Source organism: Nocardioides deserti, from assembly GCF_014266025.1.
GTDB classification, from domain to species: Bacteria; Actinomycetota; Actinomycetes; order Propionibacteriales; family Nocardioidaceae; genus Nocardioides; species Nocardioides deserti.
In genome coordinates, this window is sequence record NZ_JACMYC010000017.1 from 1 (window position 1) to 56,585 (window position 56,585).

Sequence of the window (56,585 nt, forward strand, 5' to 3'; positions counted from 1 at the left end):
CAACCACCCATGGTGTTGCAAGCAGAGTGCTCGCGTCCACGAATCCAGCATCACGCCAGACTTGATCTGTGCCGTGAACCCCACCCGCGGGTGGAATGTTCCGCGCACAGGTCGCTAGAGTTACGGCGGCCATAGCGAAAGGGAAACACCCGGTCCCATCCCGAACCCGGAAGTTAAGCCTTTCAGCGCCGATGGTACTGCAACCGCGAGGTTGTGGGAGAGTAGGACGCCGCCGGACATACCATTAGCAAGCGGGGCCATACCTTCGGGTATGGCCCCGCTTCGCATTTCCCCGGGGGTCTTTCAGCCGGCGCGGCTCGAGACCCAGCCGGCCCAGCTCTCCTCCACACGTCGCGCTCTTGCAGCACCCTCCACACGACCACCGATCGCCGCGCAGCGCCGTCGGTGTCGGCGTCGAGCGTGGTGCTCGGAGGTGATGCGGATGTCCGCACGGACGAAGGAGAAGGAGCCGGCCACCGAAGGCCGGGTCGAGCACGTGAACGAGGTCCGTCTGGTCGGCCGGGTGACACAGGCCCCCGAGGAGCGGCTCCTGCCGAGCGGGGACACCGTCTGGACGTTCCGGCTGGCGGTGACCAGGACGGGGGACCGCGGGAGGTCGAAGCAGACCGTGGACGCTCTCGACTGCGCGGTGTGGGCCGCCCGCCCGCGGCGCAGCGTGTCGTCCTGGCGGCTCGGCGACGAGGTGGAGGTGTGCGGCGCCGTACGTCGCCGGTTCTTCCGTGCAGGCGGGGGCGCGGCGTCCCGGACCGAGATCGAGGTCCGGACGGGCAAGGTCATACGTCGCGCAGCGAGCGGATGAGCACCCCGGTGCTCGGCTTGGGCTGGAACGACGTGGCCTTCTGCGGCAGGAGCCGGTCCGCGGCGACGATCCGCAGGACGTGGTCGACCGCGGGGGCCGGCACCAGGACAGCGGTCCCGGTCTCGGGGCCGGCGTGCGCGAGCACGTCCTCGGCGGAGTGGTGGTGACCGATCCGGTGGGGTCCGCGAGCGAGGGCGGGGACCAGGTCCTCGTGGAGGACCTCGATCGCCAGCCGTCCCGGTCGGACCGGGACGTGCAGGGCCGCCCAACGAGCGCTGTCGGTGACCACGAGCGTGTCCGGCGCGAGTGCGTCGACCGCCGCGACGGGGGAGAGCTCCTGGAAGCGGAGGCCGACGTGCTCCGCGGCGGCGCGGACGTCGTCGTACCGGCTGCCCACCAGCAGGCGGTGGATCGCGCCGAGGAACAGCGGGGTGTCGTCCTGGTCGACGAGCATGGCGAGCCCGCCGCCGGTGGCGGTGCTCGGCGCCCGCCGCTGGAGACGGAGGTAGGCGCTGTAGCGGTGGTGCCCGTCGGCGATGAGCGCGCGGGTCCCGGCCAGCTGCTCGGCGAGGAGTGCCTGGCGCTCGTCGTCGCGCACCGCCCAGAGCCGGTGCTGCTGCCCGGCGCGGTCGGTGAACTCGCGCAGGGGTGCCTCCGCCCGGACGTCGCGGAGGATCTCGCGGGTCTCGGACCGGCCGCGGTGGACGAGCAGGATCGGCGCGGGGTTGAGCGCCATCTGGGTCATCCGGTCCGCGAGCTCGTCGGCCTGCGCGGGGTGGATGCCCTCGTGCGGGAAGATCGCCCGCTCCGCCGGCGCCGCCGCCCGGCGCGAGACGTCCAGGACACCGACCAGCCCGCGCACGGTGATGCCGCCCGCGGTGTACTCGTGGAGGTAGAGCGCGGGGGTGTCGTCCCGGCTGAGCTGGCCGCGCACCCGCCACCGGTCGAGGCGCTCGGGGACGGCGCCGTAGGGCCGAGCGAAGGCGCGTGCGGAGGAGGGGTCCCCGACCAGACGCGGGGCCATCATCAGCGCACGGAACGGCGCCAGCGCGAAGGGGCCCGCGACGTAGGGCGGGGTCACCACGGCGCTGGGGTCCATCGGGGCATCGTAGGCTGCCCGCTCGACGACGCCGGAAGGAGGCGAACGTGCTGCAGGGATCCCCGACGCCGCTGTCCCGGACGCACGACCTGGCCATGCTCGACCTCGACGGCGTGGTCTACGTCGGCGGGGACGCCGTGCCTGGTGCACCCGAGCACCTCGGGGCCGCCCGGGTCGCCGGTCAGCGGCTCGCGTTCATCACCAACAACGCCTCCCGGCCGCCGAGCACGGTCGCCGACCACCTCACCCGGATCGGCGTCCCGGCCGGGCCCGAGGACGTGGTGACGTCCGCCCAGGCCTCCGCCCGGGTGCTGGCGGAGCGGCTGACGCCCGGCGCGCCGGTGGTCCTCCTGGGGGCCGCGGGTCTCGAGGAGGCGGTGCGGTCGGCCGGCCTCACCCCGGTCGGAGTCGAGGACGAGGCGGAGGCGTTGGTGACCGGCTACGGGCCCGACGTGCTGTGGCGCGACATCATGCGGGCAGCGGTCCGGGTGCGCGACGGGCTGTGGTGGGTGGCGTCGAACACCGACTTGAGCATCCCGACCGCGTACGGCACTGCTCCCGGCCACGGCGTGCTCGTCGAGACCATCCAGCGCTTCTCCGGGGTGGCGCCGGTCGTGGCCGGCAAGCCGCAACGGCCGCTGCTCGACGAGACGGTGCGCCGGGTGGGCGGCGAGCGGCCGCTGATGGTCGGTGACCGGCTGGACACCGACATCGCGGGCGGCCGGAACGCCGACATCGACACGTTGCTGGTGCTCACCGGTGTCACCGGGCTCCGGGAGCTGGTCGCGGCGCGGCCTGAAGAGCGTCCGACCTACCTGGCTCCGGACCTCGCTGGGCTGCTCGAGCCGCATCCCGAGCTGGTCCCGGGGACGGATGGCGACGGGACCGGCGCGTCCTTCGAGGTCGACGGCTGGCGGGCCGACGTCGTCCGAGGACGCGTGCAGGTCGACGGCTCCGGCAGCGTCGCTGACTGGTGGCGGGTCGTGGCCGTCGCGGGGTGGGCCCACCTGGACGCCACGGGGGAGCCGGCCGACGTCACCGGCCTGGAGCCCCCGCGGCCCGGCGCCCGGTAGCCTCGCCCGCATGGACCAGCAGCCCCCCGAGCCTCGCGACGACGCGGCGACCGGCGGACCGGTGCGGACCGGTGTCCCGCGGGTCGACGAGGTGCTGGCCGCCGTCGAGGAGCTCGGGGAGCGGCCGATCGAGGAGCACGTCGGTGTCTTCGAGACGGCCCACACCGAGCTGCGCCGCGCCCTGGACGCCGACCCGGCGACCGACGTACCGCCCGGCTCGTCTCCCACCGACCCCGCCTGAACGCCGTGCCCCCTCGTCGACTTCGGCTGGACGCCGAGCTGGTGCGCCGCGGCCTGGCGCGCTCCCGCGAGCACGCGAGCGAGCTGATCGCCGCCGGACGGGTGACCGTGCAGGGCGCGCGGGCCACCAAGCCCGCGACGGGCGTCACCACCGACGTCGCGCTGGTCGTCGCCGACGACCCGGACCGTCCGGACTACGTCTCCCGTGGCGGGCACAAGCTGGCGGGGGCGCTGGCCGCGTTCGAGCCGCTCGGGCTGCAGGTCGCCGGACGCCGGTGCTTGGACGCGGGTGCGTCGACGGGCGGCTTCACCGACGTCCTGCTGCGCGAGGGTGCGGCAGAGGTGGTCGCCGTCGACGTCGGCTACGGCCAGCTCGCGTGGCGCCTCCAGCAGGACGAGCGCGTCGCCGTGCACGACCGCACCAACGTCCGCGAGCTCACCCCCGAGCTGGTGGGCGGGTCGGTCGACCTCGTCGTGGGCGACCTGTCGTTCATCTCCCTGGAGCTGGTGCTCGACGCCCTCGTCGCGGTGGTCGCGGAGGACGGCGACCTGGTGCCGATGGTCAAGCCGCAGTTCGAGGTCGGCAAGGACCGGGTCGGCAAGGGCGGGGTCGTGCGGGACGTCGGCCTGCGCGCCGAGGCCGTGCTGTCCGTGGCGGCCGCGGCCGAGAAGCGGGGCTGGGGCGCGCGGGCGGTGACCGTGAGCCCGCTGCCGGGTCCGTCGGGCAACGTCGAGTTCTTCCTGTGGCTGCGCAAGGGGCCGGCCAGCATCGACGCCGACGACGTCCACGCCGTCGTGCGCGGCGGCCCGCCACCGTCGGTGCCCGGTGAGAGGGTGGGTCCATGACCACCCCCGCCCCGCCGACGCGGCGCGTCCTCATGGTCGCCCACACCGGCCGGGAGGAGGCGCGCGAGGTCGCGCTCGCCTTCTGCAAGGCGCTGAGCGCCAGCGGGATCGTCGTGCGGGTGCTGGCCGCCGAGGCGGCGGACCTGGCGCTCGACCCGGCGGCGTACTCACCGGCGGTCGAGATCACCGACAGCGAGGAGGGCGCCGCCGCGGACTGCGAGCTCGCGGTGGTCATCGGCGGGGACGGCACGATCCTGCGCGCGGCGGAGATCACCTACAGCAGCCGCACCCCGGTCCTGGGCGTCAACCTCGGCCACGTGGGGTTCCTCGCTGAGGCCGAGGTCGACGACGTGCAGTCGACGATCGACGCGGTGGTCGAGCGGCGGTACGTCGCCGAGGACCGGATGACCCTCGACGTGCAGGTGTTCCGCGACGGCGAGCTGGTGAACCGGACCTTCGCGGTCAACGACGCCAGCGTGGAGAAGGCCGCCCGCGAGCGCATGCTCGAGGTGGTCGTCGAGGTCGACGGCCGCCCGCTGTCGCGGTGGGGCTGCGACGGCGTGGTGTGCGCGACGCCGACCGGCTCGACGGCGTACAACTTCAGCGCGGGCGGACCGGTCGTGTGGCCGGGCGTCGAGGCGCTGCTGATGGTGCCGATCAGCGCCCACGCGCTGTTCGCCCGGCCGATGGTGGTGGCGCCGACCTCGGTGCTGGCCGTCGAGGTGCTGGCGCGGACCGAGGGGGCGGGCGTGCTGTGGTGCGACGGTCGACGCACGGTCGACCTGCCGCCGGGCGCCCGGATCGAGGTGCGCCGCGGCGAGCACCCGGTGCGGCTGGTGCGGCTGCACGACTCCCCGTTCACCGACCGGCTGGTGGCCAAGTTCGGCCTCCCGGTCGAGGGTTGGCGGGGCCAGGCGGAACGACGACGACGGGAGGCGTGAGGGTGCTCGAGGAGATCCGGATCGGTTCGCTCGGGGTCATCGACTCCTCGACCCTCGAGCTGGGCCCGGGGCTGACCGTCATCACCGGTGAGACCGGTGCCGGCAAGACCATGATCGTCACCGCGCTCGGCCTGCTGCTCGGCGGCCGTGCCGACAGCGGCGCGGTGCGGTCCGGCGCGCGCTCGGCGCGGGTCGAGGGCGTCGTGGACGCGAGGACGCTCGCCGGTTTCGGCGCCGCGGTCGAGGAGGCCGGCGGCGCGGTCGAGGACGACCGGGTCGTGGTGGCGCGCAACGTCTCGGCGGAGGGCCGCTCGCGCGCGTACGTCGGCGGCGCGGGCGTGCCGGTGTCGACCCTTGCCGAGCTGACCGAGCCGCTCGTCGCCGTGCACGGCCAGTCCGACCAGCACCGGCTGCTCCAGCCGCGGCGGCAGCGGGAGGCGCTCGACCGGTTCGGGGGCGAGGCGGTGACCGGCCTGCGCGAGCGGTACCGCGAGGTCTACGCCCGGCTCGAGTCGACCGAGCGCGAGCTCGCCGAGGTCGTCGCGTCCGCGCGCGACCGGGTGCGGGAGGCCGACCTCCTGCGGTTCGGGCTCGACGAGGTGGAGCAGGTGTCACCCGAGCCGGGGGAGGACGGCACGCTGGCCGCGGAGGAGACCCGCCTCGGGTTCTCCGACACGCTGCGGACCGCTGCAGAGGTCGCGCGCGAGGCGTTGTCGAGCGAGCACGGTGCGCCGGACGCGCTCGGCACGGTCTCGGCTGCGCGGTCGGCGCTGGACGGCGTGCGCGAGCACGACACCGAGGCGGCCGAGCTCGCCGACCGGTTGGCCGAGGTCACCTACCTGCTCTCCGACGTCGCGGCCGACGTGGCGTCGTACGCCACCCGCATCGAGACCGACCCCGCCCGGCTGGCGGCGGTCTCCGAGCGGCGGGCGGCGCTGACCGCGCTGACACGGAAGTACGGCGAGACCATCGACGAGGTGCTGGCGTGGGCGGAGACGTCCTCGCGACGGCTGCTCGAGCTGGACGGCACTGACGAGCGGATCGAGGAGCTGCGCGCCGAGCGGGAGACGCTGCGCGCCGAGCTGGGCCAGGTCGCCGGCGCGCTGACCGGCGCCCGGACCGAGGCCGCCGGCCGGCTCGCGGCGGAGGTCACGGCGGAGCTCGGGCTGCTGGCGATGCCGCACGCCCGGGTGAGCGTCGAGGTCCGCCAGACCGAGCTCGACCCGGAGGCGCACCCGGGCGGCCCGACCGGGTCCCGCGCGCCGCTGCCGGTGGGGGACCGCCACCTGCGCTACGGCTCCTCCGGCGTCGACGAGGTCGAGCTGCTGCTCGCCGCCAACACCGGTTCCGAGCCACGCCCGCTGCACAAGGGCGCGTCCGGGGGCGAGCTGTCCCGGGTGATGCTCGCGCTCGAGGTGGCGCTGGCCGGCACCAGTCCGGTGCCGACGTTCGTCTTCGACGAGGTCGACGCCGGGGTCGGCGGCACCGCCGCGGTGGAGATCGGGCGACGGCTCGCCCAGCTGGCCCGGTCCGCCCAGGTGCTGGTCGTGACCCACCTCCCGCAGGTCGCGGCCTTCGCCGACCGCCACGTCGTGGTCGAGAAGTCCAGCGACGGCACCGTCACCAGTTCCGGCCTCACCGTGCTCGACGAGGCCGCGCGCGAGCGCGAGCTGTCCCGGATGCTCGCGGGGATGACCGAGAGCGACACTGCGCTGGCCCACGCCCGCGAGCTGCTCGAGGTCGCCTCCAGCGCGAGGGCCCTCGCCGCCGGGTGACGCGGGCCACGCCGACGCGCCCGGCCGGAAGAGGTACGCCGAGGGGCCGGCCGCGTTTGTGACCATGGGTCGGCCATGAGACTCCCCACCCGACCGCAGACCTCCGTCCTGCCCGGGGTGGCCGGGACCGCGCGGGTGGAGCGACGTGCCCGCGTGCTGCTGCCCCGGCTCCGCCCCGGCGACATCGCGGTCCTCGAGCACCCCGCGCTCGACCGCGCCACCGCCCAGCGGCTGGTCGACGCCCAGGTCGCGGCGGTCGTCAACGTCGCGCCGATGGTCTCGGGCCGCTACCCGAACCTCGGCCCGGAGGTGCTGCTCCGCGCCGGCGTCCCGATGGTCGACGGCGTCGGCTCCGAGGGGCTGGCCGCGCTGACGGACGGTCGGCGGGTGCGGCTGCACGCCGGCACGGTGCTCGAGGACGCCGGTCACGACGGTGCCGACGGTGGCCGGGTGCTGGCCAGCGGTCGGGCGCTCGACGCCGACACCGTCGAGGCGGAGCTGGCGCGGGCCCGGCAGGGCCTGGCGACCCAGCTCGAGACGTTCACCCACAACAGCGCCGCGTTCCTGCAGCGCGAGCAGGACCTGCTCCTGCACGGCGTCGGGGTGCCGGTGCCCGCGACGAGGATCGCCGGACGCACGGTCGTGGTCGTCGCCGACGGCCCCGAGGTCGAGGCCGAGCTGACCCTGCTGCGTCCCTACCTGCGCGAGCAGGAGCCGGTGGTGGTGGCGGTGGGTCGCAGCGTGGACACGGTCCGCGGGATCGGTCGTCGCCCCGACGTCGTGGTCGTCGACGCCGCTGTGCCCGACGGCGTACCCACCGCAGCAGCGCTCAAGGCCGCGCGCGACGTCGTGGTCCGCACCGGCCGCGGCACCAGCGGCAAGGAGCTGGTCGAGTCCCTCGACCGGCTCGGCATCCGTCCGCTGCGCATCGAGACCGACGCGACCGCCGAGGACGCCGCGCTGCTGCTCGCCGACGCCGGCGACGCGGCGGTGGTCATCGGGGTCGGGATGCACGCCACCCTCGAGGAGTTCCTCGACCGTGAACGGTCCGGCCTCGCCAGCACCTACCTGACCCGGCTCAAGCTCGGCGCGCGGCTCGTCGACGCGGCCGCGGTGCCCTTCCTGTACTCCGGGCGCGTGCGCCCGCACCACCTGCTCCTGGTCATGGTCGCCGGACTGGTCGCGCTCGCCGCGGCCGTCGGCGTGACCCCGGTCGGCCAGGGGTGGGCCGACCAGCTCTCCGAGACCCTGCAAGGACTCCTCCCGTGATCACCTACCGCCACCACGTCGTCTCGCTCGTCGCGGTGTTCCTGGCCCTGGCCGTCGGCGTCGTCCTCGGCGGCGGCCCGCTCAGCGAGCTCGGCCGCGACGACGCGCAGCCCGCACCGGCCCGGGCGGTGACCCAGCAGGCACGGCTGGCAGCCGGGTACGGCGACACGTTCGCCACCGCCGCGGCCGAGCAGCTGTACGACGGGCGGCTGGCCGACCGGCCGGTCGCCCTGCTGGCGATGCCCGGCGCCGACGACAGCACGGTCGCCGGCCTGACCGAGCAGGTCGAGCTGGCCGGCGGTGCCGTCACCGGCCGGTACGACGTGCAGCCGGCGCTGCTCGCGGCCTCGGAGAAGGCGCTGGTCGACACGCTGGGCAGCCAGCTCGCGGCCGACCTCGGAGCCGGTGTGGTCGACGCCGACGCGTCGACGTACGCCCGGATGGGCCAGCTGCTCGGCGTCGCGCTCGCGACGACCGGCGAGCAGGCGAGTGCGCCTACCGACGAGACCCGCACCGTCCGGCAGAGCCTGGCCGCTGCCGAGCTGGTCGTCTCGCCCGAGGGCGAGACGCCGCGCGCTCCGGCGGTCGTGGTCGTGCTCGGCGACAGCGGGCCGACCCCGGCGACGCTCGCCGTGCTCGACGGGCTGCTCAGCGGCGCGGCCGAGACCTCGCGGGGCGTCGTGGTGGCCGGCACGACCGCGGCCGCACGCGCCGGCGGGCTGCTGGCGGCGCTGCGGCGCGAGCCGGTCGCCGACGTCGTCACGACCGTCGACGGCGCCGAGAACGCGCTCGGCCAGGTGACGACGGTGCTCGGCGTCCTGCGCCGGTTGGCGGGCGAGGGCGGGGAGTTCGGCGCGTCCGGTGCGGACGGCGCCGTGCCGTTGGGCTGATCCGCCGGTTCCTGGGATAGCATGGAGTCCCGTGAAGAACCCGACGCCCACCAAGCACGTGTTCGTGACCGGAGGCGTCGCCTCCTCGCTGGGCAAGGGTCTGACGGCCTCGAGCCTCGGCCGGCTGCTCCGCTCGCGCGGTCTGCGCGTGACGATGCAGAAGCTGGACCCCTACCTCAACGTCGACCCCGGGACGATGAACCCGTTCCAGCACGGTGAGGTCTTCGTGACCAACGACGGGGCCGAGACCGACCTCGACATCGGTCACTACGAGCGCTTCCTCGACACCGACCTCAACCAGATCGCGAACGTCACGACCGGCCAGGTCTACTCCAGCGTGATCGCCAAGGAGCGCCGCGGCGACTACCTCGGCGACACCGTCCAGGTGATCCCGCACATCACCAACGAGATCAAGGACCGTGTCCGCGCCATGGCCGGCGAGGGCGACGACGCCGTCGACGTGGTCATCACCGAGGTCGGTGGCACGGTCGGCGACATCGAGTCGCTGCCGTTCCTCGAGGCCGCCCGCCAGGTGCGCCACGACGTCGGCCGCGACAACTGCTTCTTCATCCACGTCTCGCTCGTGCCCTACATCGGCCCGTCCGGCGAGCTGAAGACCAAGCCGACGCAGCACTCCGTCGCCGCGCTGCGCCAGGTCGGCATCCAGCCCGACGCCGTGGTCTGCCGCGCCGACCGCGAGCTGCCCGAGGGCATCAAGAAGAAGATCGCGCTCATGTGCGACGTCGACGAGGAGGCGGTCATCACCTGCGCCGACGCCCCGTCGATCTACGACATCCCCAAGGTGCTGCACCGCGAGGGCCTCGACGCCTACCTCGTGCGCCGCCTCGACCTGCCGTTCCGCGACGTCGACTGGACCGCCTGGGACGACCTGCTGCGCCGCGTCCACCACCCACGCGAGGAGGTCACCGTCGCGCTCGTCGGCAAGTACGTCGACCTCCCCGACGCCTACCTGTCCGTCGCCGAGGCGCTGCGGGCCGGCGGCTTCGCGCACGAGGCCAAGGTGCACCTGCGGTGGGTCCCCTCCGACGAGTGCCAGACGCCCGCCGGGCAGCAGCGGCTGCTCAGCGACGTCGACGCGATCTGCGTCCCGGGCGGCTTCGGCATCCGCGGGCTCGAGGGCAAGGTCGGCGCGCTCACCTACGCCCGCACCCACGGGATCCCGACGCTCGGCCTGTGCCTGGGCCTGCAGTGCATGGTCATCGAGTACTCCCGCAACGTCGCCGGCCTGGAGAAGGCCGACTCCACCGAGTTCGACCCCGACACCGCCGAGCCGGTCATCGCGACGATGGCCGAGCAGAAGGAGTACGTCGAGGGCTCGGGCGACCTGGGCGGCACGATGCGGCTCGGGCTCTACCCGGCCGCGCTGGCCGAGGACTCGATCGTGCGGGAGCTCTACGGCGCCGCGCAGATCGAGGAGCGGCACCGCCACCGCTACGAGGTCAACAACGCCTACCGCCAGCAGCTGTCCGACGCGGGTCTGGTCTTCTCGGGCCTGAACCCCGAGCACGACCTGGTCGAGTTCGTGGAGCTGCCGCGGGACGTGCACCCGTACTACGTCTCGACCCAGGCCCACCCCGAGCTCCGCTCCCGTCCCACCCGGCCGCACCCGCTCTTCGCGGGCCTGGTCGGCGCGGCGATCGAGCGGCAGCGCGAGCTGCGGTTCCCCATCGACGTCGACGCCCCGGTCGAGGTGCCTGCCGAGGCCTGAGCCCGCGCCCGGTGGGTACGGTCGCGGCATGTCGACGCACCCCCTGGAGGACCGCCCCGAGAGCTGGCCGGTGACGGTCTCGGCCGACCTGACCCGGACCGGCTGGGTGGTCAACCTCCGCCAGGACATGGTGATGCGGCCCGCGGACCCGGGCGGCGACGGCGAGGAGCCGTTCCGGCGGCTCGTGCTGGAGCACCCGGGAGCGGTGATCGTGCTGGCGGTGGACGACGGGGAGCGGGTGCTGTGCCTGTCGCAGTACCGCCACGCCGCCGGTCGCCGGTTCGTCGAGCTGCCGGCCGGGCTGCTGGACGGGCCGGCGGAGGAGGAGCCGCTCGACGTCGCGAAGCGGGAGCTGCGGGAGGAGGCGCTGCTGGAGGCCGAGGACTGGACGCACCTGGGCACGACCTGGTCGTCGCCGGGGATCTCCGCGGAGGTCATGCACCTCTTCCTCGCGCGCGGGCTCAGCACCGCGGACCGCGGGGAGTTCGTGCTCGAGCACGAGGAAGCCGACATGGAGACGTTCTGGGCGCCGTTCGCCGAGCTGCGGGCGGCCGTGCTCGACGGCCGGGTCGCGGACGGGCCGCTGGTGCAGGCGGTGCTGCTGGCGGAGGCGAAGCGGCTGGTGGGGAACGGCGCGACGTGACCCACGTGACACCTCGCGGCGGTAGTGTCGCGACGTCGTCACGACGAGGTGGCGGCGTACCCGCGGCAGACAGGAAACCACTCCCGTGAAGGTCGGTGTCCCCCGAGAGGTCAAGGACCACGAGTACCGCGTGGCCATCACCCCCGTCGGCGTCCACGAGCTGGTCGCGCACGGGCACGAGGTGCTCGTCGAGACCGGCGCGGGCGTCGGGTCGTCCATCCCCGACGAGGAGTACGTCGCCGCGGGCGCCAGCATCGTCGGGAACGCCGACGACACCTGGGGCGCCGCGGAGATGGTGCTCAAGGTCAAGGAGCCGGTCGCGGAGGAGTACCACCGCCTCCGCGAGGGCCTGACCCTGTTCACGTTCCTCCACCTGGCCGCGGACAAGCCGCTCACCGAGGAGCTCGTCGCGCGCGGGGTGACCGCGATCGCCTACGAGACCGTGCAGCTGCCCTCGGGCGGGCTGCCGCTGCTCTACCCGATGTCCGAGGTCGCCGGCTGCCTCGCTCCGCAGGTGGGTGCCCACTCGCTGCTCAAGGCCGAGGGTGGCCGCGGCGTGCTGCTCGGCGGGGTCGGCGGGGTCGCGAACGCCAAGGTGGTCGTCATCGGCGCCGGCGTGGCCGGCCAGAACGCCGCCAACATCGCCCTCGGCATGGGTGCCGACGTCACGCTGCTCGACACCGACCTGGACAAGCTGCGGATGTCGTTCTGGCGCTACAACAACCGGGTGCACGGGTTGGCGTCGTCCAAGCTGGCGATCGAGCAGCAGGTGACCGAGGCCGACCTGGTCGTCGGGGCGGTGCTCATCCCGGGCGCCGCCGCGCCGAAGCTGGTGAGCAACGACCTGGTGGCGGCGATGAAGCCGGGCTCGGTCCTCGTCGACATCGCGGTCGACCAGGGCGGCTGCTTCGAGGACACCCGGCCCACGACGCACTCGGACCCGACGTACCCGGTGCACGGCTCGACGTTCTACTGCGTCGCGAACATGCCGGGCGCGGTGCCGAACACCTCGACCTACGCGCTGACCAACGCGACCCTGCCGTACGTCGTCGCGCTGGCCGGGAAAGGCTGGGAGCAGGCGTGCCGGGACGACCGGTCGCTGGCGCTCGGCCTCAACACGCACGCCGGTCGGCTCACGAACAAGCCGGTCGGCGAGGCCGTCGGCATGGACGCGACCTCGCCGGACGAGGTGCTGGCCTGAGCACCCAGCAGCGAGAGCAGCACCAGCAGGCGAGCCCGGTCGCGCGGGCGGTCCGCACCTACCTCGACCACCTCGCGGTCGAGCGCGGCCTGGCGGCGAACACGCTGTCGTCGTACCGACGCGACCTGCGCCGCTACCTCGAGCACCTCGACGGGCTCGGAGTCACCGACCTCGCGGAGGTGACCGAGGCGACGGTGTCGGGGTTCCTCGCGCGGCTGCGGGAGGGCGACGCCGACCACCCGCCGCTGAGCTCGACGTCGGCCGCGCGCACGGTGGTCGCGGTGCGCGGGTTCCACAAGTTCGCGGTCGCCGACGGGCTGGCCGCGGTCGACCCGGCCAGCGCGGTCAAGCCGCCGACGCCCGCCAAGCGGCTGCCCAAGGCGCTCCCGCTGGCCGATGTCGAGGCGATCCTGGAGGCCGCCGGCGCCCCAGGCACGGCGCTGGCGCTGCGCGACCGGGCGCTGCTCGAGGTGCTCTACGGCACGGGCGCGCGCATCTCCGAGGCGGTCGGCCTCGACGTCGACGACCTCGACGCGGTCGACGGGACGGTCCTGCTGCGGGGCAAGGGCAGCAAGGAGCGGCTCGTGCCGGTCGGCTCCTACGCCCGGGAAGCGGTCGACGCCTACCTCGTCCGCGGCCGGCCGGAGCTCGCCTCCGCGGCGACCGGGACCGGCAACGGCGGCGCGCTCTTCCTCAACGCCCGCGGCGGCCGGCTCTCGCGTCAGTCGGCGTGGGCGGTGCTGGTCAAGGCGGCCGAGCGGGCCGGGGTGAGCGCCGACGTCTCGCCCCACACCCTGCGCCACTCCTTCGCCACGCACCTGCTCGACGGCGGCGCGGACGTGCGCGTCGTGCAGGAGCTGCTGGGGCACGCGTCGGTCACCACCACCCAGGTCTACACACTGGTCACCGTGGACAACCTCCGTGAGGTCTTCGCGACCGCCCACCCCCGGGCCCGCGACTGATGGCCAGCTTCGCCGCACCGACGACCGACGACCCCGACGAGGTGTACGACGCCCTCACCGGCTGGGTCGAGTCGCAGGGGCTCTCGATGTACCCCCACCAGGAGGAGGCGGTCATCGAGCTGCTCGGCGGCAGCAACGTCGTGCTGGCCACGCCGACCGGGTCCGGCAAGTCGCTGGTGGCCGTCGGGGCGCACGCCGCCGCGCTGGCGACCGACCGGGTCAGCTTCTACACCGCGCCGATCAAGGCGCTGGTGAGCGAGAAGTTCTTCGCCCTGTGCGAGGTGTTCGGCGCCGACGACGTCGGCATGCTCACCGGCGACGCGTCGGTCAACCCCGACGCCCCGATCATCTGCTGCACCGCCGAGGTGCTGGCCAACCTCGCGCTGCGCGAGGGCACGCGTGCCGACGTCGGGCTCGTGGTCATGGACGAGTTCCACTACTACGCCGACCCGCAGCGCGGCTGGGCCTGGCAGGTGCCGCTGCTGGAGCTGCCGCAGGCGCAGTTCCTGCTCATGTCGGCGACGCTGGGCGACGTCAGCGGGCTGGCGGAGGACCTCAGCCGCCGCAACGGCCGGGAGACGGCGCTGGTCGACCAGGCCGAGCGGCCCGTGCCGCTGCACTTCAGCTGGTCGCTGACCCCGATGGGGGAGATGCTCGAGGAGCTGGTCGCGACCGGGCAGGCGCCGGCGTACGTCGTGCACTTCACGCAGGCGGCCGCGGTCGAGCACGCCACCTCGCTGCTTGCCGCCAAGAAGATCGAGAGCGCCGACAAGGACGCGCTGGCCGAGCGGCTCGCCGGTTTCCGGTTCGGCGCGGGCTTCGGCAAGACGCTGGCGAAGCTGCTCAAGCGGGGGATCGGCGTGCACCACGCCGGGATGCTGCCGCGGTACCGCCGCCTCGTCGAGCAGCTCGCGCAGGCCGGCCTGCTGACGGTCATCTGCGGCACCGACACGCTCGGGGTCGGCATCAACGTGCCGATCCGGACCGTGCTGTTCACCGGTCTCGCCAAGTACGACGGCACGCGGCAGCGGGTGCTGCGGTCGCGGGAGTTCCTGCAGATCGCCGGGCGGGCCGGTCGCGCGGGCTACGACACCGTCGGCTACGTCGTCGTCCAGGCCCCCGAGCACGTCATCGAGAACGAGAAGGCCAAGGCGAAGGCCGAGGCCAAGAACGCCGCGATGAGCGAGGAGAAGCGGGCCAAGCGCAAGTCGAAGGCGCAGCTGAAGAAGGCGCCCGAGGGCGCGGTCGTGTGGACCGAGCAGACCTTCGAGAAGCTTGTCGCCGGCGTGCCCGAGCCGTTGACCAGCCGGATGAAGGTCGACAACGCGATGCTGCTCAACGTCCTCGCCCGCGAGGAGGACGCGTTCCCGGTCATGCGCCGGCTGATGCAGGACAACCACGAGGAGCGGCGCAGCCAGCTGCGGCTCAGCCGGCGGGCGCTGCGGCTGGCACGCAGCCTGGTCCGCTCGGACGTGCTCACCCGGCTCGACGAGCCCGACGAGCACGGCCGGCGCTACGTGCTGACCGTCGACCTGCCTCCGGACTTCGCGCTCAACCAGCCCCTGGCCCACTTCGCGCTCGCCGCGCTGGACGTGCTCGACCCCGAGGCCGAGGAGCACACGCTCGACATCGTCTCGGTGGTCGAGGCCGTGCTCGAGGCGCCGCGGCAGATCCTCTTCGCCCAGCAGCACGCCGCCCGCGGCGAGGCGGTGGCGGAGATGAAGGCCGACGGCCTGGAGTACGACGAGCGGATGGCGCTGCTGGACGAGGTCACCTGGCCGCAGCCGCTGCGCGAGCTGCTCGAGGCGACGTACGAGCTCTACCGCCAGGGCCATCCCTGGCTGCCGCCCGTCGAGCAGAGCGAGTCGCTCGCGCCGAAGTCGATCGTGCGCGAGATGTACGAGCAGGGCATGACGTTCACCGACTTCGTCTCCCGCTACCAGCTGGCCCGGTCCGAGGGGCTGGTGCTCCGCTACCTCACCGACGCCTACCGGACGCTGCGGCAGACCGTGCCCGAGAGCCACCGCACGCCCGACCTGGAGGACCTCGTCGAGTGGCTGGGCGAGACCGTGCGCCAGACCGACTCCTCCCTGCTCGACGAGTGGGAGGCGCTGAGCGATCCCGACCACGTGCGTCGCGACGTCGCTGAGCACGCGCCCCCGCCGCCCCCGCGACCGATCTCCAGGCAGGACCGGGCGTTCCGGGTCATGATCCGCAACGCCCTGTGGCGCCGGGTGGAGCTGGTCGCCCGCGACGACCTGGACGGGCTGATGGCGATGGAGCGCGCCGACGCCGAGCGGGCCGACCCGCCGCTGGAGGTCGTCGTGACCCGGTCGGTGTGGGACGCCGGCATCGAGGAGTACTTCGCCGAGCACGACACCCTGCTCACCGACGCCGACGCCCGCGGACCCGACCTCCTCGAGGTCCGGCCGGCCACGCCCGACGAGTCCGGCTCGGAAGGGCGGGCGTGGTTCGTGCGGCAGACGCTGCACGACCCCGAGGGCAACCACGACTGGGTCGTCGACGCCGTCGTGGACCTCGACGCCTCCGACGAGGCCGGGGAGCTGGTGCTCCAGACGCGGGCCTTCCACCGGCTCGGCGGCTGATCGAGCGGGGCCGGCGGGTGGGTGTTTGGTGGGGTGGGTGGTCGGCCACCGAGAGGGCGTGACCGACGCAGACCTGCCGCCCCACGTCCTCGTGCTCTTCGGTGCCCGCGGCGACCTCGCCAAGCGCAAGCTCTACCCCGGGCTGTACAAGCTGGCGGCTGCCGGCCGGTTGCCGGCGGCGTACGCGGTCATCGGCAGCGGACGGAGCGCGCCGGAGTCGCAGGAGGAGTTCCAGGACCTGGTCCGCGACGCGGTGCGCGACGGCGTGGACGACGTCGACGACGGGGTGCTGGAGGAGCTCGTCGGGCGGGTGTCGTTCCAGACGTCGTCCGCCGACGACGGGTCCGACCTGGCCGAGGCCGTCCGGGATGCGGAGAGCGGGCTCGGCGACGACGTACGCCGCCTGGTCTACCTCTCGGTGCCGCCGTCGGCGATGCAGGGGATGATCGCGATGCTCGGCCGGGAGGGGATCGTCGAGCGGGCGCGGCTGGTGGTCGAGAAGCCGTTCGGCCTGGACCTGGAGTCCTCGCGCGAGCTGGACCGGACGCTGCAGGACGTCGTCGAGGAGGACGCGGTCTTCCGCATCGACCACTTCCTCGGCAAGGAGGCGGTGCAGGACATCATGGCCCTGCGGTTCGCCAACCGGCTGCTCGAGGCGGCCTGGTGCGCCCGCGACGTGGCCTCGGTGCAGATCGACGTGCCGGAGGATCTCGGGCTGGAGGGCCGCGGCGGGTTCTACGAGGGCACCGGCTGCCTGCGCGACATGATCTCCACCCACCTGTGCCAGCTGCTGGGCTTCGTGGCGATGGACCGGCCGCACGACTTCAGCGCCGACGCGCTGCGGGACGCGAAGGCGGCGGTCTTCGCGGCGCTCGAGCCGTTCGACAAGGAGCGCACGGTCTTCGGGCAGTACGCCGGCTACCGCGACGAGGACGACGTCGACGACGACTCGCAGGTGGAGACCTTCGTGGCGCTCGAGGCGCGCATCGACAACGACCGGTGGCGCGGGGTGCCGTTCTACCTGCGCACCGGCAAGGCGCTCGCCGAGGGGCGCCGCACGATCACGCTGCGGTTCCGCGAGCCCGACGAGCCGCTCTTCGATCAGGTCGCCTGCCCGCACGAGATCGCGTTGGAGCTGACCGACGAGCCGCAGGTCAAGGTCGACGTCCGCGCGAAGCGACCGGGCGCGAAGATGGTCGTGCAGGCCGCGACGATGCGGTTGGACCTGGAGAAGGAGTTCCCCGACGCGGAGCCGCTGGAGGCCTACGAGCGGCTGCTGCTGGACGTGATGCGGGGCGACCAGATGCTCTTCACCCGCTCCGACGAGGTCGACCGGCTCTGGCAGGTCTGCCAGCCGCTGCTCGACGACCCGCCGGCCCTGCAGACCTACGACCAGGGCTCCTGGGGGCCGGACGCGGCCTCGGACCTCCCCGACGGCGGCTGGCGGCTCGGTGGCTGAGGCGCCGGGGCGGGCGACGGGGCTGGCGCCGGGGGAGGCCCACCCGCCGTACCCGCCGATCGCCGACCACGGCCTCGTCGGCGACCTGCGCACCTGCGCCCTCGTCGACACCCGCGCCACGATCAACTGGCTGTGCGTGCCGCGGTTCGACTCCCCGAGCGTCTTCGGGAGCCTGCTCGACCCGGACGCCGGGTCGTGGCGGCTGGAGCCGGTGGGGGACACCACGACGACCCACCAGTTCTACCTGCCGGACACCAACATCCTGATCACCCGCTTCCACACCGAGGACGGCGTGGCCGAGGTGCACGACTTCATGCCCGTGCTGCGCCCCGACGACCCCGACCACCGCCAGCGCGTCGTACGCCGCGTGGCCGGCGTGCGGGGCACCACCCGGCTGCGGATGGTGCTCACGGCGCGGCCCGACTACGGCCGGGCGGGCGTGGAGGTCACCGAGGTCGAGGGTGGCCTGGTGCTGACCGGCGACGACGTGCGCCTGGGCCTGGCCGCGACGACCGACCTCGCCGTCGAGGACGGCACGGTGAGCGCGGAGGTCGACGTCAGCACCGGCGACCACGTGCTGTTCGTGCTGGAGGTGCTCGACGAGGACCGCGACGTCCACCCGGGGGACGAGCTCGACACCGACGAGCTGTTCGAGCGCACGTCGGCGTTCTGGCGCGGATGGCTCTCGCAGTCGACGTACGTGGGGCGCTGGCGGGAGATGGTCAACCGCTCCGCGCTCACCCTCAAGCTGCTGAGCCACGAGCCGTCCGGGGCGATCATCGCGGCGCCGACGACCAGCCTCCCGGAGGAGATCGGCGGCGCCCGCAACTGGGACTACCGCTACGTGTGGATCCGCGACGCGGCGTTCAGCCTGTACGCCCTGCTGAAGCTGGGGTTCACCGAGGAGGCGGCGCGGTTCATGGCCTGGCTCTCGGAGCGGATGGGGGAGGACGCCGACGTCGACGACGAGCTGGGGCCGCTGCGGGTGGCCTACGACATCGACGGCAACATCCCCGACGAGCACGAGCTCGACCACCTGCGCGGCTACCGCGACTCCGCGCCGGTCCGGGTGGGCAACGCCGCGACCGGGCAGCTGCAGCTTGACATCTACGGCGAGCTGTTCGACTCGGTCTACCTGTTCAACAAGTACGGCCCCGGTATCAGCCACGACGCCTGGGCGGACCTGACCCGGCTGCTGTCGTGGGTGATGGACAACTGGGACCGCGAGGACGCCGGGATGTGGGAGGTCCGCGGCGACACGCAGAAGCACACCGTCTCCCGGCTGATGTGCTGGGTCGCGGTCGAGCGGATGATGCGCACCGCCCGCCAGCGAGGTCTGCCCGGCGAGCTGGCGCGGTGGGCGGAGGTCCGCGACGAGATCTACCGCCGGATCATGGACGACAGCTGGGACGAGGAGCTGGGCTCGTTCGTCGCCCACGAGGGCGGCACGACGGTCGACGCCAGCGTGCTGCTGATGCCGATGGTCAAGCTGGTGGCGCCCAACGACCCGCGGTTCCTGTCCTCGCTCGCGGTGGTCGAGGAGCGGCTGGTCTCCGACACGCTCGTCTTCCGCTACGAGCCGGAGCGGACCGACGACGGGGTCGACGGGCGCGAGGGGACGTTCTCGATGTGCTCGTTCTGGTACGTCGAGGCGCTCACCCGCGCCGGTCGGCTCGACGACGCCCGGCTGGCGCTGGAGAAGATGTTCACCTACGCCAACCACCTCGGCCTCTACGGCGAGCAGGTCGGCCTCACCGGCGAGCAGCTCGGCAACTTCCCCCAGGGCTTCACCCACCTGTCGCTGATCAGCGCCGCCACCAACCTCGACGAGGCGCTCGGCTGACACCACCGCGCTCAGGTGAGGGTCGGTCGGGGGAGCCCCGTACGGTGGCAGGCATGACTGACGAGACGCCGCAGGTGAGGAACGACGAGGGCGAGGGGCGCTGGGTCGCTGAGCTCGACGGGCAGGTCGCGGGGTACGCCGAGTACACCCGGGACGGCGGGACGGTCACCTTCACGCACACGGTCGTCGACGAGGCCTTCGAGGGGCGCGGGGTCGGCTCCGCGCTCGCGCGCACGGCCCTCGACGACGTACGCGGCGAGGACGGGGCGAAGGTCGTCGCGCAGTGCTCGTTCATCGCCGGGTGGATCGACAAGCACCCCGACTACCAGGACCTGCTGGCCTGATCGTTCTCCACAGGCGGGTGCACAGGTCTGGTCGGACCTGTGCACCGGAGCGGGGCCGAGTGCACACGTTGTGCACAGATCGGCCCGCGACCCTGGGGGTTTCCGCCGTCGTGTTGTTGGGGGTCGGAACCCGGTCCTAGGGTGCGCGGGACGGTCACAAGTCGTGATGTCGACAAACGTCCCCGCCCGCGCGGCGTGGGTCGGGAACGAGGAGCAGCTGATGAGCGATGGTGGGTTCCACGCCGGGTCGGGAGCACCCGAGATGCCGCCCCTGGTCCGCACGCCCACCCCGCCGACGCGACCGGTGACCCCACTGGAGGACGATGCCCGCGTGACCGAGCCGCTCCCGTTCGAACGCCCCGTCCAGGCCGCCACGAAGGCGGGCCGGCCGACGGACGGCCCCGCGCTGGGCCCCACGGGCCGACCGATGCCGGTCATCCCCGACCCCAAACCAGTCGCGGAGCACGGCCACGCCCGCGTGGTGTCGATGTGCAACCAGAAGGGCGGCGTCGGCAAGACCACGACGACGATCAACCTCGGCGCGTCGCTGGTCGAGCAGGGCCGGCGTGTGCTGCTCGTCGACTTCGACCCCCAGGGCTCGCTCTCGGTCGGCCTCGGGCTCAACCCGCACGAGATGGACCTGACGGTCTACAACCTGCTGATGGAGCGCGACGTCACCCTGCACGACGTCGTCGTCCCCTCCGGCGTGCCGGGCATGGACCTGCTGCCCTCCAACATCGACCTGTCGGCCGCCGAGGTGCAGCTGGTTCACGAGGTGGCGCGCGAGCAGACGCTGCAGCGCGTCCTGGCGCCGGCGCTGGCGGAGTACGACGTCGTGCTCATCGACTGCCAGCCCTCGCTGGGCCTGCTGACCGTCAACGCGCTGACCGCGAGCCACGGCGTGATCATCCCGCTGGAGTGCGAGTACTTCGCGCTGCGCGGCGTCGCGCTGCTGAAGACGACGATCGACAAGGTCCGCGAGCGGCTCAACCCCGGCCTGGAGATCGACGGCGTGCTCGGCACGATGTTCGACGGCCGCACCCTGCACTCCCGCGAGGTGATGGAGCGCCTGGTGCAGGCGTGGGGCGACACCGTCTTCCACACCGTCATCCGCCGGACCGTGAAGTTCTCCGACTCGACCGTCGCCGGCGAGCCGATCACGTCGTACGCCTCTGGCTCGGCCGGCGCCGACTCCTACCGCCAGCTCGCCAAGGAGGTGCTCGCCCGGTGGCCCGACGCGTGAGCCTGCCCTCGGCCGACGACCTGTTCCGCCCCACCGTCGTCCCCGACGACGAGCAGGCCCCGAAGCCGCAGAAGGCCGTGCGGGCCGTGCCCGACCAGGCGGATCCGGCCGAGGACCGGGCGCCGGAGCCGCCGGAGGCCGGGCGCAAGAAGCCGAGCGGCCGGGTGCGCCACGACGAGAAGATGACGGTCTACGTCACCTCCGAGGAGCTCCTCGAGATCGAGCACGCCCGCCTCGCGCTGCGCCGCGGGCAGGGCCTCGCCGTGGACCGCGGCCGGCTGGTCCGCGAGGCGGTCGCGCTGGTGCTCGCCGACTACGAGGCCCACGGCGACGACAGCGCGCTGGTCCGGCGGCTGACCGAGGGATGACCCCGGCATGACGGCCGTCGAGCAGGAGGAGACCGGCCCGGGGCCCGCGGCCGGCTTCGAGCTGCACCTGGACAACTTCGACGGCCCGTTCGACCTGCTGCTGAGCCTCATCGCCAAGCACAAGCTCGACGTCACCGAGGTGGCGCTGTCGCGGGTCACCGACGAGTTCATCGCCCACGTCAAGGCCGGCGGGAGTGTCTGGGACCTCGAGCAGACGACGTCGTTCCTGCTCGTCGCCTCGACCCTGCTCGACCTCAAGGCAGCCCGGCTGCTGCCGCAGGGCGACGTCGAGGACGAGGAGGATCTCGCGCTGCTGGAGGCGCGCGACCTGCTCTTCGCCCGGCTGCTGCAGTACAAGGCGTTCAAGCAGGTCGCCGCGGTCCTCGAGACCCGGCTGGCAGGGGAGGCGCTGCGGCACCCGCGCGCCGTCGGGCTGGAGGAGCGGTACGCCACGCTGCTGCCGGAAGTGCTCATCGGCATCGGCCTGGAGCAGTTCGCAGCGCTGGCGGCGCGGGCGCTGGCTCCCAAGCCGGGCCCGCCGGAGGTCAGCCTGCAGCACATCCACGCGCCGCGGGTCAGCGTCCGCGAGCAGGCGGCCCTGGTGGTCGACCGGCTGCGGCGTAGCGGCACGATGACGTTCCGCACGCTCTGCGGCGACAGCCCCGACACGCTCACCACGGTGGCGCGGTTCCTGTCGCTGCTCGAGCTCTTCCGCGAGGGCGCCGTCGCCTTCGACCAGGTGACACCGCTGGGGGAGCTGACGGTGCGGTGGACCGGCGAGGACGACGCGGACGTCGACGAGCTGGTCCGCGACGAGTTCGAGGGCGCGCCGCCCGACGCGGCCGCTCCCCAGGGAGGCAGCGATGGCTGAGACCAGCACCGAGCAGGCCCAGCAGCAGGGCGAGCAGGCGACCCAGCAGGCAGACCAGCTCGAGGTGCCGCTGACCGCGCTGCGTCCCTCGCTGGAGGCGGTGCTCATGGTCGCCGACCAGCCGCTGGACGCACCGACGTTGGCCACCGCGGTCGGCCGGCCGGTCGACGAGGTGACGGCGGCGCTGGCGGCGCTGGCGGGGGAGTACGACGACCAGGACCGCGGCTTCGAGCTGCGCAACGTCGCCGGCGGCTGGCGGTTCTACACCCGCGAGGCCTACGCCCCGGTGGTCGAGCGGTTCGTGCTCGAGGGCCAGCAGGCCCGGCTGACCCAGGCCGCGCTCGAGACGCTGGCGGTCGTTGCCTACAAGCAGCCGGTCTCCCGCGCGCGGGTCTCCGCGATCCGCGGGGTCAACGTCGACGGCGTCATGCGCACGCTGCTCAGCCGCGGCCTGGTCGAGGAGGCCGGCCAGGACGCAGAGACCGGCGCGAACCTCTACCGCACCACCGGGTACTTCCTCGAGCGGATCGGCGTCACCTCGCTCGACGACCTGCCCGAGCTGGCGCCCTACCTGCCCGACATGGACGACCTGGAGGACGAGCTGTCCGCGATGAGCACCCCCACCCCTGAGCCGGTCCCGGCTCCCGACCCGCTCGGCGAGCCCGAGCCGGAGCTGCCCCAGCCGGCGCTCGGCACCGGACCGGGCACCGAGCCCGACGGCGGGACGGAGCCCGCATGAGCGCCGGCACGAGCGGCGGCCGCGATATCCAGACCGACGAGGACGGGCTGATCCGGCTGCAGAAGCTGCTGGCCCAGTCCGGCGTGGCCTCGCGCCGCCGCTGCGAGGAGCTGATGCTCGAGGGGTCCGTCGAGGTCGACGGCGAGGTCGTCACCCGGCTCGGCACGAAGGTCGACCCGCGCACCGCGGTGATCCGGGTCGAGGGCCGGCGGCTGCCGCCGGTCTCCGCCCACGTCTACCTGGCGCTGAACAAGCCGCGCGGCGTCGTCTCCACGATGTCGGACCCCGAGGGCCGCAAGACGCTGCAGGACCTCGTCGAGGACCGCCCCGAGCGGCTCTTCCACGTGGGCCGGCTCGACACCGACACCTCCGGCCTGATCCTGCTCACCAACGACGGCGACTTCGCGCAGCGCATGGCGCACCCGTCGTACGAGGTGGACAAGACCTACGTCGCCGAGGTCGAGGGCGAGGTCTTCCGCCGCACGATCAAGGCGCTGCTGGAGGGGGTCACCCTCGAGGACGGTCCGGTGACGGTGAAGAAGGCCAAGGTCGTGGAGTCGTTCCGCGAGAAGTCGATCGTCGAGCTGGTCATCCACGAGGGCCGCAACCGCATCGTCCGCCGCCTGCTCGACTCCGTCGGCCACCCCGTGCGGAGGCTCACCCGCACCGCGATCGGGCCGGTGCAGCTGGCCGGCATCCCGTCGGGCGGCATGCGCGAGCTCACCATCGACGAGCTCGGCGCGCTTCTGGACTCCGCCTCGCTCTGACCCGGGACACACGGGACACACACGGGCACCTCGGCCTACGGTGGTCGGCGTGCCGGTCCCGCCCGCGCTGGAGCCGTACGTCGCCTCCCTGGTGTCGTACGACGTGACCCTGCCCGGTCCGGGGACCCACCGCGGCCTGCCGTCGACCGCGCTGACCTTCGTCCTCCCGGTCGACGAGCCGCTGGACGTGGCGTGGGCGGGTGACCCGGGCAGCCGCACCGTCGCGTGGTCGAGCGTGTCGGGGCTGCACACCGCCCCCGCGGTCATCCGGCACACCGGCACGCAGCGCGGTGTCCAGGTGGCGCTCACCCCGCTCGGCGCCCGCGCCCTCCTGGGGCTCCCGGCCGCCGACCTCGCGGGCCGGCTGCTGACGCTCGACGACCTCGGGCGGCTCGCGCCGACGCTCCGGCACCTGCCCGAACGGCTCGCGGGGACGCCCGCCGGGGACCGGGAGGCCCTCGTCGCCACCGTCCTCACCGCCCTCACGGATCGCCTCCGGCGCGGTGACCCCGTCGAGTTGCGGCCGGAGCTCGGCCGGGCGCTGGCGCTGCTGACCCGGGGCGTCCCGGTCGCGGCGACCGCGGACGACGTCGGGTACTCACGCCGCCACCTCGGCACCCTGGTCCGTGCGGAGACCGGGCTGAGCCCCAAGAAGCTGCACCGGCTGGGCCGCTTCGAGCGGTCACGCTCGCTGCTGGGGCGGCGCCCGCTGGCGGAGGTGGCGGTCCGGTGCGGCTACGCCGACCAGGCCCACCTCGCCCGCGAGTGGCGGGACCTGGCCGGCTGCCCGCCGAGCACCTGGATCGCCGAGGAGCTCCCGTTCGTCCAAGACCTGCCCGCGGCGCAGGAGGGATCGTGAGGGCATGAGCGAGATGCAGAGCCAGGCGGCCACCGTCCGCCTCTGGCACACCCTGACCTTCCGCGACGCCTCAGCCATGACGACGTGGCTGCGCGCCGTCGGCTTCGTCGAGCACGCGACGTACCGCGACGAGACCGACGACACCGTCGTCCTGCACGCCGAGTGGCTGTGGCCGGGCGGCGGGGGGATCATGTTCGGCTCGGCGCGCCCCGAAGCGGCGGTCGACAACGCCGGCACGTCCGCGGCGTACCTCGTCGCCGACGACCCCGACGCCGTGTTCGACGCCGCGGTCGCGGCCGGCGCGACGGTGCTGCGGCCGATGGTGGAGCAGCCCTACGGCGGGCGGGGCGGCAGCGTCGCCGACCCGGAGGGCAACCACTGGTCGATCGGCAGCTACCAGCCGGGCTGAGCCGCGCCCCGGCCGTCGGTCGCCGCCCGCTAGCCTTGACCGGTCCCAGCGGCAGGCAGACGAGGAGTGGACGACGTGGCGGTGCGGGCGATCCGGGGAGCGACCCAGCTCGAGGAGGACTCCCGCGACCACATGCTCGAGCGGGTCGCGGAGATGGTCACCGACGTGATGGAGGCCAACGGCCTGGTCGTCGACGACTTCATCTCGGCGATCTTCACCGCGACCTCCGACCTGGTCTCGGAGTTCCCGGCGTACGCCGCCCGCCAGCTCGGCTTCGGCGAGGTGCCGCTGATCTGCGCGCGCGAGCTCGAGATCGAGCGGTCCATGCCGCGGGTGGTCCGGATGATGGCGCACGTCGAGACCGACCTGCCGCGCGCGGACATCACCCACGTCTACCTGCACGGCGCCGCCGCGCTGCGCCGTGACCTGACCCGCACCCGCGACGTCCCGGATGCCTGAGCGGGACCGGGCGCCGCAGCCGGGCCCGCCCGAGCTCACCGGCCCCGTCGAGGTCGTCGGTGCCGGGCTGCTCGGCACGTCGATCGGCCTGGCCTGCCGCCGCGCCGGCCTCGAGGTGCTGCTCACCGACACCTCCACCGAGAACGTCCGCACCGCCTCCGGCCTCGGCGCCGGCCGCCCGCGCACCGACGCCGACCGGCCCGCGCTCGTCGTCGTCGCGGTTCCGCCGGACCACCTCGGCGCGGTCATCGAGGCCGCGCTCGACGCCACCGAGGGCACCGACGCGGTCGTCACCGACGTCGGCAGCGTCAAGGGCGTCCCGCTCGCGGCGGTCGCCGACCACCCCGGTGTCGCGCGGTACGTCGGCAGCCACCCGATGGCGGGCAGCGAGCGGTCCGGGCCGCTCGCCGGCTCCGCCGCGCTCTTCGACGGCCGACCCTGGGCGATCACGCCGCACGCCGGCTCCGACCCGGCGGCCGTCGAGACGGTCGAGGCGCTGGTCCGGCTCGCCGGCGGCGTACCCGTCTGGTTGACGCCGGCCGAGCACGACCGCGCCGTGGCGCGCACCTCGCACCTGCCGCACCTGCTCTCCGCACTGGTCGCCGGCCGCTTGGCGGACGGCCCGGAGAACCACCTCGCGCTGTCCGGCCAGGGCGTCCGCGACGTCACCCGGGTGGCGGCGGGCGACCCGCGGCTCTACGGGCAGATCGTCAGCGCCAACGCCGACGCGGTGGTCGCGCTGCTCGACGAGGTCCGCGCCGAGCTCGACCGGGTCCGCGAGGCCGTCGGTCGCGGCGATCGAACCGCGCTGGAGGAGGTCCTCGAGCACGGCGTCGCCGGCACCCGCGCCATCCCCGCCAAGCACGGCGGGCCCGCCCGGCCGATGGCCTCGGTCTGGGTCTCGGTGCCCGACCACCCGGGCGAGCTGGCCCGGCTGCTGGCCGACGCGGTCGCCAGCGAGGTCAACATCGAGGACATCCGCATCGACCACGACCCGGGCCGCCCGACCGGTCTGGTCGAGCTCCTCGTCGAGGAGGCGCGTGCCGCCCACCTGCTGAACTCGTTGGAATCACGGGGCTGGACCACGCACCGGTAGGCTGCGCGTCCGTGACCAGCACCGCCGCGGACCGTCCCGACCTGTTCCCCGACCGGCTCGTCGTCGCTGTCGACGGCACCTCCGGCTCCGGGAAGTCGAGCACCTGCCGCGGCGTGGCGAGCCGGCTCGGGCTGCGCTACCTCGACACGGGCGCGATGTTCCGCGCGATGACCTGGTGGATGCTCGCGCAGGGGGTCGACGTCCACGACGCCGCGGCGGTCGCCGCGCGCTGCGAGGAGCCGGTCATCGAGTCCGGCACCGACCCGACCGGCCCGACCATCACCGTCGACGGCACCGACGTCGCAGCCGCGATCCGCACCGACGAGGTCACCGGCTCGGTCTCCCCGGTCAGCACCGTCCCCGAGGTCCGCGCCCGCCTGCTCGCGCTCCAGCGCGCCATCATCGGCGCGGACGTGGAGCCCGCCGGGATCGTCGTCGAGGGCCGCGACATCGGCTCGGTCGTCGTCCCCGACGCACCGGTCAAGCTCTACCTCACCGCCGACGCCGCCGCCCGCGCCTCGCGCCGCGCGGCCGAGCAGGGCGCCGTCGACGTCGCGGCCACCGAGCAGCTCCTGCTCTCGCGCGACCAGATCGACTCCGGGCGCGCCACCGCGCCGCTGGTCATGGCCGACGGCGCCGTCCACGTCGACACCACCGGCTACACCCTCGACGAGGTGATCGAGCTGGTGGTCGGCATGGTCGACCGGGTGGGGACGTGACCCGGCCGGACCCGGCCGTCCACTCCGAGCGGCCGCGCAGCGACGGGGTCCTGCACCCGTCGCGCTGGCTGCTGCACTCCGCCCGTCCGCTGGCCCGCTGGCTGGTCCGGCGCCGCCACGGCGTCGACGTGCTCGGCGCGCGTGTCGTCCCTGAGCAGGGACCTGTGATCTTCGCCGCCAACCACATCGGCGTCGCTGACGGTCCGCTGCTCGCCGCGTTCGCCCCGCGACCGGTGCACGCGCTGACCAAGGTCGAGATGTTCGAGGGGGCGATGGGGCGCTTCCTGCTCGCCTCCGGGCAGGTGCCCCTCGACCGCTTCCACCCCGACCCGTACGCCGTCAAGGTCTGTCTGCGCGTGCTGCGCGAGGCGGGCGCCATCGGCATCTTCCCCGAGGGGCGCCGCGGCGACGGCGAGCTGGGCCGCTTCCACCGGGGCGCGGCGTACCTCGCCCTCGTGTCGGGAGCGCCGGTCGTGCCCGTCACGTTCTTCGGCACCCGCGCGCCCGGCGCCCACATGGAGGAGCTGCCGCCGCGCGGAGCACCGATCGCGATCTGCTTCGGGGAGCCCTGGGCCGTCGCGGCCGTACCGTGGCCCCGTCGCCGGGAACAGGTCGAGCAGGCCTCGTTGTTCCTACGTGAGCACATGCTGGTCCAGCTGGACCACGCACGCAGGTCGACCGGGCTGGAGCTGCCGGGTCCGTTGCCAGCCACCGATGTCGAACCCGACCCCGCCACCGGGGTCACCGAGCAAGGAGCACCATGAGCGAGGTCCTCGGACCCGTCCCCGTCCTGGCCGTCGTCGGCCGACCCAACGTCGGCAAGTCGACGCTGGTCAACCGCATCATCGGGCGCCGCGAGGCGGTCGTCGAGGACATCCCGGGCGTCACGCGCGACCGGGTGTCGTACGACGCCACGTGGGCCGGTCGCGCGTTCACCGTCGTCGACACCGGCGGTTGGGATCCCGACGCGCGCGGTCTCGCGCAGGCGATCGCCGCGCAGGCCGAGGTCGCGGTGAGCCTGGCCGACGCCGTGCTCTTCGTGGTCGACGCCACGGTCGGGATCACCGACGCCGACGAGGCCGTCGTGCGGATCCTCCGCAAGTCCGGGCGCCCCGTCGTGCTCGCCGCCAACAAGGTCGACGACGCGCGCACCGAGGCCGAGGCCCACGGGCTGTGGAACCTCGGGCTCGGCGAGCCGTTCCCCGTCTCCGCCCTCCACGGTCGCGGCTCCGGCGAGATGCTCGACGCGATCCTCGCCGCGCTGCCCGAGCCGCCCCCCGAGACGATCGGCGAGGAGGTCGGCGGTCCTCGTCGCATCGCCATCGTCGGCAAGCCCAACGTCGGGAAGTCCTCGCTGCTCAACAAGCTCGCGGGGGAGGACCGGGTCGTCGTCGACAACGTCGCCGGCACCACCGTCGACCCCGTCGACGAGCTGGTCGAGCTGGGCGGGCGCCAGTGGCGCTTCATCGACACCGCCGGCATCCGCAAGCGGGTCAAGGAGGCGTCGGGCCACGAGTACTACGCCTCGCTGCGCACCAGCACCGCCATCGACCGCGCCGAGCTCGCCGTGCTCGTCCTCGACGGCTCGCAGTCGATCTCCGAGCAGGACGTCCGCATCCTCCAGACCGTCCGCGAGGCCGGCCGCGCGCTGGTCATCGCGTTCAACAAGTGGGACCTCGTCGACGAGGAGCGCCGCTACTACCTCGACCGCGAGATCGAGCGCGAGCTCGTGCAGGTCCAGTGGGCGCCGCGGATCAACATCACCGCCCGCACGGGCTGGCACGTCGACCGGATCGTGCCGGCGCTGGACAAGGCGCTCGAGGGCTGGGAGACGCGCATCGGCACCGGCGCGCTGAACACCTTCCTCGGTCGCCTCGTCGCCGAGCACCCGCACCCGGTCCGCAGCGGCAAGCAGCCGAAGATCCTCTTCGGCACCCAGGCCACGACCGCCCCGCCGACGTTCATCCTGTTCACCAGCGGCAAGCTGGACGCGTCCTACGAGCGGTACGTCGAGCGCCGGCTGCGCGAGGAGTTCGGCTTCGTCGGCACCCCGATCGTGCTCCAGCAGCGGCCGCGGGAGAAGCGCAAGCGCTGACCCTCGGTGCTGCTCGCCGTCCTTCGTGACGGTCGGCGGGCGGGTCGTGTGCCCTCCGACGCGAGCTGCCGCGTCCGCAGGCACACGACCCCGGATTCCGGTCCCGGGACGAGGCTGCGGTAGTGTTCACGCGCCCGCTCAGGCGGGTCTCGGGCTGTGGCGCAGCTTGGTAGCGCACTTGACTGGGGGTCAAGGGGTCGCAGGTTCAAATCCTGTCAGCCCGACCGAGAGAGGGCCTCTCACCTGCGGAGACGCGGTGGGAGGCCCTTCGCCGTCCCTGGCCCGGGTGGTCGGTGCGGTCCATCTGCGGCCCGCTGCGGCTCAGACGAACGAGTTCCACGCCGCCAGCTCGGCCGGCGAGGTGAGCTCGTAGCCAGGAACGGTGGGGTACTCGAAGAGCGCGACGTACGCCGCGTCACCCTCGGCCAGCATCAACCCGCAGGCGAGCAGCCACTGGGCGCGGGCCTCCCCGTCGGTGTCGGTCTCGATGCGCGGGGCGCCGAACTCGGGGACGCACCAGCCGCGGTAGCCGTCGTGCCGCTCCACGAACGCACGAGCCGTCTCCTTCTCGCCCTGGAAGTCGGGGTAGGGGAGCCGTTCGGGATGGGCGCCGTCGAGGTCGAGACCCAAGAGGTCGGCACGGATCCCGGCCCACGGCTCGATGTCGCCGCGGGTGACCGGGTTGCCCGGGTCGGCCTCCCAGCCGCTGAGCGTGCTGGCGACCAGCAGGTCGGGCCGCACCTGCTTGACGACGTCGTGGAACCGATTCTTCAGCGCGACCGCCTGCCCGGTCGACAGCAGGCCCTCGCGCACCTTCGTGTCGGGCTCGTGCCAGACCTCGACCACGTCGCCCGGGACCAGGTCGGCGGTCAGCGTGGCGACCCGGTCGGGCGTGACCAGGTCGGGTGACCGCGGCTTCCAGCTGGCGTGGACGAGCGAGGCGGCCGGGTCCCGGGGCGCCGGGGTCGCGAACCCGGGGAAGAACTGGCGCACGCACGCCCCCTCGCCCCACTTCACGACCACGCTGCGCTGGGCCGCGAGCGACGTGCCGCCCTCGGCGGGGCAGGCGCCGTAGGCCGGTCGCCGCCCACCCAGCGTGCCCACCCGGCGCCCCTCCGGGCGCCGGTCGAGCCCGTCGACCGCACCGGCGCCGACGGTCGCAGCCACCGCCACCCCGGCCAGCCCGATGGCGAGCGCGCCACGACGGCTGGTCCTGGTCTCGAGCACGTCGTGGTCCTCCGGGAAGTCGGCCGTCGCCCCGTCAACCTAGGCAGGGGACCGGGCCGCCGCATCCCGCATTTGGGGCACGTGCGGGCGTGCTCCGGCGGCGGGTCCGGACGGGTTGACCCACTCGGGGGAGGCCCACCAACCGTTCGTACGACGGGTGCGGGATCCGGCCGCCACGGGCCGCACACTCGCTCGGTGACCGCTCCCTGGACCCGTGCTCGACGCGGCCTCGCCGCCCTCGCGGCCGGCCTCCTGCTGCCCACCACCGCTGCTGCCACGGCCGCCACCGGTCAGCCCGCCGAGCCCGCCCAGCCCGGCCAGCACGCCGCGGCCCGTCCGAGCACCGTCGTGTCCACGGCGCCGATGGCCCGGGCGGCGTCGCTGACGGTCTCGCCGCCGATCTACGTGGCCGGCCAGGCGGTCCGCTTCCGCGGCAACGTCGGCCGGCCGGGGCGCCGCACGGTCCACCTGCAGTCGCACATGAACCGTCCGGGCGACCGGTGGCTCGACGTGCCGGACTCGGCGTTCCGAACGTCGGCCGAGGGGACCTTCGACTTCACGTTCACGGCGCCGTCGATGTTCGGCATCAGCTACCGCGTCGCCGGGGGAGGGACGGTCACCCGGGGCCGGCTGTTCAACGCGCGCCCGCAGGAGATCACGCTGGCCCTCCAGGGCGCCGACGCCGCCTCGCCGTTCCACGCAGTCGCTCCGCTGCTGCCGTTCACGGTCGTCGCCGACACGACCCCGGCGGTCCGCTCCGCGCTCGGCACCCCGCCGCCGATCCCCGGCCGGACGGTCCTGCTCCAGGAGCGGACCGACGGCGACCGCTGGCGCACCATCGACCGCGGCGCCACCGACAGCGCCGGACACGCGACGTTCCGCGTGCCGGCGCCGGTGCTCGGGCACCGCGTGCTGCGCGCCCGCCAGGAGCGCTGGACGCGGGGCGGCAGCAGGATCGGCTGGTACGCCTCGTTCCCGGCGTACTTCTCCGTCCTCGGCCTCGGCAAGAAGCAGGCGCCCACCCCGGCATCGGCCGGCGCAGCAGCGCCGCGACCGGTGGCGACGCAGCGGAGTGCGGTCCGACCGACCGCCGGCGAGCGCTACCGCTGGGGCTCGACGCTCTTCGACTTCGCCTGGGAGCGCGGCCAGGACCTCACCTCGCCGCCGTCCAAGGGCACCCGCCCCCGCGGGACCTGGCTGGACACCTCCGACGGCACCGGTCGCGCGACTCCGTTCAACGGCGGCCTCGTCCTGCAGAGCAAGCTGCGCCACACCGGCGACGGCGACCGCGGCACGACCGCGGCGACCATGCGGGGCAACGCCCGGGCGACGGGCCGGTGGGAGTTCCGCCTCCAGGGTCACGCGTGGGAGACCGGCCCGCGGCCGTACCGCTTCCGCCTCGACCTGGTCCCCGTCGGCACCCGCGCGACCGCCTGCCCGGCCGACGCGGTGGTCGTCGCCGACGTCGTCATGGGGCAGCCGGGCGTCGGCATCGGTGTCCGCTCGCAGTCCGCGAAGGCCGTATGGCAGCGCAACCTCGGCGGCGTCCGGCTGGCCGAGACCCCGTTCAACATGGCGGTCGAGGTCGGTCCGAAGCACACGACGTGGTCCGTCGACGGCAAGCCGGTCGGCACCGTGAAGGGCCGGACAGCCCACCTCGGCAGGGCGCTGGTCCCGCGCCTCAGCCTGGTCGGCTCCGACCGCGAGATGAACGGAGCCCAGGTCGACTCCGACTGGCAGCGCGGGTGGTCGCTGGCGCGCGGCAAGCAGGTGAAGTCCGGTCCGGCGCTCACCCGTCGGGCGTACGCCGGCTGCTGACCCGCCCGGGTCGGGTCAGGCGCCCGGGACGATCCGCAGGTCGCGCACGGCGCCGCCGTCGAGGGCGGCGAGCGCCTCCTGGTAGGCCGCGGAGTCGTGCGCGGCGATCGCGGCCTCGACCGACGGGAACTCGATGAGCACCGTGCGGGTCTCCTGGCCGGCCTCGTAGACCTGCTCGGGCAGGCCGCGCGCGAGGAACCTGCCGCCCGCGCCGATGAGCGCCGGGCCGGCGAGCACGGCGTACGCCTCGAGCTTCGCGGTGTCGGTGACCTCGACGTACGTGCTGATCCAGTAGGCCGTCATGGCCGCGATCGTGCCACGCGTCCCGGGCCCGGCGACCGATGGCCCGTCGTTACGGTGGCCCCATGACCGACGCGCTCACCGACGAGGAGCTGGCGTTCCTGCAGTCGATGTTCGACCTGGCCCGGGAAGGTGACCCGGTGCTGCTCGACCACGTCGACGCGGGGCTCCCGGTGGACCTCACCAACAGCGCGGGCGACACGCTCCTGGTCCTCGCCGCCTACCACGCCCACGCCGACCTCGTCGCCGGGCTGCTCGAGCGCGGGGCCGACCACGCCCGCGTCAACGACCGCGGCCAGACGGCGCTCGGGGCGGCGGTCTTCCGCAAGCAGACCGACACCGTGGTGCGGCTGCTCGACGCGGGCGCCGACCCCGCCCTCGGCCGGCAGTCCGGCCTCGCGGTGGCCGAGGTCTTCGAGCTCCCCGAGATGACCGCCCTGCTCCGGGAGCGACGCGCGTGACCGTCACCCGCTCGCTGCTGCTCTTCGCGCTCGCCGCCGTCGCCGAGATCGGCGGCGCGTGGCTGGTCTGGCAGGGCGTCCGCGAGCACCGCGGCTGGCTCTGGATCGGTGCCGGCGTGGTCGCGCTCGGCGCCTACGGCTTCGTCGCCACGCTCCAGCCCGACGCGAACTTCGGCCGCATCCTCGCGGCGTACGGCGGGGTGTTCGTCGCCGGCTCGCTGGCGTGGGGGATGGTCGCCGACGGCTTCCGGCCCGACCGCTACGACGTCGCCGGTGCGCTCATCTGCCTGGTCGGCGTCGCGGTGATCATGTACTCCCCGCGCGGCGCGTGACCGCCCCGCACCACGAGGTCGTCCCCGCCGACCGGCCCGACGCCTGGCTGGTCCGCCGGGACGGCCGCGACCAGTCCCACGTCGACCTCGCGGACCCCACCCACCTGGCCTTCGACTACGTACGCCGCCTCGGCGACGTCGTCGACCTGCACCGGCCGGCCGGCGAGCCCACCCGCGTCGTCCACGTCGGCGGCGCCGGCCTGACGCTCCCGCGGTACGTCGCCGCCACCCGCCCCGGCTCCTGGCAGGTCGTCCTCGAGCCCGACGAGGCGCTCACCGCGACCGTGCGCGAGCTGCTCCCGCTGCCGCGGCGCAGCGGCATCCGCGTCCGGCCGGTCGACGGCCGCACCGGCACGGCCGCGCTCCGCGCCGACTGCGCCGACCTCGTCGTCCTCGACGCGTACGACGACGGGCGGGTGCCCGCCGAGCTGGTGACCGCCGCGTTCTTCGCCGACGTCGGGCGGGTGCTGGCCCCGGGCGGGTGGTTCCTGCTGAACCTCAGCGACCGGGCGCCCTTCGCCGCCACGCGCGACGCGGTCGCCGGCCTGCGCACGGTCTTCGCCCGCACCCTGGTCGCCGCCGAGCCGGCCACCCTGCGGGCCCGCCGGGCCGGCAACCTCACCGTGGTCGCCGGGCCCGACGACTCGTTGGCCGACGCGCTGACCGCCCGCGCGGCCGGCGGGGCGCTCGCAGCGCGGGTGCTCGGCCACGACCGGGTGAGTGACTCGTTCGGTGGCGGACGGGGTACCTGAGGGCCATGAAGATCATGAGGTCGGCCGCCCTGCTGGGTGTCGCCAAGAAGGTTTACGACGAGGCTCGCAAGCCCCACAACCACGCGAAGATCAAGTCGGCGGTGGACCAGGTCAAGGCCCGCCGGTCCGGCACCGGCAAGAAGCGCTAGTCGCGAGCGCGCTTCCTTCCGACACCGACGAGGCCGTCCCCCGAGCGGGGGACGGCCTCGTCGTGCGTGCGTGCGGGTCGTGCTGAGGAGGTCGGTGCGTCAGTTGCCGCTGCGCTGGGGACCTGCCCACATCAGCCGGACGACGTACAGCATGAGTGCTCGCTTCACGGTGTTCCTTCTTCTCGACGATCGGTCCGGTGTCGGCCGCGCTGTGCCGAGATGCAGTGCCCGGCGCCTCTGGCCGAGAACCTCACCCGGAGGGGCGACCGGTGCTCCTGCGTCGCGTGGGGTACCGCCCGGCCATGACCGACTCCAGCAACCAGCCCAGCACCGACCCGTCCTACGGCCACGACCAGGACGCCGAGCCGCCGCTCACCGCGCCGGGGCTCGACGGCCCCACCGGTGTCGACGAGCCCGCCACGGACGGTGCGGCCGAGGGCGGCAACCCCGACGCGGACGACCAGGACGCAGAGCCGTCGAAGAACGCCCTGGAGAGCTGAGCCGGTGTTCTTCTTCTTCAGCAATCGGCTCGGCTGCGCCGGGTCGATCCTGGTGTCGCTGGTGATCACGGCGATCCTCGTCGCCGTGCTCATGCTCCTCTGACCCGTGGACCGCTGGAGCGACGACCTGGTCGCCGGCGGCATAGCGCTGGCTGTCGCGCTGGCGGTGATCGTGCTGTCGCGGCTCGCCGCGACGCTGCTCGGGCGCCGCTGGCAGCCCGCCGCGCACCTGCACCGGGTGGTGCGGATCCCGTTCCGCGTGCTGGTCGTCGTCCTGGCGCTGCGACCCGTGCTCGCCCGGGTCGAGCGCTCGCAGGACGCCGACTGGGGCTGGCTGCACCAGGTCGAGGAGGTGCTGACCATCGCGGCCGTGGGCTGGCTGCTCACCGCGGCGGTCCTCTTCGTCGAGGACATCGGCCTGCGCCGCAACCGCACCGACGTCCCCGACAACCGGCACGCGCGCCGGCTCCGAACCCAGGTCCTCATCATCCGCCGGCTGACCATCGCCGCCGGCGTCGTCATCGTCACCGGCGCGGTGCTGCTCAGCTTCCCCGGGGTCGAGGCCGTCGGTGCGAGCGTCCTGGCCTCTGCCGGCCTGCTGAGCGTGGTCGCCGCCGTCGCGGCGCAGAGCACGCTGAGCAACGTCTTCGCCGGGCTGCAGCTGGCTTTCAGCGACGCGGTGCGCCTCGACGACGTCGTCATCGTCGACGAGGAATGGGGCTGGATCGAGGAGATCACGCTCAGCTACGTCGTCGTCCGCGCCTGGGACGACCGGCGGCTGGTCGTGCCGTGCACGTACTTCACGAGCACGCCGTTCCAGAACTGGACCCGCCACAGGTCCGAGCTGCTCGGCGCGGTCGAGCTCGACGTCGACTGGCGCGTCGACGTCGCCGGCATGCGCGAGGAGCTGGACCGGGTGCTCGACCGCACCGACCTCTGGGACGGGCGGGTCAAGGTGCTCCAGGTGACCGACGCGGTCGGTGGCTGGGTGCGCGTGCGGGTGCTGGTGACCGCCGCCGACGCGGCACGCCTGTTCGACCTGCGGTGCTTCGTCCGCGAGCAGCTGGTCGCCTGGGTCCGCGAGCACGAGGACGCCGGCCTCCCGCGCCAGCGCGTCGAGCTCGTCGACCGCGCCGCACCCGCCGCCGCGCCCGACGCCGACCGGGACGACCGCTCCTCGGGGCTGTTCCACGGCGACGAGGCGGCCGACGCCCGCGCCGAGCGGCGTGGTGGCCGACCCCGCGACGAGCCGCTCGGCGACGCCGGTGACTCGGCCGGTGACTCGGCCGGCGACTCGGCCGGCGACTCGGCCGGTGACTCGGCCGGCGACGGCTGGTGATCCGGCCGTCGCCGGTCCCACGCCTGTGGAGAAGTCGGCCGAGGAGCCCGCGGGCCGCGGCGGTCAGGCGAGGTCGGGGTGGGCGCGGCCGGCGACGAGCGGGAGGTCGAGGTAGGTCCGAATCCCGGGTGGGGCGGCGACGACGTACGGGATCGAGTTGACGCAGTGCGCGGCGGTGGCGACGACGCCTGGGTTGCGGACCAGCCCGGCGGCGACGGAGTCGGGCTGCCAGCCCTTGATCATGACGTACGCCGGTGGGTCGCCCTGGACCTCGACCTCGAACCGCTCGCCCTCGGGCCCGAACGACCACGGCGGGTCGAGGTGCTCCTCGCCCATCAGCCAGTTGACGGCGACCCGCACGACGACCCGGTCGCCGACGACGGCCTCCCACACGAACCGCTGGCCCGCGACGCGGCCGGGCTCGATCGTGCCGATGGGGGAGTCGATCGGCGCGGTCGCGACCGCGACCTCCTGGGAGGTGCGGAGCTCGGCGTCCGCGCTGAAGCCGAGCGCGTCCAGGCACATCCGCACCGACTGGCGGAACCCGCCCGAGAGCAGCTTGAGCATCGGCCCGCCCATGGCCTCCTCGGGCAGTCCGCCGAACATCATGATGTGCCGCACGACGTCGGGGGCGTCGTAGGTGCGGATGTCGGAGAACTCCTCGCCCCGCACGAACGTCACCGCCGACGAGAGCGCCGAGAACATCAGCGGGTGCAGCTCGGTGATCCCGCCGGGGTTGATGCCGGTGCCGTGCAGGGTGGTGCCGCCGTCCTCGCACGCGGCGGCGAGCGGGGCACCGTCGCGCTCGGAGGGGTAGAACCAGCCGACCGGCGTGACGACGTTCTTGCCCGACCGCAGCAGCGCGGCGACGTCGTCGCGGTCGGGGACGAGTGGCGCGTAGAGGACGCAGTCGGCGTCCATCGCGAGGACCTCCTCCTTGCTGGAGGTCGCGCGGACGCCGAGGGGCCCGCGCCCGAGGAGCTCGCCGACGTCGCGCCCGTGCTTGTCCGCTGAGTGCACCCAGCACCCGACGAGCTCGAGGTCGGGGTGGAGCAGCAGGGTCTCGATCGCGGCCCGGCCGACACCGCCGGTGGCCCACTGGATGACGCGCACGGGCGCCACTGTGGCGGGTGGAACGTGTTCTCGTCCAGCGTCGCGTGCGGATGTCGTTCGCCGCTAGGTTCGAGGTCATGACCACCGCTGAGCACGAGGACCACGACCCGGCCGACGAGCAGGGCGACGAGCAGGGCGACGAGCAGACCGACGAGCAGGGCGACGTCGAGCTGCGGGCGGCCCTGACCAGGGTGCTCGGCCGGCTCGTCCGCGAGGAGCCGGTCGTCCGGCGTGGCGACGACCTGATGCCGCTCCTCGACGCCCACCTCGGGGTCACGGCCGACACGCTCCCGGTGGTGGTGGAGCCGGTGCCTGCCCACCGGTGGGCCGACACCGACATCGCGCTGGCGACCGTCGTGGCGCGCGATCCCGAGGCGCGGCTGGTGGGGGTCGGGGGCGGCGACCAGCGCCACCACAGCTCGCTGGGCGACCTGATGGCCCACGCGGAGTGGGGCCGCTTCCGCACCGGCCAGGTCGACCGGCTCAACGTGGCCACGGGGCCCGACACGGAGCGGGCCACGGTCGCGTTCGGGATGCACCTGTTCCACCACGGCGGCTCGCCGGTGGTCGTCGTCCAACGGGCGGGCAACCCGCAGCACGGCTCGGAGCCCCGCCTGGAGGTCCTGGGCGCGGAGCCCGACGCGGTCACCTCGCTGCTGGCGGAGCTCCGGGAGCAGGCGATGCGCCACAGCGTCCTGTGGCGCCAGGTGGTCAGCTTCAGCGGCAGTCCCTACGAGCGGTCGCTGTCGGGCGTGACGTTCCACCACCGCCCGGTGGTGCCGGCCGAGCACGTCGTCCTGCCCGAGGGCACGCTGGAACAGGTGCGTGCCCACGTCGTCGGCCTGGCCGAGCACCGCGACCGCCTGCTGGCGAAGGGCCAGCACCTCAAGCGGGGCGTGCTGCTCTACGGCCCGCCCGGCACCGGCAAGACCCACACCGTGCGCCACCTGGTCGGTGCGACGCCGGACACCACCGTCGTGCTGCTGAGCGGCACCCAGATGGTGCACGTCGCCGCGGCGGCCCAGATCGCCCGAGCTCACCAGCCCGCGATCGTCGTGATCGAGGACTGTGACCTCATCGCCGAGGACCGCGACCACCACTACGGCGGCGGGCCGTCCCCGATGCTCTTCACGCTGCTGGACGCCATGGACGGGCTCGACGCCGACGCGGATGTCGTCTTCCTGCTCACCACCAACCGCGCCGAGGCGCTGGAGCGGGCGCTCGCCCAGCGGCCCGGCCGGGTGGACCTGGCCGTCGAGGTCCCCCTGCCGGACGAACCGGCACGGCGTGCCCTGGTCGCGCTCTACGGCAGCCAGGTGGGCTTCAGCCCCGAAGCCGTGGCGCGCGCCGCGCGCGACTCCGCCGGCACCACGGCGTCGTACGCCAAGGAGCTGGTGCGCCGGGCGGTGCTCCTGGCGGCGGTCGACGAGCGGGAGCCCGGCGACGAGGACCTCGCCGCCGCCAGCGCCGCGCTGCAGTCCGACTCGGCGGCGCTCACGCTCGCGCTGCTCGGCTCGACCGGCCCGGCGGCCTAGAGCGAGGTCATGACCCCGACCGACTCGGGCCGGAAGCCGGGGAACACCTTCGCGGTGGACGCGCCGAACCGGGTGGAGACGACCTCGGCGAGCACGCTGCGGTAGTCGGTGGTCACCAGCAGGTCGGCGTCGAGGGTGTTGGCGAGGCCCGGCCAGGTGCCGTAGTACTTCCCGCCCTTGACGCCGGCGCCGGCGAGCAGCATGACGTTGCCGTAGCCGTGGTCGAGGCCGGTGCTGTCGTTCTCGACGACCCGGCGGCCGAACTCGCTGATCGTCACCAGCGTGACCTTCGAGGCGAGCCCGCCGAGGTCGGCGAAGAACGCGGCGATCGAGGCGGCGAGGTCCTCGGCGTTGCGCTTCATCCGGCCCCACTCGAGCGTGCCGAGGTCGGAGTGCATGTCCCAGTCGCCCTGGTCGACGGTAACGACCTCGACGCCGACGTCGCCGCGCACCACGCGGGCGACCTCCGCGAGCGCGCGGCCCAGGTCGCTGCGGGGGTACGACGCGGCGCGGTCGGGCGTCTCGCGTGCGGGCCCGAAGGACTTCACCGCCGAGAAGGCCGAGCCGACGGCGCGGCCGAGCGGCCCGGACTCGCCGTCCCAGAGGGTGTGCAGCGAGCGGACGCGGCCGCCCTTGGTGTCCCACTTGTCGTCTCCGGGGATGGAGACCGCGTCGACGGACCCGGTCGACATGACCGGCTCGTCGCCGTACAGGCTCGTGGGCAGCACCCCGCCGCCGAGGTTGACCGCCTGGAGCGGCGAGTGGTTCGCGTCGGTGCCGATCAGCCGGTTGAGCCAGCCCTGGCGGGCGGCGGACCCGGGGTTGGCGTCCTCGACCTCCTCCATGGCGGCGAAGTGCGAGCGGTTCGGCGCGGGCAGGCCGGTGGCGTGCACCGCGGCGAGGCGGCCCGAGCGCCACAGCGGCAGGAGCGGCGCGAGGTTCGGGTGCAGGCCGAACATGTCGTCCTTGGCGACCAGGCTGGCGGCCGGCACGGCGATCCGCGGGCGGGCCTCGTAGTACACGGGGTCGCCGTGGGGGACGACGAGCGAGAGGCCGTCGGCGGCACCGCGCAGCGACAGCACCACCAGCACGGAGCCGGCGCTAGCGGCGCGGGCGGGGGAGGCGGTGACGACGGCGGAGCCGATCGCGGTGGCGGTCCCGGCGAGGGCCAGTGCGCCACCGAGCAGGCCGCGGCGGGAGACGCGGGCGAACTCCTCGCAGCAGGTGGCGGGGGAGCCGGGGAGGGCAGCAGAGGTCATGGCGGTCACCGGGTGAAGTGGGCGGGGGAGTCGAGGACGGTGCCGAGCAGGCGGTGGAAGTCCCACTTGACGATCGGGTGGTCGGCGCTGATCACGTCGCCGGGCGAGACGTCGCACATCTCGCAGCACGCGCGGAGCAGGGTGGCGGTGGACCGCCGGTGCAGCAGCTGCTGGCTGAGGTGGTCGACGAACAGGTCGAAGCGGATCTTCTTGCGCGGCAGCCACTGCTTCGGGGTGCGGTAAGTGATGCCCTTCGAGGGCCACCAGCCGCCCGCCATCGCCCAGTGCAGGTCCATCGAGGCCAGCACGCGTGACGGGGAGGACCAGGACTCGCTGTCGATCGGCTGGCCGTCGGGGCGCGGCCAGGAGAACGGGCTGGTGCCGAGGTTGCCGACCTGCCACAGCATCGCCTTGACGGCGTGCTCGTCACCGGCACGGCCCGCGGGCGGGCGGGCGAGCTGGACGCGGAGCACGCGGTACGTCGCGACCAGGTCCTCGCCCGGGTCGCGCACCTTGCTGCCGACCGAGGCCTTGAACTGGGGGCTCGCGACCAGCGCGCGGAGCACCGGCCGGATCTCGGTGTCGGCGTCGAGGTAGACCTTCGCGAGCCGGTCCACCAGGGCCTGCGGCGGGTCGTCGCGGACGAACTTCACCGCGAGCCGGCGCGCGACGCGCTGCGCGGTGGCCGGGTGGTGCGCGAGGTAGGAGAGGTAGCGGCGCACGGCCGGCCGGCCGTCCCGCTCGGCGTTCGGGTCGCGGAACCCCATCACCTTCACGGGCCCGGTCCAGTGGTCGCGCGGCGAGTACGACGCCTCCCAGCTGTCCCACAGGTCGACCCGGAACCCGGTGAGGATGCGAGCCGACGCCTTCACGTCGTCCTCGGAGTACTGCCCGCGGCCGACGGTGTGCAGCTCGAGCAGCTCGCGGCCGAGGTTCTCGTTGGGGTGCCGGGCGGTCGAGACGGCGTTGTCGAGGAAGATCCCCATCGCCGGGTGCGTGACCGCCGCGTGCAGCAGGTCGTCGAAGCGACCGAGCGCGTGGCTGCGGATGGTGTCGCCGTAGGAGACGCGGTAGGTGAACTGGGCGTCGCCGACGGCCGGGACGTTGAAGTGGTTCTCCCACAGCTCGGTCATCACCTCGAGCACCTGCCGGTCGGAGGTGATCCGGCGGACCAGCGCCCAGCGGGCGTAGTCCTCCATGACCTCCCAGCCGCCCTCGAGCTCGCGCTCCTGGCGCTGCCAGAGCTCTGCGGGCCTGCGGTCGAAGCTGGGCCACCACGCGCGCAGGCCGGCGGCGCGGCGGTCCGCGACCCGGCTCGGCTCCAGCTGTCGCTCGAACCAGCGGTGGGCACCGCCCGCGGCCCGCACCTGCGCCGCCAGCGCCGGCGTCACGCCGTACGAGAAGCGGCCGACGAGGTGGCGGGCCTGGGTCCCGAGCAGCGGCGCCCCGGGGAACCGCGCGGGCTTGTACGCCGTGCGGGCTCGGGTGGCTGCGTGGGTCACGGGGAGGCTCCCAGGGGTTCGGACGGTCCCGTCGCGCGACGGGTCGGGCCGGCAGCCCCCCGCCGCCGGGGACCAGTGTGGCGTGTCGAGCCGCGGTCGCGCCTCCGTTGACCCTCCGACGCGTCATGGCCCGGCCGGGTCATGCCCGGACGGCGAACGGTCGAGAGGCCGTGCGAGGACGGCTCGCAGGACTGTGCCGCGGCCGCGGGGCGCCTGTATCGTGGTCGGCTCCCCGGCCCTGAGACGACAAGGACCCAGAGAACCCCCGATGGACGGCTCTCAAAGTAGCCCGCTCTCCTTCTACGGAGAGCTCCCGTGACGCCCCTCGTCCTGCTCGCGATCGCGCTCCTGCTCGTGGTCGCCTGCGGCATCTTCGTCGCCGCCGAGTTCGCGCTCGTCACCGTCGACCGCAACAAGGTCGACCAGGCCGCGGAGGCCGGTGACGCCGGCGCCCGCGGCGTGCAGACCGCGCTCCGCTCGCTGTCGACCCAGCTCTCCGGCGCGCAGGTGGGCATCACGGTCACCAACCTCGGCATCGGCTTCCTCGCCGAGCCGGCGATCGCGGACCTGATCGAGGAGCCGCTCGGCGCGCTCGGCGTGCCGGACGGCGCCGTCTCGCCGGTCGCCGTGGCCCTCGGCCTGGTCATCGGCACCGTGCTGACGATGCTCTTCGGCGAGCTGGTGCCCAAGAACCTCGCGATCGCGCTGCCGCTGCAGGTCGCCCGCGCCACCCAGCGCCCGATGCGGCTCTTCACCGCGGTCAACCGCGGCCCGATCCGGGTGCTGAACAACTCCGCCAACGCGCTGGTGCGCCGCCTCGGCATCGAGCCGCAGGAGGAGCTGCGCTCGGCGCGCAGCTCCCAGGAGCTCGCCTCGCTCATCGCGCGCTCGGCCGACGAGGGCACCCTCGACGCCGACACCGCGGAGCTGATGGAGCGATCGGTGGAGTTCGGCACCCGCACCGCGGGGGAGATCATGACCCCGCGCGTGCGCACCCATAGCCTGGAGGCCAACGACCGCGCCTCGGCCGTGATCGAGCTGGCGCGCTCGACCGGCCACTCCCGTTTCCCGGTGCTCGACGACGAGGACACCGTGGTCGGCACGGTCCACGTCAAGAACGCCGTCGCCCTGCCGCTGCACGAGCGCAGCACCACGAAGGTCAAGCACCTGATGGCCAAGCCGATCGTCGTGCCCGACACCCTGCGGCTCGACCCGCTGCTCGCGCAGCTGCGCAACGAGAGCTTCCAGATGGCCGTCGTCCTGGACGAGTACGGCGGCCACGCCGGCATCGTGACCCTCGAGGACGTCGTCGAGGAGATCGTCGGCGACATCGCCGACGAGCACGACCGGATGAGCGCCCGCGCCCGCCAGCGCCGCGACGGCAGCTGGCTGATCTCCGGGCTGCTGCGCCCCGACGAGGTCGAGGACCTCACCGGGGTCGAGCTGCCGGAGAACGAGGACTACGACACCGTCGCCGGCCTGGTGCTGCGCGCGCTCGGCCGGGTGCCCGCCTCGGGCGACATCGCGGAGGTGCCCGTCGCCGACACCAGCGACCCCGAGCAGCCCCGCGAGCGGCTGGCCGTGCTGACCGTCGAGCACATGGACGGCCTGCGCATCGACCGGCTCTCGCTGCGCCTGCACGAGGGCGAGCCGGCCTCGGCGACGTCCGACCCGGCCGCGGACGGCGGTGAGCAGGCATGAGCGACACCGCCGGCATCGTCCTCGTCGTCGTGCTCCTGGCCGCCAACGCCTTCTTCGTCGGCGCGGAGTTCGCCCTGGTCTCGGCGCGCCGCAGCCAGGTCGAGCCGCACGCCCAGGCCGGTTCCCGGATGGCCCGCACGACGCTGCGCGCCATGGAGCAGGTCTCGCTGATGATGGCGGGCGCCCAGCTCGGCATCACGATCTGCTCGCTCGGCCTCGGTGCCGTCGGCGAGCCCGCGATCGCGCACCTGATCGAGCCGGGCATCCACGCCCTCGGTGCACCCGACGCCTTCCTGCACCCGATCGCGTTCGTGATCGCGCTGACGCTGGTGACCTACCTGCACGTCGTGCTCGGCGAGATGGTGCCGAAGAACATCGCCATCGCCGGCCCGGAGCGCTCCGCGATGGTCCTCGGCCCGCCGCTGCTCGGCGTCGTCACGGTCCTCAAGCCGCTGATCGTCGTGCTCAACGCCGCGGCCAACGGCATCCTGAGGCTGATGCGGGTCGAGCCCAAGGACGAGCTGACCTCCGCGTTCACCCGCGAGGAGGTCGCAGCCCTGGTCGAGGAGTCCCGCGGCGAGGGCCTGCTCGAGGCCGACGAGTACGACCGGTTGGCCGGCGCGCTCGGCTTCACCGAGAAGACGGTCGCCTCGGTGCTGATGCCGACCGACACCCTGACCGTCGTACGCCGTGGCTCGACCGCCGCGGAGGTCGAGGCGCTGTGCGCGGCGACCGGCTTCAGCCGGTTCCCGGTCGCGGGCGCCGACGGCGACATGGTGGGCTACCTGCACATCAAGGACGTGCTCGAGCCCGACGAGGAGCGCCGCGAGCGGCCGGTCGACGACAAGTGGGTCCGCCCCTTCGCGCCAGTCACCGCCGACGAGTCGCTGCACGACGCGCTGGAGACGCTCCAGCGGCGCGGCGCCCACATGGCCCGGGTGGTCGACACGGCGGGCACCACGCTGGGGCTGGCGACGCTGGAGGACGTGCTCGAGGAGCTGGTCGGCGAGATCCGCGACGCCGCCCACCACGAGGACCCCGTGCCGAACCCGACGACCAGCGTCTGACGACCGACGTCTGACGGGCGCCACACCGCGCCTGACCTGCTGCTTCGGGGCCGCTCCCGCGGCGGTTAGGGTGTGGCGCGTGGCAGCCGACCGTCCCCGCACGAACCGCGTGTGGACGCTGCCGAACGTGTTGAGCATGCTCCGGCTGGCCGGGGTCCCGCTGTTCCTGTGGCTGGTCCTCGGACCCGAGGCGGACGTGTGGGCGCTGGCCGTGCTCATGGTCTCGGGGGTCACCGACTGGCTCGACGGCTACCTGGCCCGCAAGTGGGACCAGGTGACCGTCCTGGGCCAGGCGCTCGACCCGATCGCGGACCGGCTCTACATCCTCGCCGCGGTGGTCGGCCTCGCGATGCGGGACGTGATCCCGTGGTGGCTGGCGGTCTCGCTGCCGCTGCGCGACCTGCTGCTGTGGGTGCTCGTGCCGTTCCTGCGCACCCGCGGCTACACCGCGCTGCCGGTCCACTTCCTCGGCAAGGCGGCGACGTTCAACCTGCTCTACGCCTTCCCGCTGCTCTTCCTCGGCGACGGGGACGGCACGGTGGCTGAGCTCGCGCAGGTGCTCGGCTGGGCCTTCGCGCTGTGGGGGATCGGCCTCTACTGGTGGGCCGGGCTGCTCTACGCGTGGCAGGTGCGCACCCTGCTCGTCACGACCGAGCCCCGGCGCCGGACTGCGCTCGATGCCTGACGAGCGCGCGGGGACGCCCGAGCCGGACCGGCTGACGCCGGCGCGGGTGCGGCTCCCGCTCCTGACGCTGATCACCCAGCAGTCTCTCGACGAGGACTACCTCCACGCCGCCGAGCGCCGCGCTCTCGCCGTCCGGGCCGCTCGGGAAGCGGGCGCGGCCGCCGGTCCGGAGGCGGGGGAGCAGCCGGCCCGCCCGGAGATGGCGCGGCACCGGGTCGCCGCGGTCGTCGCGGTGGTCTTCGGGTTGCTCGCCACGACGGCGTTCGTGCAGACCTCGCGCAACGAGGACGTCGACGCCGCCAGCCGCGCCACCCTGGTCCGCCGCGTCACCGACGAGCGGGAGCGCGTGGCCAACCTCCAGGACCGGATCGTCGACCTCCGGGAGGAGAACGCCGAGCTCGAGCGCGGGCTCACCCGCGCCCGCGCGAGCCACGAGGCGGAGGTCACCCGGCTGCGCCGGGTGCAGACCCGGACGGGGTACGTCGCCGTGCGCGGTCCCGGCGTCAGCATCACCCTCGACGACGGACCGCCGGAGATCACCGACAGCGAGGTCAAGGACGTCGACCTGCGGATCGCGGTCAACGGGTTGTGGCGGGTCGGCGCCGAGGCGATCGCGATCAACGGACAGCGGCTCACCGCGCTGTCGGCCATCCGGAGCTCCGGCCTGGTCGTGCGGGTGAACAAGGTCAACCTGTCGCCGCCGTACCGTGTGGAGGCGATCGGTGACACCCGCACGCTCCAGTCCCGCTTCCTCGACTCCACCGAGGGGAGCTGGATGCTGCAGCTGGAGAACGACTACGGCATAGCCTTCGACATGGACAACGACGACGACCTTGCGCTGCCGGCCGCCCGGCTGCGCGAGCTGCGCTCCGTGCGGCCGCTCGGGGACGACGACAAGGGACCCCCGGAGGAGACACCGTGATCGCCGCGCTCGGCCTGCTGGTCGGCATCGTGCTGGGGCTGGTCTTCCAGCCCGACGTGCCGCTCGGCCTCGAGCCCTACCTGCCGATCGCCGTGGTGGCCGCGCTGGACGCGGTCTTCGGCGGACTGCGGGCCTACCTCGACGGGATCTTCGACGACAAGGTCTTCGTCGTCTCGTTCGTCTCCAACGTCGTCATCGCCGCGGCGATCGTCTACCTGGGCGACAAGCTCGGCGTGGGCGGCCAGCTCTCGACCGGCGTCATCGTCGTGCTCGGCATCCGGATCTTCTCCAACGTCGCGGCCATCCGCCGCCACCTGTTCCATGCCTGACCCAACGCCGTCGAGCGGACGGACCCGGCTGCTGCGCGCGGTGCTCAAGCCCTCGCGCAGCCAGGTCGTCGTCGGCGTGCTCCTGGCGCTCGTCGGGTTCGCGGCGATCGTGCAGGTGCGGGCGACCGAGGTCGACACCACCTACGCCGGCCTGCGCGAGCAGGACCTCATCGACGTCCTCAACGGCCTGGCCGGCACCACGCAGCGCGCCGAGTCGGAGATCGAGCGCCTCGAGGAGGCGCGCGAGGACCTGCGCACCGACACCCGCCGCGTCGGCACGGCGCTGGAGGAGGCGCAGACCCAGGCCGACACCCTGGCGATCCTCGCGGGCACGGTGCCCGTGACCGGCCCCGGCATCCGGGTCACCATCACCGAGACCGACACGGCCATCGGGGTCCAGGACTTCATCGACCTGGTCCAGGAGCTGCGCACCTCGAACGCGGAGGCGATGCAGCTCAACGGCAAGGTGCGGCTGGTGGCCCAGTCGTCGTTCGCCGAGGCCGAGGGCGGCCTCGTCGTCGACGGCGAGCTGCTCGGCCCGCCGTACGTCCTTGACGCCATCGGCGCACCCGACACGCTCAGCGGCGCGATCTCCATCGCCCGGGGCGTCGTCTCCAAGCTGCAGGAGGACAACGCCGAGGTCGACATCGAGGAGCTGTCCTCGCTCGACATCGAGAGCGTCCGCGAGCCGCAGCAGCCCGACTACGCCGCGCCGGACCTCGACCCGGCCGGCCAGTAGGGTCGGACCACCGACCTGTCCACCGAGCCACCGTCTGGAGACCGCGTTGTACCCCGAGGACCTGAAGTACACCAGCGAGCACGAGTGGCTGCGCACCCCCGGCGAGACCGAGGGCTCCGTGCGCGTGGGCATCACCCACTACGCCCAGGACGCGCTCGGCGACATCGTCTACGTCTCCCTGCCCGATGTCGGCGCGACCATCGAGGCCGGCTCCACCTGCGGTGAGCTGGAGTCCACGAAGTCGGTCAGCGACGTCTACGCCCCGGTCTCCGGCGAGGTCGTCGCGCGCAACGACTCCCTCGACGCGACGCCCGAGCTGGTGAACAGCGACCCGTACGGCGGCGGCTGGCTCTTCGAGGTCGTGCCGGCCGACAGCGGTGACGTCGGCGCCCTCATGGACGCCGCGGCGTACGAGGCCTCGCTCGACTCCTGATCGGCGCGCATGAACGTCGCGCACACGCACGAGGCCCCGGTCGCCGTCCGGCGACCGGAGCCTCGTGCTGTGTGACTGTTCTTCGGTCCCTCGCTGCGGGTCAGCGGTTCTCGACGGCGCGCTGGGTGGCGTCGAAGGTCAGGCCGATGGTGTTGGCCATGCCCTGGAAGGGGTTGCCGGCGGTCTCGGGGAACTTCAGGGTCACCCGGAGGTGGGAGACCTTGGTGTCGTTGAGCGCGGTGGTGGCCTTGTCGAGGGCGAGGTTGGCGCCGATGACCGGGCGGGGAGCGAGGACCGGGGTGGTGGTGCCCTTGCAGGTCAGCGCGCCGTTGGTCTTGGTGGCGTCGACCTTGGTCCAGGCGGTGGAGCACTGGTCGATGCTGATCTGCAGGCCGTTGGTGAGGTCGGTGGAGAGCAGGTTCGTGGCGGTCGCGGTGGTGGTGAGGGAGACGGTGCCGAACTTCTCGTCGTTCGCGCCGCGGGTCAGGACGATGTCGCGCTCGACGGTGTCGCCGGGGACCAGGCCGGTGGCGGCGATCGAGGGGGCCTGGGTGGAGGTGCCCTGGCCGAGCTTGATGGTGCCGGCCGCGACCGACTCCGAGGCCGAGGTGGTGGAGGTGAAGGCACCGAAGGTGCCGAGGCCCGCGACCGAGGCGGCGCCGGCGACGAGGGCGACCGAGGCGACCAGCTTGGCGGCGGTCGTGCGGTTCTTGCGGCTGGCCTTGGTGTTCTTGACGGCCTTGCGGACGGCCTTGCGGGTGCCGGTGCTGTTGGTCATCGGGGGGAACCTCTCGGGGAGGGGGCCGCCGGTCTCTCCGACGGGGCGTTCCTTGATGACCGGAACTCTGCCGAGCCCAGATCAAGGCACCCCCGGGCTCATCCCCGACGTTCCCTCAAGAGGTCCGCAAGACCCCTGAGCCGGCGTCCCTGAGCCCACTCCACGGCCTTTCCCGCCGCTTGTCGGCCGTTGCGATGGCCGAGAAGCGTCAGCATCCCAAGTTCACCTGGGATGCTGACCCCACCACCGGCCCGCTCCCGCCGGCCGCGGCCTTTCCGGTACCGCTTGATCGGCCGTCCCCGGCTGATAGGTTCGGACAACCGTCAACCTCAGCCCCGAGGTGAGGGTTGCACCACTTCTCGCACCGCCCGAATGCCGGACCCCGGAGGATGCCCGATGCCGTTCTGCACCGCGTGTGGCAGGCAGAACCCCGACGACGCCCGCTTCTGCTCGCAGTGCGGCACCAAGCTGGTGACCGCGGACGAGACCACGGCTCCGGCGACGCCGCCGGTGGGCCAGGGTGACTCGACCGCCACCATCCAGATCGGGCTCGGCGAGAAGACCGAGACCTCCGACCGTCAGCTCAATCCCGTCGACGCCGCCGCGGTCGACGCCCTCCCGGCCGGCCACGCGCTGCTCGTCGTGCAGCGCGGCCCCGGCTCGGGCAGCCGGTTCCTCCTCGACGCCGACGTGGTGACCGCGGGCCGGCACCCCGAGAGCGAGATCTTCCTCGACGACGTGACGGTCTCCCGTCGCCACGCGCAGTTCGACCGCGACGGCGACACGTTCACCGTCAGCGACGTGGGCTCGTTGAACGGCACGTACGTCAACCGCGACCGCATCGACAAGGTGCAGCTCAAGGACGGCGACGAGGTGCAGATCGGCAAGTACCGCCTGGTGTTCTTCGCCGGGCACCAGGCCGGCTGAGCCGCCCGCGCATGAGCTCGATCGGCTCGGCCGCCGCAGGCGCCGCGGGGGCGCCGCGCGCCCGGATGAACATCGGAGAGGTTCTCGACCACCTCCGACCGGACTTCCCGGGTGTCACCATCCCCAAGATCCGCTTCCTCGAGGACAAGGGGCTGATCAAGCCCGAGCGGACGCCGGCCGGCTACCGGAAGTTCTCACCCGACGACGTCGACCGGCTGCGGTACGTCCTGCGCATGCAGCGCGACCACTACCTGCCACTGAAGGTCATCGGGGAGCACCTCGACGCGATCGACCGCGGCCTCGAGCCGCCGGCGATCGAGCCGGTCGTGCCCACCGTGCCGAAGGTCGCGCTCTCCGCCGACGGCCTGCCCAGCCCGGAGTCGTTCCGGCGCCACGACGGCATGCGGCTCTCGCGCCGCGAGCTGGTCAAGGTCGCCGAGATCTCCGAGGACCTGCTCGACCAGCTCGAGCAGTACGGCCTGATCAGCGCCAAGCCCGGCACCGGCCACTACGACACCGACGCGCTCGTGATCGCGCAGACCGCCCGCGAGCTGGCCGACTTCGGCTTCGAGCCACGTCACCTCCGAGCGTTCAAGACCGCCGCCGACCGCGAGGTCGGCCTGGTCGAGCAGGTCGTCGCGCCGCACAAGCGCGGCCGCGACGCCGCAGCCCGGGCCCGCGCCGAGGAGGCCGTCTCCGAGATCGCCGCCCTCTCCGTCCGCCTGCACGCCACCCTCGTCAAGGCCGGCCTCCGCTCCTCCTGACACCCGGGCAACATCGCCGCCGACGCACGCCGCGTCCCGTCCCGACGCGACCGTCCGGGCTCACCGGGCGGGAGTAGGGTGAAGGTGTGCGCGAAGTCGATGTCATGGGTGTCCGGGTGGAGATGCCGTCGAACCAGCCGATCGTGCTGCTGCGCGAGGTGACGGGGGAGCGGTACCTCCCGATCTGGATCGGTGCGGTCGAGGCCACCGCGATCGCGTTCGCCCAGCAAGGCGTGGTCCCGCCGCGCCCGCTGACCCACGACCTGATGAAGGACGTCCTCGAGGCGACCGGCAACGAGCTCACCGAGGTCCGGATCACCGACGTCAAGGACGGCGTCTTCTTCGCGACACTGGTCTTCGGCACCGGCGCCGAGGTCAGCGCCCGCCCCTCGGACTCGATCGCCCTGGCACTGCGCACGGGCACGCGGATCGTGTGCGCCGAGGAGGTCCTCGACGAGGCCGGGCTCGCCGTGCCGGCCGAGCAGGAGGACGAGGTGGAGAAGTTCCGTGAGTTCCTCGACCAGGTCACGCCCGAGGACTTCGAGTCCCGCTGACGCGCCGGTCGGTCAGCCGGCGGCGTACCGCGGGAGCCTCACCCTCAACCTCAACTTGAGGGTTCCGACACGCCGCCTTGATCTTTGACGACCTCCCTGCCGAGGCCTACCTTGAACTGTCTCTGTTGTAACTCCACCGTTGTGGTTGCGCTCCGCGATCACGGCACCTTCCCCGGGTAGTTACGCACAACGGAGTAGACCCACGGAGGACCGTGTGAACGAGCAGGAGCAGCAGGGCGAGCACCCCGAGGCCGCTGTCGCGGCCGAGGTGGCCGAGGAGCAGGGTCTCCTCTTCACCGACGACGTCTCGCCCCTGCCCAGTGACACCGGCTACCGCGGCCCCACCGCGTGCAACGCCGCCGGCATCACCTACCGCCAGCTGGACTACTGGGCCCGCACCGGCCTGGTCGAGCCCACCGTGCGCGGCGCGAGCGGCTCCGGCTCCCAGCGGCTCTACTCCTTCCGCGACATCCTGCTGCTCAAGGTCATCAAGCGCCTGCTCGACGCCGGCATCTCGCTGCAGCAGATCCGCACCGCGGTCCAGCACCTGCGCGAGCGCGGCACCGACGACCTGACCCGCGTGACGCTGATGAGCGACGGCGCCTCGGTCTACGAGTGCACCAGCAGCGACGAGGTCATCGACCTGCTCCAGGGCGGCCAGGGCGTCTTCGGCATCGCGATCGGCGGTGTCTGGCGCGAGATCGAGGGCACCCTCGCCGAGCTGCCGAGCGAGCGCACCGCCGACGAAGCCGCGCCCACCGCGAACGACGAGCTCGCCGCGCGCCGCGCCGCGCGCAAGATCGGCTGAACGCCGGCCCCACGACGTACGACGTGCCGGCCCGCCGCCCCTCACCGGGGCAGCGGGCCGTCGTCATTTCGGGGGACTGTCGGGGGCTGCTGCTAGCCTCGGGGACGCTGACGATCCCGCACGGGAGAGTCTCCGCCCGGCGTCAGGACCCAGCACGACCAGCCGGAGCGGAGCGCCGAAGGGGCAATTCCTCCCCGGAACCTCTCAGGCGCCCGGACCGTGTGGAGCAGGCGACTCTGGAGCACCAGCGACGGTGTGACAGAGGGGGAGGGAACCCGACCCCGCGTCCGAGGAGCCCTCGCCCTATGTCCGACCGCCCCACTCTCTCCGAGCTCGACGGCGCGCTGCCGTTCGTCGACCGCCACATCGGTCTCCGGCCGGCCGACGAGGCCGCGATGCTCGAGCGGCTCGGCTTCGACTCGCTCGAGGCGTTGATGGAGGCCGCCGTCCCCGGTGGCATCCGCACCGAGGCGGCGCTCGACCTGCCGCCGGCGCAGTCCGAGGACGCCACCGGGCGCGAGCTGCGCGCGATCGCGGCGATGAACAACCCGCTCGAGGCGATGATCGGGCTGGGCTACTCGGCGACGATCACCCCGCCGGTGATCCGCCGCAACGTGCTGGAGGACCCGAGCTGGTACACCGCGTACACGCCGTACCAGCCGGAGATCTCCCAGGGCCGCCTCGAGGCGCTGATCAACTTCCAGACCGTCGTCGGCGACCTGACCGGCCTGCCGACGGCCAACGCGTCGCTGCTCGACGAGGGCACGGCAGCGGCCGAGGCGATGACGCTCGTCCGGCGAGGAAACAAGAAGGCGACCGGGCCGTTCGTGGTCGACGCCGACGCTCTGCCGCAGACGATCGAGGTCGTGCGGACCCGGGCCGAGGCGATGGGCATCGAGGTCGTCGTCGCCGACCTGGCCGACGGGCTCCCCGAGGGCGAGGCCTGCGGCGTGCTGGTGCAGTACCCGGGTGCGTCCGGGCGCGTGCTCGACCCGCGGCCGGTCATCGACGCCGTCCACGAGCGCGGCGGCCTGGCCGTCGTCGCCGCGGACCTGCTGGCGCTCACGCTGCTGGAGTCGCCGGGCTCGATGGGCGCGGACGTCGTCGTCGGCTCCTCCCAGCGGTTCGGCGTGCCGCTGTTCTACGGCGGCCCGCACGCCGGCTACATGGCGGTCGCGTCCGGTCTCGAGCGGCACCTGCCCGGCCGCCTCGTGGGGGTGTCGATCGACGCCGAGGGGCGGCCGGCGTACCGCCTGGCGCTCCAGACCCGCGAGCAGCACATCCGCCGCGACAAGGCGACCTCCAACATCTGCACCGCTCAGGTGCTGCTCGCCGTCGTCGCCTCGATGTACGCCGTGCACCACGGCCCCGAGGGACTGCGGGCGATCGCCACCCGCGCCCACCGGTACGCCGCCGTGCTGGCCGCCGCGCTGGGCGCGGCCGGGCACGAGCCGCGGCACGCGGAGTTCTTCGACACGATCCAGGTCGCGGCGCCGGGGCGGGCCGCGGAGGTCGTCGCGGCCGCCCGCGAGCGGGGTATCCACCTCCGGCTCGTCGACGCCGACACGGTCGGGATCAGCACGTCGGAGTGCACGACCCGGTCGACGGTCGAGCGCGTGCTCGCGTCCTTCGGCGTCGAGGGCGTCGCGATCGACGACGTCGACCGGGCCACCGCCGACGCGCTGCCCGACCCGCTGCGCCGCACCACGGCCTACCTCACCCACGAGGTGTTCTCCGCCCACCACAGCGAGACCCAGATGCTGCGCTACCTGCGGCGCCTCTCGGCGCGCGACTACGCCCTGGACCGCGGGATGATCCCGCTCGGGTCGTGCACGATGAAGCTCAACGCGACCACCGAGATGGAGCCGGTGTCACTGCCGGGCTTCGCCGACCTGCACCCGTTCGCGCCGGCCGAGGACGCCGCGGGCTACCACCTGCTCGTCGACCAGCTCGAGGGCTGGCTGGCGGAGGTGACCGGTTACGACCGCGTCTCGATCCAGCCCAACGCCGGCTCCCAGGGCGAGCTCGCCGGGCTGCTCGCGATCCGCGCCTATCACCAAGCGAACAGCCACCACGCGAACGGCGACACCGGCCGCGACGTCTGCCTGATCCCGTCGTCCGCGCACGGCACCAACGCCGCCTCCGCGGTCATGGCGGGCATGCGGGTGGTCGTCGTCAAGGCCGCGGCCGACGGCGGCATCGACATGGACGACCTGCGCGCGCAGTGCGAGAAGCACGCCGACGACCTGGCCGCGATCATGGTGACCTACCCGTCGACGCACGGCGCCTACGAGGACACGATCACCGAGCTGTGCGAGGTCGTGCACGCGCACGGCGGCCAGGTCTACGTCGACGGCGCCAACCTCAACGCGCTGCTCGGCCATGCCAAGCCCGGCGAGTTCGGCGGCGACGTGTCGCACCTGAACCTCCACAAGACCTTCTGCATCCCGCACGGCGGCGGCGGCCCGGGCGTCGGCCCGGTCGCGGTGCGCGAGCACCTGGCGCCGTACCTGCCCTCGCACGGCATGCACCCCGACGTCACCAAGCGCGAGGGCATCGGCCCGATCAGCGCGGCGCCGTACGGCTCGGCGGGCATCCTGCCGATCTCGTGGGCCTACGTGCGGATGATGGGCGGCGCCGGCCTGACCCGGGCGACCGCGAGCGCGGTGCTGTCGGCGAACTACGTCGCGGCGCGGCTCGGCGAGCACTTCCCGGTGCTCTACCGCGGCCACGGCGACCTCGTCGCGCACGAGTGCATCCTCGACGTCCGCGGGATCACCAAGGAGACCGGCGTCAGCGTCGACGACGTCGCCAAGCGGCTGATCGACTACGGCTTCCACGCGCCGACGATGTCGTTCCCGGTGGCCGGCACGCTCATGGTCGAGCCGACCGAGTCCGAGGACCTGGCCGAGATCGACCGGTTCTGCGAGGCGATGATCGCGATCAAGGGCGAGATCGACCGCGTGGCCGCGGGGGAGTGGACGCCGGAGGGCTCGCCGCTGCGCGGGGCGCCGCACACCTCGCGCGCGCTCGTCGGGGACTGGGACCGTGCCTACCCGCGCGAGCTCGGCGTCTTCCCGACCGGCATCGACCCGGACAAGTACTGGCCGCCGGTCGCGCGCATCGACCAGGCCTACGGCGACCGCAACCTGCAGTGCTCCTGCCCGCCCCTCGAGGCGTTCGCGGAGTAGCCCGGCCAAGATGGCCCCATGAACGTCGCTGACAGCACCGGCCGCCGGCTCCTCGTCCACCTCGCGCGGGCGCAGGCCGGCGGCCGGCTGCCGTCGGTGACGGCCGGGGTGGTGCGCGACGGCGCGCTGGTGTGGTCGGGGACGTACGGCACGCCGCCGGTGCCCGACCACGACCCGGCCGACGTGCAGCACCGGATCGGGTCGATCACCAAGACCTTGACCGCGGTGCTGGTGCTGCAGCTCGTGCGGGACGGGCGGGTCGACCTCGACGCACCGGTCTCGGTCGTGCTCGGAGAGGTGCCGTACGGCGACCGGTCGGTGCGCTCGCTGCTGGCCCACGCCTCGGGGATCGGCGCGGAGCCGGCCGGCGAGTGGTGGGAGCGGACCGACGGGGTGTCCTTCGGGGAGCTGGCGGCGGCGCACGCCCCGGCACCGGCGGTCACCTCGCCCGGGTCGCGGTTCCACTACTCCAACCTCGGCTACGCGCTGCTCGGCGAGCTGGTCGCGCGGGTGCACGGTCGGCCGTGGGCGGAGTGCGTCTCGGCCTTCGCGCTCGAGCCGCTGGGGATGACCCGGACGTCGTACCTGCCGACCGGGCCGGCCGCCTCGGGCTGGTCGGTCGATCCCTACACCCGCGAGCTGGTGCCGGAGCCCGCCACGGACACCCGCGCCATGGCGCCCGCGGGCCAGCTGTGGTCGACGGCGGCCGACCTGGCGACGTACGCCGCGTTCCTGGTCGACGGGCACGCCGACGTGCTCGACGCGTCGTGGCTGACGACCGCGTCCGTCCCGCAGGCCGGGTCCGCGGGCGACGCGCTGGCCTCGGCGCACGGGCTGGGGTTCCAGCTGCTCCGCGGTGGGTCGGGGACGCTGCTCGGGCACGGCGGGTCGATGCCGGGGTTCCTGGCGTCGTGCTTCGTCGACCGCGAGCGGCGCACCGGCGCGGTGGTGATGGCGCCGGCGACGACCGGGTTCTCGCCCAGCGACCTCGCCCGGGTGCTGCTGGAGGAGCTCGAGGGGTGCGAGCCGACGTTGCCGCAGCCCTGGGTGCCGACGACGGCGGTGCCGCCAGAGGTCGACGGCGTGCTGGGCGTCTGGCACTGGGGCAACACGCCCTTCGTCCTGGCACTCGCGGGCGGGCCTGGTGGCGGCGAGGTCGTGGCGACCGGGGCGGGCGGTGCCGAGAAGTGGCGGTTCGCCGCGGTCGACGGACGGATCGTGGGGACGCGGGGCTACCACCACGGCGAGGAGCTGCACGTCGTTCGGCGCCCGGACGGATCGGTGAGCCACCTCGAGGTGGCGACGTTCGTGCTCACCCGGACGCCCTACGACCCGGACGTCCCCGCTCCTGGGGGACGTCCGGGTCGCTGACGGGCACGCCGCTGCGCGTGCCGGCTCGGGGTGGTGCGGGCTGCTGCCGGTTCAGTCGCCGGTGGTGTCGGTCTTCGTGACCTGCAGGTCGTAGCGGAAGGCGTCGGCGCAGGTCAGGTCGACCGTCCGGCCCTTCCACCGCATCGTGAGGTCGGTGCGGAGCTTGCGGTGGACGCCGTCGACCACGATGTGCTGGCCGGCGTCGTCGTGCTCCTCGTGGACAGCGACCTTCTTGCCGTAGGGCTTGGCGGTGCCGGTGACGAGGACCTTCCTGCCGTCCAGCTTCAGCGTCGCGCGGACCTGCTTCTTCTCGACGAAGCCCTTCGCGGACTCGCGGATGTTGCCGAGGCCGTCGTCGCCGACGACGACCTGGAACACGTTGGCGTAGAGGTTGTTCTCGTAGACGCTGACGTAGAGGTCGTCGCCGCGGTAGCTGCCGCCGCACTCGATGACGACGCCGCGCTCGCGGCTGGTCTCGGAGGCGGTGGTCTGGGAGGCGCTGGTAGCGGTGGCGTCGGCGGTGAGGGCGGTGGCGGGGGAGCCGAGGCCGACGACCGCGGTGGCGACGGCGGCGAGGGCGAGGGGGGTGCGCATGGTGGTGCTGCTTCCTGTGGGTGTGTGGGTGACACCGGGAGTACGCCGGGGCGCGCGACGCGGTTGCGCG

57 protein-coding genes, 1 tRNA gene, 1 rRNA gene and 1 riboswitch are annotated in these 56,585 nt (G+C 73.6%); of the genes, 51 read left to right on the plus strand and 8 right to left on the minus strand.

Annotated features, from left to right (window positions below; translation table 11 throughout):
* Positions 1 to 121: 121 nt before the first annotated feature.
* Together rrf and H7344_RS17765 are read left to right on the plus strand one after the other, a co-directional pair.
* Positions 122 to 238: ribosomal RNA gene (gene rrf / locus H7344_RS17760) — 5S ribosomal RNA — on the plus strand.
* A gap of 204 nt (positions 239 to 442) precedes the next feature.
* On the plus strand, positions 443 to 820 hold the full coding sequence (locus H7344_RS17765; protein ID WP_186347335.1) for a single-stranded DNA-binding protein: 378 nt from the start codon (positions 443 to 445) through the stop codon (positions 818 to 820).
* Here the strand turns inward: H7344_RS17765 and H7344_RS17770 are convergent.
* Positions 795 to 1,919 (minus strand): DUF1015 family protein, encoded by a 1,125-nt coding sequence (locus tag H7344_RS17770; protein WP_186347336.1) that lies wholly within the window; start codon positions 1,917 to 1,919, stop codon positions 795 to 797. The two genes, H7344_RS17765 and H7344_RS17770, sit on opposite strands and share 26 nt — an antisense overlap.
* A gap of 47 nt (positions 1,920 to 1,966) precedes the next feature.
* On the opposite strand from H7344_RS17770, the gene H7344_RS17775 reads away from it, so the two are divergent.
* The 28 genes from H7344_RS17775 (at position 1,967) to H7344_RS17910 (ending at position 29,589) form a co-directional block, all read left to right on the plus strand.
* Positions 1,967 to 2,992 (plus strand): HAD-IIA family hydrolase, encoded by a 1,026-nt coding sequence (locus tag H7344_RS17775; RefSeq protein WP_229706756.1) that lies wholly within the window; start codon positions 1,967 to 1,969, stop codon positions 2,990 to 2,992.
* A gap of 10 nt (positions 2,993 to 3,002) precedes the next feature.
* Positions 3,003 to 3,233, plus strand: a complete 231-nt coding sequence (locus tag H7344_RS17780; RefSeq protein WP_186347337.1) for a hypothetical protein — start codon at positions 3,003 to 3,005, stop codon at positions 3,231 to 3,233.
* Between the two features lie 5 nt (positions 3,234 to 3,238).
* Positions 3,239 to 4,078, plus strand: a complete 840-nt coding sequence (locus H7344_RS17785) for a TlyA family RNA methyltransferase (RefSeq protein WP_186347338.1) — start codon at positions 3,239 to 3,241, stop codon at positions 4,076 to 4,078.
* Entirely contained in the window at positions 4,075 to 5,019 is a 945-nt protein-coding gene (locus tag H7344_RS17790; RefSeq protein WP_186347339.1) for an NAD kinase, read from the plus strand. The genes H7344_RS17785 and H7344_RS17790 overlap by 4 nt, the downstream gene beginning before the upstream one ends.
* Positions 5,020 to 5,021: 2 nt before the next feature.
* A complete protein-coding gene (gene recN / locus H7344_RS17795; RefSeq protein ID WP_186347388.1) occupies positions 5,022 to 6,794 on the plus strand; it encodes a DNA repair protein RecN in 1,773 nt (590 codons plus the stop codon).
* Positions 6,795 to 6,869: 75 nt separating this feature from the next.
* Entirely contained in the window at positions 6,870 to 8,063 is a 1,194-nt protein-coding gene (gene steA, locus H7344_RS17800) for a putative cytokinetic ring protein SteA (protein WP_186347340.1), read from the plus strand.
* Positions 8,060 to 8,953 (plus strand): copper transporter, encoded by an 894-nt coding sequence (locus H7344_RS17805; protein ID WP_186347341.1) that lies wholly within the window; start codon positions 8,060 to 8,062, stop codon positions 8,951 to 8,953. Before steA ends, H7344_RS17805 begins: the two co-directional genes overlap by 4 nt.
* Before the next feature lie 31 nt (positions 8,954 to 8,984).
* Positions 8,985 to 10,682, plus strand: coding sequence for a CTP synthase (locus H7344_RS17810; protein WP_186347342.1), 1,698 nt, complete (start codon positions 8,985 to 8,987; stop codon positions 10,680 to 10,682).
* A gap of 28 nt (positions 10,683 to 10,710) precedes the next feature.
* Positions 10,711 to 11,325, plus strand: a complete 615-nt coding sequence (locus H7344_RS17815) for an NUDIX domain-containing protein (RefSeq protein WP_186347343.1) — start codon at positions 10,711 to 10,713, stop codon at positions 11,323 to 11,325.
* Positions 11,326 to 11,410: 85 nt separating this feature from the next.
* Entirely contained in the window at positions 11,411 to 12,526 is a 1,116-nt protein-coding gene (gene ald, locus H7344_RS17820) for an alanine dehydrogenase (RefSeq protein ID WP_186347344.1), read from the plus strand.
* Entirely contained in the window at positions 12,523 to 13,488 is a 966-nt protein-coding gene (gene xerD / locus H7344_RS17825) for a site-specific tyrosine recombinase XerD (RefSeq protein WP_186347389.1), read from the plus strand. The genes ald and xerD overlap by 4 nt, the downstream gene beginning before the upstream one ends.
* On the plus strand, positions 13,488 to 16,094 hold the full coding sequence (locus H7344_RS17830; protein WP_186347345.1) for a DEAD/DEAH box helicase: 2,607 nt from the start codon (positions 13,488 to 13,490) through the stop codon (positions 16,092 to 16,094). The genes xerD and H7344_RS17830 overlap by 1 nt, the downstream gene beginning before the upstream one ends.
* 58 nt (positions 16,095 to 16,152) lie before the next feature.
* Positions 16,153 to 17,553, plus strand: a complete 1,401-nt coding sequence (gene zwf, locus H7344_RS17835; RefSeq protein ID WP_186347346.1) for a glucose-6-phosphate dehydrogenase — start codon at positions 16,153 to 16,155, stop codon at positions 17,551 to 17,553.
* Entirely contained in the window at positions 17,546 to 19,396 is a 1,851-nt protein-coding gene (locus tag H7344_RS17840) for a glycoside hydrolase family 15 protein (RefSeq protein WP_222130837.1), read from the plus strand. The genes zwf and H7344_RS17840 overlap by 8 nt, the downstream gene beginning before the upstream one ends.
* 53 nt (positions 19,397 to 19,449) lie before the next feature.
* Positions 19,450 to 19,740, plus strand: a complete 291-nt coding sequence (locus H7344_RS17845) for a GNAT family N-acetyltransferase (protein ID WP_186347347.1) — start codon at positions 19,450 to 19,452, stop codon at positions 19,738 to 19,740.
* A 331-nt stretch (positions 19,741 to 20,071) separates the two neighbouring features.
* Positions 20,072 to 20,983, plus strand: coding sequence for a ParA family protein (locus tag H7344_RS17850; RefSeq protein ID WP_373286503.1), 912 nt, complete (start codon positions 20,072 to 20,074; stop codon positions 20,981 to 20,983).
* Positions 20,968 to 21,351 carry a hypothetical protein gene (locus H7344_RS17855; protein ID WP_186347348.1) on the plus strand — a complete coding sequence of 128 codons (384 nt, stop codon included), beginning with the start codon at positions 20,968 to 20,970 and terminating at the stop codon, positions 21,349 to 21,351. Before H7344_RS17850 ends, H7344_RS17855 begins: the two co-directional genes overlap by 16 nt.
* A gap of 7 nt (positions 21,352 to 21,358) precedes the next feature.
* On the plus strand, positions 21,359 to 22,222 hold the full coding sequence (locus H7344_RS17860; protein ID WP_186347349.1) for a segregation and condensation protein A: 864 nt from the start codon (positions 21,359 to 21,361) through the stop codon (positions 22,220 to 22,222).
* Positions 22,215 to 22,961, plus strand: a complete 747-nt coding sequence (gene scpB / locus H7344_RS17865; RefSeq protein WP_186347350.1) for an SMC-Scp complex subunit ScpB — start codon at positions 22,215 to 22,217, stop codon at positions 22,959 to 22,961. The genes H7344_RS17860 and scpB overlap by 8 nt, the downstream gene beginning before the upstream one ends.
* A complete protein-coding gene (locus tag H7344_RS17870; RefSeq protein ID WP_186347351.1) occupies positions 22,958 to 23,728 on the plus strand; it encodes a pseudouridine synthase in 771 nt (256 codons plus the stop codon). Before scpB ends, H7344_RS17870 begins: the two co-directional genes overlap by 4 nt.
* A 49-nt stretch (positions 23,729 to 23,777) precedes the next feature.
* Complete coding sequence (locus H7344_RS17875; protein WP_186347352.1) at positions 23,778 to 24,587, plus strand: helix-turn-helix domain-containing protein; 810 nt, start codon at positions 23,778 to 23,780, stop codon at positions 24,585 to 24,587.
* A gap of 4 nt (positions 24,588 to 24,591) precedes the next feature.
* A complete protein-coding gene (locus H7344_RS17880) occupies positions 24,592 to 24,996 on the plus strand; it encodes a VOC family protein (RefSeq protein WP_186347353.1) in 405 nt (134 codons plus the stop codon).
* Between the two features lie 75 nt (positions 24,997 to 25,071).
* On the plus strand, positions 25,072 to 25,455 hold the full coding sequence (gene aroH, locus H7344_RS17885; protein ID WP_166196099.1) for a chorismate mutase: 384 nt from the start codon (positions 25,072 to 25,074) through the stop codon (positions 25,453 to 25,455).
* Entirely contained in the window at positions 25,448 to 26,551 is a 1,104-nt protein-coding gene (locus tag H7344_RS17890; RefSeq protein WP_186347354.1) for a prephenate dehydrogenase, read from the plus strand. Before aroH ends, H7344_RS17890 begins: the two co-directional genes overlap by 8 nt.
* Positions 26,552 to 26,562: 11 nt before the next feature.
* The gene (gene cmk / locus H7344_RS17895) at positions 26,563 to 27,270 is read left to right on the plus strand and encodes a (d)CMP kinase (RefSeq protein WP_229706758.1); all 708 of its coding nucleotides are present in this window, start codon (positions 26,563 to 26,565) and stop codon (positions 27,268 to 27,270) included.
* A complete protein-coding gene (locus H7344_RS17900; RefSeq protein ID WP_186347355.1) occupies positions 27,267 to 28,034 on the plus strand; it encodes a lysophospholipid acyltransferase family protein in 768 nt (255 codons plus the stop codon). The genes cmk and H7344_RS17900 overlap by 4 nt, the downstream gene beginning before the upstream one ends.
* Positions 28,031 to 29,365 carry a ribosome biogenesis GTPase Der gene (gene der, locus H7344_RS17905; RefSeq protein ID WP_186347356.1) on the plus strand — a complete coding sequence of 445 codons (1,335 nt, stop codon included), beginning with the start codon at positions 28,031 to 28,033 and terminating at the stop codon, positions 29,363 to 29,365. Before H7344_RS17900 ends, der begins: the two co-directional genes overlap by 4 nt.
* Positions 29,366 to 29,515: 150 nt before the next feature.
* A tRNA-Pro gene (locus H7344_RS17910) sits at positions 29,516 to 29,589 on the plus strand.
* 97 nt (positions 29,590 to 29,686) lie between these two features.
* Here the strand turns inward: H7344_RS17910 and H7344_RS17915 are convergent.
* Positions 29,687 to 30,592, minus strand: a complete 906-nt coding sequence (locus tag H7344_RS17915) for a hypothetical protein (RefSeq protein WP_186347357.1) — start codon at positions 30,590 to 30,592, stop codon at positions 29,687 to 29,689.
* A gap of 195 nt (positions 30,593 to 30,787) precedes the next feature.
* Here H7344_RS17915 and H7344_RS17920 point away from each other — a divergent pair, with 195 nt between their 5' ends.
* Entirely contained in the window at positions 30,788 to 32,410 is a 1,623-nt protein-coding gene (locus H7344_RS17920) for a hypothetical protein (RefSeq protein ID WP_186347358.1), read from the plus strand.
* Positions 32,411 to 32,425: 15 nt separating this feature from the next.
* On the opposite strand, the gene H7344_RS17925 is transcribed toward H7344_RS17920, so the two are convergent.
* Positions 32,426 to 32,713 carry a DUF1330 domain-containing protein gene (locus H7344_RS17925; protein WP_166194361.1) on the minus strand — a complete coding sequence of 96 codons (288 nt, stop codon included), beginning with the start codon at positions 32,711 to 32,713 and terminating at the stop codon, positions 32,426 to 32,428.
* 62 nt (positions 32,714 to 32,775) lie between these two features.
* On the opposite strand from H7344_RS17925, the gene H7344_RS17930 reads away from it, so the two are divergent.
* The 6 genes from H7344_RS17930 (at position 32,776) to H7344_RS17955 (ending at position 36,243) form a co-directional block, all read left to right on the plus strand.
* Positions 32,776 to 33,171 (plus strand): ankyrin repeat domain-containing protein, encoded by a 396-nt coding sequence (locus H7344_RS17930; protein WP_186347359.1) that lies wholly within the window; start codon positions 32,776 to 32,778, stop codon positions 33,169 to 33,171.
* The gene (locus tag H7344_RS17935) at positions 33,168 to 33,503 is read left to right on the plus strand and encodes a YnfA family protein (RefSeq protein WP_186347360.1); all 336 of its coding nucleotides are present in this window, start codon (positions 33,168 to 33,170) and stop codon (positions 33,501 to 33,503) included. The genes H7344_RS17930 and H7344_RS17935 overlap by 4 nt, the downstream gene beginning before the upstream one ends.
* Positions 33,500 to 34,255, plus strand: a complete 756-nt coding sequence (locus tag H7344_RS17940; protein ID WP_186347361.1) for a spermidine synthase — start codon at positions 33,500 to 33,502, stop codon at positions 34,253 to 34,255. Before H7344_RS17935 ends, H7344_RS17940 begins: the two co-directional genes overlap by 4 nt.
* A gap of 5 nt (positions 34,256 to 34,260) precedes the next feature.
* On the plus strand, positions 34,261 to 34,404 hold the full coding sequence (locus tag H7344_RS17945; RefSeq protein ID WP_186347362.1) for a hypothetical protein: 144 nt from the start codon (positions 34,261 to 34,263) through the stop codon (positions 34,402 to 34,404).
* Positions 34,405 to 34,706: 302 nt separating this feature from the next.
* Positions 34,707 to 34,904, plus strand: coding sequence for a hypothetical protein (locus tag H7344_RS17950; protein WP_186347363.1), 198 nt, complete (start codon positions 34,707 to 34,709; stop codon positions 34,902 to 34,904).
* Positions 34,905 to 35,010: 106 nt separating this feature from the next.
* Positions 35,011 to 36,243, plus strand: coding sequence for a mechanosensitive ion channel family protein (locus H7344_RS17955; RefSeq protein WP_186347364.1), 1,233 nt, complete (start codon positions 35,011 to 35,013; stop codon positions 36,241 to 36,243).
* Positions 36,244 to 36,306: 63 nt separating this feature from the next.
* Here H7344_RS17955 and H7344_RS21310 read toward each other — a convergent pair whose 3' ends face one another.
* Positions 36,307 to 37,356: an NAD(P)H-dependent amine dehydrogenase family protein gene (locus tag H7344_RS21310; RefSeq protein WP_195826185.1), complete on the minus strand. Its 1,050-nt coding sequence runs from the start codon at positions 37,354 to 37,356 to the stop codon at positions 36,307 to 36,309.
* 77 nt (positions 37,357 to 37,433) lie between these two features.
* On the opposite strand from H7344_RS21310, the gene H7344_RS17965 reads away from it, so the two are divergent.
* Positions 37,434 to 38,891, plus strand: a complete 1,458-nt coding sequence (locus H7344_RS17965; protein WP_186347365.1) for an ATP-binding protein — start codon at positions 37,434 to 37,436, stop codon at positions 38,889 to 38,891.
* On the opposite strand, the gene H7344_RS17970 is transcribed toward H7344_RS17965, so the two are convergent.
* Together H7344_RS17970 and H7344_RS17975 are read right to left on the minus strand one after the other, a co-directional pair.
* Positions 38,888 to 40,150 (minus strand): DUF1501 domain-containing protein, encoded by a 1,263-nt coding sequence (locus H7344_RS17970; RefSeq protein ID WP_186347366.1) that lies wholly within the window; start codon positions 40,148 to 40,150, stop codon positions 38,888 to 38,890. The two genes, H7344_RS17965 and H7344_RS17970, sit on opposite strands and share 4 nt — an antisense overlap.
* Positions 40,151 to 40,155: 5 nt before the next feature.
* The gene (locus H7344_RS17975; protein ID WP_186347367.1) at positions 40,156 to 41,652 is read right to left on the minus strand and encodes a DUF1800 domain-containing protein; all 1,497 of its coding nucleotides are present in this window, start codon (positions 41,650 to 41,652) and stop codon (positions 40,156 to 40,158) included.
* A gap of 315 nt (positions 41,653 to 41,967) precedes the next feature.
* On the opposite strand from H7344_RS17975, the gene H7344_RS17980 reads away from it, so the two are divergent.
* From H7344_RS17980 to gcvH, 7 genes are all read left to right on the plus strand, one after another.
* Positions 41,968 to 43,353 carry a hemolysin family protein gene (locus H7344_RS17980; RefSeq protein ID WP_186347368.1) on the plus strand — a complete coding sequence of 462 codons (1,386 nt, stop codon included), beginning with the start codon at positions 41,968 to 41,970 and terminating at the stop codon, positions 43,351 to 43,353.
* Positions 43,350 to 44,420, plus strand: coding sequence for a hemolysin family protein (locus tag H7344_RS17985; protein WP_186347369.1), 1,071 nt, complete (start codon positions 43,350 to 43,352; stop codon positions 44,418 to 44,420). The genes H7344_RS17980 and H7344_RS17985 overlap by 4 nt, the downstream gene beginning before the upstream one ends.
* Before the next feature lie 79 nt (positions 44,421 to 44,499).
* Entirely contained in the window at positions 44,500 to 45,105 is a 606-nt protein-coding gene (locus H7344_RS17990; protein ID WP_268238521.1) for a CDP-alcohol phosphatidyltransferase family protein, read from the plus strand.
* Positions 45,098 to 46,027: a DUF881 domain-containing protein gene (locus tag H7344_RS17995; protein ID WP_186347370.1), complete on the plus strand. Its 930-nt coding sequence runs from the start codon at positions 45,098 to 45,100 to the stop codon at positions 46,025 to 46,027. The genes H7344_RS17990 and H7344_RS17995 overlap by 8 nt, the downstream gene beginning before the upstream one ends.
* Entirely contained in the window at positions 46,024 to 46,356 is a 333-nt protein-coding gene (locus tag H7344_RS18000; protein WP_166194335.1) for a small basic family protein, read from the plus strand. Before H7344_RS17995 ends, H7344_RS18000 begins: the two co-directional genes overlap by 4 nt.
* On the plus strand, positions 46,349 to 47,095 hold the full coding sequence (locus H7344_RS18005; protein ID WP_186347371.1) for a DUF881 domain-containing protein: 747 nt from the start codon (positions 46,349 to 46,351) through the stop codon (positions 47,093 to 47,095). The genes H7344_RS18000 and H7344_RS18005 overlap by 8 nt, the downstream gene beginning before the upstream one ends.
* Positions 47,096 to 47,141: 46 nt before the next feature.
* On the plus strand, positions 47,142 to 47,528 hold the full coding sequence (gcvH, locus tag H7344_RS18010; protein ID WP_186347372.1) for a glycine cleavage system protein GcvH: 387 nt from the start codon (positions 47,142 to 47,144) through the stop codon (positions 47,526 to 47,528).
* Positions 47,529 to 47,628: 100 nt separating this feature from the next.
* On the opposite strand, the gene H7344_RS18015 is transcribed toward gcvH, so the two are convergent.
* Positions 47,629 to 48,306, minus strand: a complete 678-nt coding sequence (locus tag H7344_RS18015) for a TasA family protein (protein WP_186347373.1) — start codon at positions 48,304 to 48,306, stop codon at positions 47,629 to 47,631.
* Positions 48,307 to 48,702: 396 nt separating this feature from the next.
* Here H7344_RS18015 and H7344_RS18020 point away from each other — a divergent pair, with 396 nt between their 5' ends.
* The 6 genes from H7344_RS18020 to H7344_RS18045 all read left to right on the plus strand — a co-directional run bounded on the left by H7344_RS18020 (position 48,703) and on the right by H7344_RS18045 (position 55,921).
* The gene (locus tag H7344_RS18020) at positions 48,703 to 49,233 is read left to right on the plus strand and encodes an FHA domain-containing protein (RefSeq protein WP_166194327.1); all 531 of its coding nucleotides are present in this window, start codon (positions 48,703 to 48,705) and stop codon (positions 49,231 to 49,233) included.
* Positions 49,234 to 49,244: 11 nt separating this feature from the next.
* On the plus strand, positions 49,245 to 49,997 hold the full coding sequence (gene ftsR, locus H7344_RS18025) for a transcriptional regulator FtsR (protein WP_186347374.1): 753 nt from the start codon (positions 49,245 to 49,247) through the stop codon (positions 49,995 to 49,997).
* Positions 49,998 to 50,083: 86 nt separating this feature from the next.
* On the plus strand, positions 50,084 to 50,551 hold the full coding sequence (locus H7344_RS18030) for a bifunctional nuclease family protein (RefSeq protein WP_166194323.1): 468 nt from the start codon (positions 50,084 to 50,086) through the stop codon (positions 50,549 to 50,551).
* A gap of 214 nt (positions 50,552 to 50,765) precedes the next feature.
* Positions 50,766 to 51,359, plus strand: a complete 594-nt coding sequence (locus H7344_RS18035; RefSeq protein ID WP_186347375.1) for a MerR family transcriptional regulator — start codon at positions 50,766 to 50,768, stop codon at positions 51,357 to 51,359.
* A 111-nt stretch (positions 51,360 to 51,470) separates the two neighbouring features.
* Positions 51,471 to 51,589: riboswitch (glycine riboswitch) on the plus strand.
* Between the two features lie 75 nt (positions 51,590 to 51,664).
* Positions 51,665 to 54,550: an aminomethyl-transferring glycine dehydrogenase gene (gcvP, locus tag H7344_RS18040; protein WP_186347376.1), complete on the plus strand. Its 2,886-nt coding sequence runs from the start codon at positions 51,665 to 51,667 to the stop codon at positions 54,548 to 54,550.
* Between the two features lie 18 nt (positions 54,551 to 54,568).
* Positions 54,569 to 55,921: a serine hydrolase domain-containing protein gene (locus H7344_RS18045; protein WP_186347377.1), complete on the plus strand. Its 1,353-nt coding sequence runs from the start codon at positions 54,569 to 54,571 to the stop codon at positions 55,919 to 55,921.
* Positions 55,922 to 55,972: 51 nt separating this feature from the next.
* Here the strand turns inward: H7344_RS18045 and H7344_RS18050 are convergent, their stop codons facing one another.
* Positions 55,973 to 56,515: a hypothetical protein gene (locus H7344_RS18050; RefSeq protein ID WP_186347378.1), complete on the minus strand. Its 543-nt coding sequence runs from the start codon at positions 56,513 to 56,515 to the stop codon at positions 55,973 to 55,975.
* Positions 56,516 to 56,585 lie beyond the last annotated feature (70 nt).

Excerpts from the sequence above, each read along its gene's own strand:
- H7344_RS17765 (WP_186347335.1), top strand. The coding sequence starts at position 443 with ATGTCCGCACGGACGAAGGAGAAGGAGCCGGCCACCGAAGGCCGGGTC.
- H7344_RS17770 (WP_186347336.1), bottom strand. The coding sequence starts at position 1,919 with ATGGACCCCAGCGCCGTGGTGACCCCGCCCTACGTCGCGGGCCCCTTC.
- H7344_RS17780 (WP_186347337.1), top strand. The coding sequence starts at position 3,003 with ATGGACCAGCAGCCCCCCGAGCCTCGCGACGACGCGGCGACCGGCGGA.
- H7344_RS17790 (WP_186347339.1), top strand. The coding sequence starts at position 4,075 with ATGACCACCCCCGCCCCGCCGACGCGGCGCGTCCTCATGGTCGCCCAC.
- steA (WP_186347340.1), top strand. The coding sequence starts at position 6,870 with ATGAGACTCCCCACCCGACCGCAGACCTCCGTCCTGCCCGGGGTGGCC.
- H7344_RS17815 (WP_186347343.1), top strand. The coding sequence starts at position 10,711 with ATGTCGACGCACCCCCTGGAGGACCGCCCCGAGAGCTGGCCGGTGACG.
- H7344_RS17830 (WP_186347345.1), top strand. The coding sequence starts at position 13,488 with ATGGCCAGCTTCGCCGCACCGACGACCGACGACCCCGACGAGGTGTAC.
- H7344_RS17845 (WP_186347347.1), top strand. The coding sequence starts at position 19,450 with ATGACTGACGAGACGCCGCAGGTGAGGAACGACGAGGGCGAGGGGCGC.
- H7344_RS17860 (WP_186347349.1), top strand. The coding sequence starts at position 21,359 with ATGACGGCCGTCGAGCAGGAGGAGACCGGCCCGGGGCCCGCGGCCGGC.
- scpB (WP_186347350.1), top strand. The coding sequence starts at position 22,215 with ATGGCTGAGACCAGCACCGAGCAGGCCCAGCAGCAGGGCGAGCAGGCG.
- H7344_RS17870 (WP_186347351.1), top strand. The coding sequence starts at position 22,958 with ATGAGCGCCGGCACGAGCGGCGGCCGCGATATCCAGACCGACGAGGAC.
- H7344_RS17880 (WP_186347353.1), top strand. The coding sequence starts at position 24,592 with ATGAGCGAGATGCAGAGCCAGGCGGCCACCGTCCGCCTCTGGCACACC.
- H7344_RS17890 (WP_186347354.1), top strand. The coding sequence starts at position 25,448 with ATGCCTGAGCGGGACCGGGCGCCGCAGCCGGGCCCGCCCGAGCTCACC.
- der (WP_186347356.1), top strand. The coding sequence starts at position 28,031 with ATGAGCGAGGTCCTCGGACCCGTCCCCGTCCTGGCCGTCGTCGGCCGA.
- H7344_RS17925 (WP_166194361.1), bottom strand. The coding sequence starts at position 32,713 with ATGACGGCCTACTGGATCAGCACGTACGTCGAGGTCACCGACACCGCG.
- H7344_RS17930 (WP_186347359.1), top strand. The coding sequence starts at position 32,776 with ATGACCGACGCGCTCACCGACGAGGAGCTGGCGTTCCTGCAGTCGATG.
- H7344_RS17945 (WP_186347362.1), top strand. The coding sequence starts at position 34,261 with ATGAAGATCATGAGGTCGGCCGCCCTGCTGGGTGTCGCCAAGAAGGTT.
- H7344_RS17950 (WP_186347363.1), top strand. The coding sequence starts at position 34,707 with ATGACCGACTCCAGCAACCAGCCCAGCACCGACCCGTCCTACGGCCAC.
- H7344_RS17965 (WP_186347365.1), top strand. The coding sequence starts at position 37,434 with ATGACCACCGCTGAGCACGAGGACCACGACCCGGCCGACGAGCAGGGC.
- H7344_RS17970 (WP_186347366.1), bottom strand. The coding sequence starts at position 40,150 with ATGACCTCTGCTGCCCTCCCCGGCTCCCCCGCCACCTGCTGCGAGGAG.
- H7344_RS17985 (WP_186347369.1), top strand. The coding sequence starts at position 43,350 with ATGAGCGACACCGCCGGCATCGTCCTCGTCGTCGTGCTCCTGGCCGCC.
- H7344_RS17995 (WP_186347370.1), top strand. The coding sequence starts at position 45,098 with ATGCCTGACGAGCGCGCGGGGACGCCCGAGCCGGACCGGCTGACGCCG.
- H7344_RS18005 (WP_186347371.1), top strand. The coding sequence starts at position 46,349 with ATGCCTGACCCAACGCCGTCGAGCGGACGGACCCGGCTGCTGCGCGCG.
- H7344_RS18015 (WP_186347373.1), bottom strand. The coding sequence starts at position 48,306 with ATGACCAACAGCACCGGCACCCGCAAGGCCGTCCGCAAGGCCGTCAAG.
- H7344_RS18020 (WP_166194327.1), top strand. The coding sequence starts at position 48,703 with ATGCCGTTCTGCACCGCGTGTGGCAGGCAGAACCCCGACGACGCCCGC.
- ftsR (WP_186347374.1), top strand. The coding sequence starts at position 49,245 with ATGAGCTCGATCGGCTCGGCCGCCGCAGGCGCCGCGGGGGCGCCGCGC.
- gcvP (WP_186347376.1), top strand. The coding sequence starts at position 51,665 with ATGTCCGACCGCCCCACTCTCTCCGAGCTCGACGGCGCGCTGCCGTTC.
- H7344_RS18045 (WP_186347377.1), top strand. The coding sequence starts at position 54,569 with ATGAACGTCGCTGACAGCACCGGCCGCCGGCTCCTCGTCCACCTCGCG.
- H7344_RS18050 (WP_186347378.1), bottom strand. The coding sequence starts at position 56,515 with ATGCGCACCCCCCTCGCCCTCGCCGCCGTCGCCACCGCGGTCGTCGGC.